Origin of the sequence: Paludibacter propionicigenes WB4 (genome assembly GCF_000183135.1) — a bacterium.
GTDB lineage: Bacteria > Bacteroidota > Bacteroidia > Bacteroidales > Paludibacteraceae > Paludibacter > Paludibacter propionicigenes.
The window spans coordinates 1,038,086-1,095,756 of record NC_014734.1 but is presented as its reverse complement, the minus strand read 5'-3'; the positions used below and the strand labels follow the sequence as shown (position 1 = coordinate 1,095,756).

Here is a 57,671-nt window from a genome sequence, read left to right as displayed (position 1 = left end):
AGTAATCTTTCAATTTCCTCAGACGAGAATCTCTTTTTTATTTCAACTGCCGGATTTCCTCCAACGATTGAATACGGTTCAACATCTTTAATTACAGTAGAATTTGTTGCAATAATCGCTCCGTCTCCAACGGTTACGCCAGCCATAATGGTTGCGTTATAACCTATCCAAACATCATTGCCAATAATGATGTCTCCTTTTTGAGGGTATTGCTTTCCATTCATTGCATTTTCCCAGCCGTTTCCGAAAATTGCAAATGGATATGATGTCAATGAGTTTGTCAAATGATTTGCTCCATTCATAATGAATTTCACGTCGGAAGCTATCATGCAAAACTTGCCAATAATAAGCTTGTCACCGATAAAGTCAAAATGATATTTTACATTTTTCTCAAAGTTCTCCACATTTTCAAAATCGTCGTAATAAGTATAGTCACCCACAATTATGTTAGGATTTTTGACGATATTTTTCAGAAAGCAGAGCTTGTTATAGTTCTCAAGTGGAAAGTCTTTTTCTTTGTCTGGTCCTGTCATTGTCTTTTTTATATTTTGCGCTTCTAAGTAATTGAAAATAAGTAGTTGCTAATATTTAATGATATATTTATCACAAAAGAACACATAGAAATCATGATAGAAAAAGACTTAGGTCACTTAAATTCCCGTGAGTTGGATATAAGAATCTATATGTTTAGTCGCTATGTCATTAAAAACAAAGGAATAAGGTTTTAAATTTTATTTTCTCATTCTCTACTAAGGTAAAATATTGAGAAAATAAGATCAAACCTTAGTAGAATCAACTATCGCTACCAAACAAAACCTTATTTGTTATCTAAAAGATTTGAATATGCTCCATTCTGAATTCGCTTATCTCGAACTCACGTTAAATTAGTTGTTTCTTTTTTGGCTTGCAAGCTGTGCTTTCAAAATGAAAGTTTTTATCTCTTCTGTATTGAATGGTTCACAGCTTCGAGCGGAACCGGTATAAAACTTTCGGCTTATGATTTCAAACCATAGTTTCAGTCAATCCCAACGATCTTACTTCTTCGTTCTAGCAATACTGTATTTCGCCAAGTTCCATTCATTTTTCCTATTCTTTCCCGGTAGCCAATTTCTCTGAAATTGAGTTTTTTGTGAATATGTAGACTTGCCTGATTCTCTGGAAATATCCCAACCTGCAATGTCCAGAAATTCTCGTTTTCACTCTCCGCAATGGTCTTTTCAAGGAGTTTATAACCGATTCCATGGCCTCGATATTTATTCGCAACGTAGATGCTCACTTCTGCAATTCCGGCATAAACCTTTCGGGCCGAGACGGAAGATAACGCAGCCCATCCTACTATTTCATTTTCTATACAAGCCACAATTCTACACGATTTTATGTGTCCATTATCCCAGTCGTTCCAGGTTGGTATCTCCTGTTGAAAAGTAGCATTACCTGTTTCAATTCCTTGTTTGTAAATCTCGGCAACACTTTTCCAATCGTTTGCCGTCATCGTTCTAAAAGTTATTTCCATTTTTTATTTACAACTATTAATCAATTTACATGAGAACCATTGCCCTGATCATAGAATACTTTCGTTGTTTTCCCAACTTGTATCTGAAATCCGGAGTTGCCGTAATAAGTTGATAGAGAGCTTGGAGCTACAATATAATTTCCGTAATTTAATTCCTTTGTAATAACTCCATTGCCATCAGGTGTTAAGCCGTAATAAATGGCTACATTGTTATTATCCAGAGATAATATATTTACCCTTAAATCAGATGGATGATTTACAAAAGTGACTTCTAACTTTCCGGTAAAAGTGTCATCTTGCTTACAGTTAGAACTTAGAAGTGCAACTAAGACTACGATCAAAAGCGGCTTGATAAAAATAAACTTTTTCATTTTAATTTCATTTTAATTGGTTTTACATTGAGATAATTATGAAAGATTTATATCAAAAGTTACTCGTTTTTTGTTCTTCTATGCTGTCGAATTATTTCATTGTGTGTCGGGTTACTACTCATTCTTTGTTGTTTTTCATTCCTATCTAACCACGCGATACAATCGCGCGGGAGCGGAGGTATATTTATGAATCGAGAAAAGTGATTGTCAATTCCTGAGAACCATTTTTCCAAATATTATTTCCTAAGTCAATTAATTTCTGCTTATCTGCGTCAAACACTTTTGCGAAAATATTACAAGCATCCAATCCTTTTCCATTTCCGTAGTATATGCCAAAGCAATTGGATGTCTTTGATCTGATTGGTTTCATAGGTCCGAATACAACTTCACCAGGCTCTGTGAACACAGAAGCATTTTCTTGAATTATGTCTAATGGCGGTACATCGTCAATCCATATTTCCTGACCGGAAACTCTTGCATGATAAAACATTCTTGTAAATGGTAGAATTTCAATAAAGGCTTTTGAGGTTGTTGGAGCCGTGTCTACATAGAAATTAAACCTGATTTCTTGTTTGTCTTCGGTGATAATTTTAAATCCAGTCATATTTCCTTATTTGTTTAATTCGTTATTATCTATTTCTATGTTGTCGCATGTTTCTGTGCCAGTACTATATTGAAAAGAAGGTTTTTTATCTTTTTCTGTATCTTCACGGTTCACAGCACTGCGCCAGGTTAATTGTTTTCTTTTCATCACATCTTGTCATAAAACTGTCTTGGCATTCGTTTTATAATTCCAGCTATCCATCTCCAACGTTTTGTTACGTACGCAATTTTCTTTTTCTTTTCGATGGCCTTATAAATTTGTTGAGCGGCCTTTTCTACAGGCATCACCCAGAATAATCCTTCGCCTTTTGCCATTTCCGTATTAACAAGTCCCGGGCGGATGTCTGTAATAAAGATTTGTTCTTTGAGTTTAGTTGCTTTTTGTCTTAAGCCTTCCAAATAATTTATTTGATACGCTTTTGTGGCATTATATGACGTGGATCGTCGGTTTCCACGCAGTCCGGCGATGGAGCTTATGGCCGTCAAATGTCCATATTTTTGTTTTTCAAAGTATCTGAAAGCCCAGTCCGAAATAAAAGTCCACCCAACTACATTTGTTTCAATTGTACGAATTTCAATTTCAAAGTCTAATGTATCGTTAATGTCTCCCGTACCTGAACTTAAAATAAGTAAATCAAGTCCACCAAGTTCATAAGTTAGTTCTTCCAATTTTTCTTTTGCCACTTTTGTGTCTTTTACGTCAAAAGTTTTTATGAAATATGAGTGGGGATTTTCCGATTTCAAACTTTCAAGTAGTTCAGTTCGTCTGCCGGTTATTCCGACATTGTATCCGTTACTAACAAGTAATTTTGCGAGTTCTTTCCCTATTCCGGAAGTAGCTCCAATGATAATTGCGTTTTTCATTCTTACTGTCTGTTTTCTTTTTACAATAACTACTAACAAAACCGGTTTCCTCACTCGCTCAGATCTCCGACCTCCGTTATTCAAAAAGAAAGCTTCTTATCTTTTTCTGTATTGACACGGTTCAAAGAACCGCACCAGCAGCAGTTAATATTTCTTTGGATTTTGTATCGAAAATAAGTAAACCTTCTTCTTTGTCTCCAAGTTGCCCGATTAATTTTCCTTTCTCATTCCAAACCGATGATCTTCCTGCACATTCGTATCCACCTGATTTTCCAACATAATTTGCCATAAATGTTATCAAATTATTAGTTTTAGCGATGTCAGATAATTTTTTTAGTTCAGCATTAATTCCGTTAATAGAACTTAGTACACTTGCGACATAAATTGTTGCTTTATTCCGTTTTGCAAACTCGCAATGTGCTTTATTAGACGTTTCATAGCAAATTGCAGGAGATACTACTTCTGTTTCAAATTTTAAAACAAGTGGATTTTTGCCAGCTTTAAAAAACGGTTCTTCCGGTGGATATAAATACTGTTTTGAATAGGTTATTCGCTCCTTATGAGGTTGAAAAATAATCATGCTTACAAATGTATCACTCTCGTCTTTTGTTGGCAATCCAACTCCAATCGTGATTCCATTTTTATCACTTAAACTCTGCATCTCATCTAATCTTGTGTCATCCTGATTGGTTGCAAGACCCGCTGCTAAATCGGGTTCGTAACCGGTCACTGACAACTCAGGAAAAACCACCATATCAGCTTTATTCTGAATAGCCTCTTTTATCCATTTTAAATGATTTTCCAGATTTTTCTCAATATTACCTTTTATTACCTCTATTTGGGCTATAGCTATTCTCATTTTATTTTCTATTTAAATTTCCAGTTATACTTTTTTCTTTCTCTCCCTCGCTCAGATCTCCATACCAACGCCATTCATTATCTTTTTCTGTATTGTCACGGTTCACAGAACTGCGGCAGCGGAGGGGCTACACCACGCAAGCCATCTAGAATTTCGTAATGTCTTTTTGAATCTGGAAAAGAAGTATTCTGTATATATAAAAATTTATTAAATATAATTGTCTGTTTTCAACTGAAATCTATCAAAGTTCCAAACTTTCCGTATTTTAAAATCTGGCAGTTTTCAACTTTTGTTATCAGAAATTACATGTGATAAATTCAAGAACATCCGTAATGTCTGATCGCCAAAATGACCATGTATGCGCACCTTCTTTGACGCGTAATTGATGATTGACGTTTTTTTCGTTCAATGCAAAATGGAGCAACAGACTTCCTTTTAATAAATAATCCTGATCACCGCAACTAATGCGTATCTTGACTTTTTGTAGTTCTGCCTGCGTTTTTTCTTCAACTATTTTCAATATAGAATTTTTATACCAATATTCATTTAATCGTTCGGTGCCTTTTATATTAGAACCAAATATAGATCCGAACACAGTTTCCCATTTCTGATCGTCATATGTAACAATATCTTTATCATCATGAATACCTGCACTCATAGGAGCTGTAGCAATAAACAAATCAGGATATTTTAAAGCGTATAACAAACAACCCCATCCGCCCATGGAATGACCGGTGATACCGCGGCTATATTTATTTTGTTTGATGCGGTATAGATTTTCGACCGTAGGCATAAACTCTTTGATAAAGAAGTCTTCATAATTATTCTTGCCATCAAATGAATTTACATACATACTTACTCCCGCATCCGGCATGATAATGATTACCGGAGGGATTTTGCCAGCCTCTATAGCCGCATCAGCATACCAGGCAATATTACCATTGTTGATCCATGTGGTCTGATCGTCCTTGTATCCATGCAAAAGATAGATGACCGGATACGAACGTAAATCGGAGTCGTAACCTTTCGGGAAATACACCGAGTATGATACATTTCTGTTCAATATCTTACTCTTCACGCTGTTTTGTTCAATTACTTTGGCATTTACCAGCATTGAAAATAGCAGAATGACTGCTATAAATAATGTTCTTTTAGTCATAAATAATATCGTTTGTTTGTAAATCTAAATTTCAATATGGGTGCAGCATGTTTTTATCCGCATTTTGTTGCAAAAAATCAAAGTAGTTTCCTCGTTTCGAATTTTATTTCTGTTTCAAATATTCCCCCGTCCCTCCGGATATATCTATCTTATTGTTTGCAGAATATTTCAGACTGGTTGTTGGGATTTTCTTTTAATCCCAACTTTTTGTATTCTTAGGATTTGCAATCTGTTCTTTAAAATAGAACAATTTGTCTATCGGATTTAAAATCCTCATAGTACAAAAAGGTGGAATTGCAATTAGCTACGCTGACCGTTGGTTCCCACCGACCAGCGTTAACCACGCGATACAATCGCGCGGGAACAGAGTTAGACTTATCGACAATCGTTATTCTTTAGTTTTTTCAGTCCTATTTTCTTCCTTTCCGTATTCGAAATCTTAATGTTTTCGACACAAGGATATTGTTGGTCATATTCGCCATAAAGTTGTTTTTTATTCATTACTATTTGACATCTGTCGAACCATTTAGCAAATTCTTCTGCAGGCATGTTTTTCTTATAAAGTTCTGTTTTAAACAATGATTCTAAAAGTTTGAAATTAGTTTCACTTACAAGATGAAGTATCAATGTGCTTGAAACTGTACTTCCCGTTCTTTTGAATGAAGGATAGCCATATTGGTTTATTACAGATAAGAATTTTAAATTATTCAAAGAGTCAATCTCATTTTGAAGATGCAAAATTGAATCTTTTGTTGATTTATTAAAACCAAGTTCATTTTTCATTACTTTTTTAATCCGTGCAAATTTTACTTGGTCAGGCAATTTCTTTAGCGAGTCAAGTTTTACGCTGTCGAGTTCTCCCAACATTAGTTGCCATCTGTATTTTTGGTCGTCTTTACCGATATCGGTCATTATTTTATGGACGCTTTCTTTCTGTGCGAGTGTCAGTTTCTGACCAAAAGAAAGAGCTGTAAATAGGATAAATAAGTTTGAAATGATTACTCGTTTCATAAATTTTGTTGTTTTCTCATTAGGTTTGCAACCAGACTATTCAAAAGTAAGTTTCTCGTTTTTTTTTCTTTATCGTCACGGTTCACCAAACCACGTCGCCGATGAACCAACCCAATACAAAGGACAGGTCGTGAACTGTCCTTTGTATTGTATATTTATTTTTATTTAGGCGGACAGGTCTCGACCTGTCCCTACGCAAACTCTTGCTCAACCGCGTGCTATTTGCTAACCGTTCATTATTGCTAACCACTCTTTGTTTTTAATTTCTATTTACCACGCGATACAATCGCGCGGGAACAGAGATAGCTTTTACTCATAGTTTTTATTTTTTTACACTTATATATAACGACAGACCGTGTTAGAAGGTCGTTTATTAACCTATCTTTAGTTTTTCTTGTTTTTCAGAAAGGCAAATCAGAATTTGATTCCTTTGGATATCTTTTAATTCTGTCGAGTCTTTGCCATAAGTTATTTAAAATTATCTTCTTTCTGTCGAAGGAACTAGATTTCATCATTCGTATAAATGATTCTAAATTCTCTACATAAAATCTTATGTTTTTATTATAATAGTATTGACCTTTAATAAAGCAACTTGCAATTCTAGTTGGATTTTGAATTTCATCTTCTAAAATTGAGTTCCTATAAATTGTTTCTAACTCCATTATTATCGTATCAAGATTTGAAATATATTCAGAATCGTCACATATTTTACTAAATATCTCCACTAATCGTCCAGCGAAGATCTGATAGACTTGTTTTTCATCATCAGTGAAATAAATTGAGTTCGAACAATCGGATAGAATTTCTCTTGAAACATCAAAAAATGAATGAATCCTTTCATCGTATTTAGGATTTATCATTTTATTTAGTATTTGAGTATATTTAAGATTTTCAATATCATTCTCTTTTATTATTTCTTCAAATAACTTTCCTACAAAATACACTTCAGTTTTAAAATCATAAATTTCAAGGCTAAATTCGTTAGGTGTTGAATATCTCCAATTTAAAGAAATACTTTTGTTAAATTTGTCATCGAATTCAATTATTTTCCCAAAACCAAAATCGATTATTTTGACAACACCTTTTTCAGAAACTAGAATATTGTCGGGTCTAATGTCTCTGTGTAATATTTTATTTTCTTCAAGATATCTAAACCCATCTATTGTTTGGGTAAAAACACTATTTATTCTCTCTGGATTGTTCCTAATGAAATCAGAAATCTGTATACCTTTTATATATTCCATTAAAATATACCCGGTATGCAATTCGGGATATAAATAATAGTTAAAGACTCTAACTAAATTTAGATGAAATAATGAGTGAAGTATTTTTATTTCATCGACAAAGTTTTTAAAATACTTTTCTTTATCAGACTTATAATAAGGTGAGTATTTCTTACAAACAAATAATTCATTTATCAATTCATCCTTTAATAATACAGTTTTTCCGGTTCCACCTTGTCCAATGTTACTTTCAAATCGAAAATCCTTTTTTCTGAGAAATTCTATTATGTTGCTTTTCATTTTTTTTTATTTTTTCTAAAATGTCCCCTAACATTTGTGTATGTACGACTCCGTCACACTTATTTCTATATTAGCTTATTTCTGTTTTTCGATTCACATAACTGATTTGGTGGGGAACTTGCGCAACTGACTTATCGGCAGATTATCCCTTCTTATTTCAAAACCCAAAGATAGCAAGTATTTTTTAATTAACAGGACGAAGTTTGCTTTATTTTGATATGCCGCGCTTTGGACGGAAAATAAATTTCCCCAACAACTTTGGCTACGTTGTCGGGGAAATCGTCATCAAGAAAACTATAGTGTTAGTGAACAAGAGAGCTTGGGTGTGCTAGCTATGCTTTTGGAGTGGCTTCTGTACTGCTTTTCGCAGCCTGACGGTAAATAACCATCGATGCGGCTTTGTATTTGGCATAAAACTCAGGCGCTTTGCGTTTGAACTGGGTTGCCAGTCGGTCGAGCGTAGTTTTTTTCAGCTTAGAGGCGTCGGCAAACAAATCGGCCAGCTGCTGTGTGTAGTTGGAGCGGTCGATAATGGCTTCGCGCGGGTCGGAGCTTACTTCTTTGAATTGGTTGAAGGCAGTTCTGAATTCATCCATTTCGACGGGGGTTATTCCTTCGTTGGACAATGCACCGAGGCCTAGTTTGTCGGCTTCTTCTATCACTATGGCTGCGGCTTTAATGAGGTCGGGCTGCGCCATTTTGCTGATAGCCGATTCTTTGTAATTCACCCGGTCTTGCAGCGCCAGGTTATTGGTATTTTCGGCGTATGAGTGTATGGCTCCCGCTACGTCTACCAGATAGTCGGCCACTAAGCCCATCACGGAGTTTTTGCCGTCGGTGATACCTTTAATGCTTTTTGCCTGCTCGGTGCTGACCGTATCAATCTGATTGACGATGGTTTCGAACCGGTTGATACCTGTTGAAAACGAAGGAATAAGCGACACTTCATTGGGATGATTCTTTGCTTCTTTTACTATTAACTTGTAAGAAGCTTGTTTTGCGTTTTGATAATCATTCATGGATAAAAAGTTTTTTATGGTAATTAATTGACGCAAATCTAACAATAAGTTTTGTAACAAACAAAAAATATTGTGATAATTTATCCAATTTTTTTACTGAGATGTTTTGATATCTGTTTACACTCCGATGAGTTTGAGTTCGTCTCCGAATTTTCGAGCGGCGTTCCGAAAATTTTAGCGGCGTTCCGAACTTTCGAGCAGGCTTCTCCATCTTTCGAGCGGCGTTCCGAAAATTTTAGCGGCGTTCCGAATTTTCGAGCAGGCTTCTCCATCTTTCGAGCGGCGTTCCGAAAAATTTAGCGACGTTCCGAACTTTCGAGCGGGCTTCTCCAACTTTCGAGCAGCGTTCCGAAAATTTTAGCGGCGTTCCGAACTTTCGAGAGGTCTTCTCCATCTTTCGAGCAGCGTTCCGGAAAATTTAGCGGGTATTTCCAAATTTTACTGCTTTGTACAGTGCATCCCCGATAATACAGAATAAAATACTATTTTTGCAGCTTCTGTTTTAAAAATGTCAGCGAATGGCTGAATACGCTTTCAAAATGAAAAAACTGTGCCGATGATAAAAGACTTATTTATAAAAAAGACGCTTGCTCAGCTGGACGAGGAGGCCAACAGCAATAAACACGGGCTGAAACGCCACCTAGGACTTATGAACCTGACGCTGTTGGGCATAGGGAGCGTGATTGGTGCGGGTATTTTTGTGCTTACAGGCACGGCGGCTCAGATGCATGCCGGTCCGGCCATTATTTTTTCGTTTATCTTATCGGCTTTCGGGTGCCTGTTGGCGGGGCTGTGTTATGCCGAGTTTGCTGCTATGATTCCGCTGTCGGGCAGCGCTTATACCTACAGCTATGCCACCATGGGCGAACTTATGGCGTGGGTTATCGGGTGGGATCTGGTGCTCGAATACCTGTTTAGCACGGCTACCGTTGCGGTGGGATGGTCGGGCTATGTACTGAGTTTTCTGGCCGACTTTGGTATTTATCTGCCGGCTTCGATGGCGCAGTCGCCCTTTGAGTACGACCAGGCAGGGTGGCATGTCACAGGCGCATTTATCAATTTCCCGGCCGTTTTTATTGTGGTGCTGCTCACGGCGTTGCTGGTGGTGGGCATCAAGGAAACGGTGCGTTTCAATAATATCACGGTGGTTATCAAAGTTGTGGTGGTGTTGCTTTTTATCGGTTTCGGGCTGTCGCATATTCATCCCGAAAACTGGACTCCGTTTATCCCTCAGAACACGGGCGTGTGGGGTCACTACGGTTGGTCGGGCATACTGACGGGTTCGGGGGTGATTTTCTTTGCCTATATCGGTTTCGATGCCGTGTCCACCACTTCGCAGGAAGCCATCAACCCCAAGCGCGATTTGCCGTTGAGCATCCTGTTTTCGTTGCTGGTATGCACCGTTTTGTATGTGGGTGTAAGCTTTGTGCTCACCGGCATGGTGAATTACAAAGAGCTGAATGTGGCTGCACCCATTGCGCTGGCTATCGACAGGGGCGGGCAGGGGCTCCGGTGGCTTAGCCCGATTATAAAGATCGGTACCATTGCCGGACTGAGCTCGGTCATTCTGGTTACGTTGCTCGGACAAACCCGCATATTCTTCTCCATGGCTCACGACGGATTGCTCTGGAAATGTTTTGCCAAAACGCATTCGAAGTTTAAAACCCCGCATTACTCCACGCTCATCACCGGATTTTTTACGGCCTTGATGGCGGGTATCTTTCCTATCGGTTTGCTGGGCGAACTGGTGTCCATCGGCACGCTGCTGGCATTTGCCATAGTGTGTATCGGCATACTTATTTTGCGTAAAACAGAACCCGACGCTCCCCGCGCTTTCAAAACTCCGTGGGTGCCGTTTGTACCCGTGTTGGGGGCTCTGGTTTGTTTTATCCAAATGTTGTCTTTACCCATCGATACGTGGTTGAGGCTTATTATCTGGATGGCTATCGGTTTTGTTATCTACTTCGGTTACGGCCGTAAGCACAGCGTTGCCCGAAAAAGGAATCGATGATAGCGGGGCGGAGATTGTATAAGTAAGTTAGGTAAATGATAATTATTGTTGATATGTTTTTTTGTCACATAGTTCACAGTAGTTTTAAATCGGAGATATAAGACTAAGAACACATAGCATTATCCCGAATACGGGATAATTTCAGACAGGGCAAGATGCCATGAAGTGGCTAAATGTGAATATGAGCTTGTCCTAAAAGAAAAACAACCGCAAATAAACACAAAGTATAAATGGCTAATATAAAGTATTTACAAAAAAAAGCATTTGCGGAGATTTGTGCCATTTGCGTTATTTGCGTTCAAAAAAACACTTATTGAACCCTTTCAGGGTTCCGGCAGTTTCTGTGGTTCTCATCCACCGGTTTTACCGGCGGCTATTTACATTGATTCCTTATCAGGAATCCGGATATTAATGTACTATCAGTCATAAATCCAAAGCTTTAGAAACTTAATGAATTCATTTGTTATTCGCTTTAGCAGTCAGATATTTTCAGAGCGTTGTTTCCGCTTTTCGTAACCTGAATTAAAATGCGACTAAAATTCAATTTTCATGCAAAAGGATGGATTAATTTTCTTATTTTTGTGCCAAAACAAATCAATTATTAAGCAGAACCGAACAATCGCTATCAAATTGACTTTCGACTTCTGCAAAAATCATTTATATTTATGTTTAAAGACTTATTTATTCGAAAGACGCTTGCTGAGCTTGAACTACAAGCAGATGGTGACCACAACTCACTGAAAAGACATTTAAGTGCACTGAACCTGACCTTGTTGGGGGTAGGGTGCGTAATCGGTGCAGGTATATTTGTGCTCACGGGTACTGCTGCCGCACTGCATGCCGGACCTGCTGTGGCATTGTCTTTTATTATTTCTGCGTTTGGGTGTTTGTTGGCAGGGCTGTGTTATGCCGAGTTTTCGTCGATGATTCCCGTTTCGGGCAGCGCCTATACTTATGGTTATGCCACTATGGGTGAGTTTGTAGCCTGGATTATCGGTTGGGATCTTATTCTGGAATATCTTTTCGGATCGGCTACCGTGGCGGTGGGCTGGGCAGGTTATGTTACCAGCTTTCTGGCCGATTTAGGTATCGTCATTCCACCTTCCATGTGTCAGAGTCCGTTTATCTTCGATCATACAGGTTGGCATAGTTCGGGAGCTTTTATCAACTTTCCGGCCGTATTTATTGTAGCTATCATGACTACTTTACTAGTAATCGGTATCAAAGAGTCGGCCAAGTTTAATAATATCATTGTTTTGGTGAAAGTGACCGTTATTTTGCTTTTTATCGGGTTTGGGATTTCGCATATCAACGTTAGTAACTGGCATCCATTTGTTCCATTTAATACGCATGATATTCGGAACTATGACTGGTCGAACTTTGAATTTTTGGGTTTCACAAAATATCTTGCTGCTGATTCTGGTCGTTTTGGTTGGTCAGGTGTGTTGACCGCTGCGGCTGTAGTATTCTTTGCCTATGTGGGTTTCGATGCGGTTTCTACCACTTCGCAGGAAGCCATTAACCCTAAGCGCGATGTACCTCGGGGTATTCTTTTCTCGCTGCTGATTTGTACAGTCTTATACATTGCCGTTAGTTTGGTGCTAACCGGAATTCTCAATTACAAATACCTGAATGTAGAAGCTCCTATTGCATTGGCAATAAACAGTGCAGGCCCGAGTCTGGCTTGGTTACGACCGATTATAAAAATAGGGGCAATAGCCGGTTTGAGTTCGGTGGTACTGGTATTGTTGTTAGGTCAGTCGCGTGTATTCTTCACTATGGCTTCCGATGGGCTTTTGTGGAAAAGCTTTGCAAAAACGCACTCGAAATTTAAAACGCCTCATATCACCACTATCGTAACGGGTAGTTTTGCGGCTTTATTTGCCGGACTTTTCCCTATCGGTCTGCTGGGCGAAATGGTTTCTATCGGTACCTTGCTTGCGTTTGTAATCGTGTCTATCGGAATTATTCTTTTGCGTAAGTCAGAGCCGGATGCTGTACGTGGATTCAGAACTCCGTGGGTTCCGTTTGTGCCAATATTAGGAGCACTGGTTTGTTTTGCTCAAATGGCTTCGTTGCCTGGCGACACCTGGCTTCGTTTGATTATATGGATGTTGATTGGTTTTGTGATTTACTTTTCCTACGGTCGCAAGCACAGTCATGCTCGCAAAAATGCTAAACGATAAGAAAATTTCTCACTTGATTAATGTGAGTTTGATATAAAAGGAAAAGGCTTGAATATAAAATCAGGATATTACGGTGCTCTGCACCTGTGAATTATGTATCCGAATCTTATTTCTACAAATAGCTCGGGACTCTGTCCCTGACAAAGGTGCAGAGCACCAAACTATTTGTAGAAAATTCCAGTCAATCATAGGAATTGAGGTGCAGAGCACCGTAACAGAATTTTAGATGATGATAAATAATTAGGCGATAATTATTCAGATTGGTGCTTGTGTCAAACCTTTGCCGATTATACAAAAAGAAACTCCTGAATCGTAAAGATTCAGGAGTTTCTTTTTTATATTGCTGAATACAGCAAATTATAATAAGTATTGTTCGCTGATTGATTTGTTTTCCTGAACGCGGGATATAGTGTCGGCAAACATTTTAGAGATAGAAAGAATCTTAGCCTTCGGACAGTTACTCAACTCAAAAGGAATAGAATCGGTAAATGCAATTTCTGTAAGAGCCGATTGCATAACTTTTTCCGATGCCTCGCCGGACATTACACCGTGCGAAACAATGGCACGTACGCTTCGGGCTCCTTTGCTCATCATTAAATCTGCAGCTTTGCAAAGCGTTCCGGCAGTATCCACCATATCATCGGTAATAATTACGTCTTTGCCATACACTTCACCAATAATGGTCATTTCGCCTACCACGTTGGCTCTTTCGCGTGTTTTGTAGCAAATTACCATGGGTACACCCAGGTACTTGGAGTACGAACCGGCACGTTTCGATCCACCCACATCGGGCGAAGCTATTACCAGATTCTTTAATTTCAGCGACTTGATATACGGAACAAAAATAGTAGATGCGTAAAGATGATCAACCGGAATATCGAAAAATCCCTGAATCTGATCGGCATGTAAATCCATGGTAATTAATCGGTCGATACCGGCTACACCCAGCATGTCGGCGATAAGTTTTGCTCCAATTGATACGCGGGGTTTGTCCTTACGATCCTGACGTGCCCAACCAAAATAAGGAACAACAGCAATGATTTTGTACGCTGAAGCACGTTTGGCAGCATCAATCATTAAGAGCAATTCCATCAGATTATCGGAATTGGGAAACGTGGATTGTACCAGATAAATGTACTGACCACGAATTGATTCTTCGTATGAAACAGAAAATTCACCATCCGAGAAATGTTGAATTTTCATATTCCCGAGTGGGCAATCAAGGCTTTGACAGATTTTTTCGGCAAGATAACGGCTGTTAGTACCTGAAAATACTTTAAAAGGTGAAGAGGGTGCTGACATGGGTGCTGTGAAATTTAGTTTTCGAGAAATTTTTTGCAAAAGTACTGAATATAATTATAAAAAAGATGCGAAATCTTGATTAAAATAGCAATGAATATTTATTAGGATTAAATTCATTTACCTGTCCTTTCGTTCTACGGATCAAATTTTATGAATAAATATCGGTAGATAAAGAATTTCGCTTCTGTTGATTTGTTTGTTCGGGTAGTAAATGTGATTATCTGCTTTTTCAATAAGACTATTTACTGCAAACGTTTGTAATCAAATTTTGCGGTTTTTACAAGCACCCTAAAATAGAGCTGCTGAAAATAACACTATTTTTGTTCGTGTTTAAAAACGCACAGCCTAATTATCTATAATTCAAATATCTATGAGAATTCACTTCAATATACCTTTTTTTACCCGCTGGGGACAAAGGCTTTTGGTTACCGGAAATATTCCTGAATTGGGGGATAATGATAAAACAAAAGCACTGCCACTCAATTTTCAATACAAAGAAGATTGGTCGGGCGAAATAGAGATACCAAACACCGAAAGCTTCGAACTGATTTACAAGTATATTTTGTTTAACGACGAAACAGGGCAATTTGTTGAGGAATGGGGCGATGACAGGGTTATCAATATTCAACCGTCGAAAACAGATACGATTTATTGCTTTGATAAGTGGAATGCTGCCGGGAGTACCGAAAATGTATTTTTGACTGCGCCATTTCAGCAAGTATTGTTGAAGCAACAAGCTTCCGAATCAAATCTGAAACAGGCAGATACATATACGCATCTTTTTAAAGTAAAAATGCCTGTATTGAAAAATAATGAAGCTATCTGTCTGATAGGCGACTGTCGTGCACTGGGGAGTTGGTCTACAAATAAGCCTGTTATATTGAGCCGGGAAAAGAATAATTGGTGGACTGTGGGAGTTGATCTGAGTAATGAAAAATCTGACGTTCACTACAAATACGGTGTGTATGATCTGGAAGATCATCAATTCCGGTATTTCGAAACCGGTGCGGATCGTACTGCCCCGATAGCCAAATCGAACAAAAGTCTGGTGATACTTTCGGATGGTTTTACCCGCTTCCCGAATCAGTCGTGGAAGGGCGCAGGAGTGGGATTGCCGGTTTTCAGTATCAGAACAAGAGAAAGTTTTGGAGTTGGCGATTTCGGCGATATCAAATTGCTGGTGGACTGGGCTGCCAGGGTTGGTCTGAAACTCATTCAGGTTCTTCCGCTCAACGATACAATCGGTACTCATACCGACGCCGACGTGCTTCCTTATGCGGCCATTTCAGCTTTTGCGCTGAATCCGTTATTTTTGAACCTTCCAGCCATGGGAAAACTACCAGATAGCCATCCGCTTCAGGCAGAATATGGTACCACACAAGCTGAGTTGAACGCGAAGGAGTTAATCGCATTTATGGATGTGATTAGTTATAAACTTGGGTATGCCAAAGAATTATATCTACAAAACAAAGAGTCGTTTCTGGCGGATAAGGAATTCAAAACTTTTTTTGAAGAAAATGAATACTGGCTCGTACCGTATGCTGCCTATTGTGTGTTGCGCGATAAATTCGGCACTCCCGATTATAGAGAATGGCAGGAATTTGCCGATTATGACAAGACTAAAATAGACGAATTTTCATCAGCCACTCAACCGTATTTCGACGATATCGCTGTCAATTATTTTATTCAGTATCATTTGCACAAACAACTTTCGGAAGCTGCCAACTATGCTCACCAACATGGAGTGGTGCTGAAGGGTGATATACCTATAGGAGTGAATCGAAACAGTGTGGATACCTGGGTTTCGCCCGAATTGTTTCACATGCACATGCAAGCCGGTGCGCCACCCGATATGTTTGCCATAAAAGGTCAAAACTGGGAATTACCGACTTACAACTGGAAAGAAATTGAACACACCGGATTTGATTGGTGGAAGAAGCGATTTTCTCAAATGTCCAATTATTTTGATACGTTTCGTATCGATCATATTCTGGGATTTTTCCGCATCTGGCAGATTCCTGTCAGTCAGGTGGAGGGAATTATGGGTCACTTAAATCCTTCCATTCCTATCCATATCAATGAATTTGCTGAGAAAGGTCTGTGGTTTGACTATAATCGTTTTTGTAAACCTTATATTACCGATTCTATTTTGTGGGATTTATTCGGCGAAGATGTGCCGTGGGTAAAGGCCAATTGTTTGCAAATAGAAGATGGTTGGGTGCTTCGCCTGAAAGAAAACTTCTTGAGCCAGTTGATGGTAGATCAATTACATCAGGCCGGGGAGATTTCCGACAGAATTAAATGGGGTTTGTTCGACCTGATTTCAAATGTATTGTTTTTTGAAGTTGAAGGAAGCAATGGAACTCAGTTTTATCCGCGTTTTGGCATGGAATCATTGTCGACCTTCAGAGAGTTGGATTATTACACACAGGATAGGATACGTGAACTGTATGTAGATTATTTTTACAGAAGGCAGGATAATAACTGGTATAAATCCGGCATGGAAAAGCTTCCGGCACTGAAGCGAGCTACCAATATGCTGATTTGCGGTGAGGATTTGGGCATGATGACACCTTGCGTGACAACTGCCATGAAAGAGTTGGGTATTTTAAGCCTGGAAGTGCAGCGTGCACCGAAATCAAATAAAATAGAATTTTTTCACCCCGATGATGCACCTTATCTGTCGGTAGTAACGCCTTCGACACACGACATGAGCACTATACGCGGTTGGTGGGAGGAAGATCGTGGCGTGACACAACGTTTTTATAACTCACAACTCGGACATTGGGGCGAAGCTCCTTACTACTGTGAATGGTGGATTTGCAGGGATATAATTTTACAGCACTTGTATTCACCGGCCATGTGGAGTATTTTCCAGATGCAGGATCTGTTGAGTATTTCAGACTCAGTCCGCCGACAAAATCCGCACGACGAACGCATAAATGTGCCATCCAATTCGATGAATAGCTGGAGATTCCGGTTGCATCTGAATATGGAAGATTTGCTTGAGAACGATGAATTTAATGACGAATTGCTAAATTATATTACTCAGACAGGCAGGTAGGTAAAGTTCAGCGTTTTATTCTTTCCCTTCCCATTCCAGAAAGAATTGCTGCAGGAATTCTTGCATATACTTATGTCGGCCTTCAGCAATTTTTCGGGCTGTAGGAGTATTCATCAAATCTTTCAGAAGCAATAATTTCTCGTAAAAATGGTTTATGGTTGTTCCTTCGCTGTTTTTATACTGCTCGAATGAAGCATGAAGCTGCGGATTTACCGTCGGATTGTACATTTCGCGATGCTTACTGCCTCCGTAAGCAAATGTCCGGGCTATTCCTATTGCACCCATAGCATCCAGTCGGTCGGCATCCTGCACAATAAGGCCTTCAGTGCTATCCATGGTATTTTTTACACCGGCTCCTTTGAATGAGATAGCCCGTATAATACGACAAACATGTGCTATAATACTTTCTTCGACAGACAGAGCTTCCAACCATTCGCGGGCAAGCTGCGGACCGATATCTTCATTTCCATTATGAAATTTCCAATCGGCTATGTCGTGCAGTAAAGCGGCCAGCTCTACAACAAACAAATCTGCTTTCTCCTGTTTCCCAATGTGAATGGCATTTTTCCATACACGGTACACGTGCCACCAATCGTGTCCGGAACCTTCACCTTCAAGTTTTAATCTTATATGTTCGGCGGTTTGAGCAATAATTTGTTCGTTGTTCATATCTGATGCTATTTTATAGGTAGGGTTATTATCTGACAAATAAAGCCACTGTCAGTATTGCAATAATCAACAAAACTATGAACAAGATTCCAAAAAGTACATAACTAAAAATAGTTAGTCGGATATTTTTAAAAATTTTGTTGCTGTCAAAAAATTGAATGTAAGTCCATGTCATCAACGAAACCCAAATCAATGTTTCAATATTTTCTACCACAGATACAGCTTCGTTACTGCTGCATAAGGCTATAACGGGTAGAAACAAAATGAAAACAATCATTCGCTGCCCGGCAATGTAGCAGTTGAGTACGAGGTGTTGAATGTAATTGTAACCGCTTTTTCGGAACGCCAAATAGCTGGTAAGCGAAATCACAGGCAGTAACATTAGCATGGTGTAGGCATAGTGTTCCTGTAGCCATTTGACCGAGCTGTTTATTAAGTGTACAATCTCATTTGCTTGAGCCTTGTTGTTTCCGTCAAGTTCTACAGACATTTTATCAAAATTTGTCTTCACGTGCAGTAAATGTGCAAGTAACACATAAATTGTAGATAAAATAATGATGTATGCCACAGGCTTGAAGTGTTTCACTCGCTTGCCCGAGATGTATTCCTTGATCGTATGTCCGGGTCGGGTAAACAGTTCTTTGGTGGTGTGAATTATTCCTTTGTCGATATGAAAAATGCCATGTTGAAGTTCGTGCCACAGGTATTTGAAGTTAATATCGTGTGTATCGGCAGGCTGGCCACAATAATTACAATAATGGCCTATGAATTTTTTGTTACAGTTCTTACAGGTTGTTACCATTTTACTTGAATGTGATGTATCGATTTTTTACATTTTCAGTAACCACAAAAGTAGAAACATTTTTTTTGATATGTGTCATCTGATTTGCTCCTTTTTTTGTTTCTTTGCAGATAAATCATTAATACATATAAATTATGGAAAAAGTACTCAGACGTTCGAAAGACAAAATTTTTGCAGGAGTTTGTGGAGGTATTGCCAATTATTTAGGTTGGGACTTAACGTTGGTTCGTGTGGCTTATGTGTCTTTGTCTGTTTTCACAGCGGGATTTCCCGGTTTTTTTCTATACCTGATACTTTGGGCAATAATGCCGGTTGAAGAAGAATAGTGATTGACTGTGAACTTCGTGACTGTAATTCCGGTTTTATGAGTATACAAATAATAAAACGGAATGTAATGGGCAGTGCCAAAGCTGCCAAATAAAAAATAATAAATGCCTTTTAAACTTATTTTTCCATTTCGACCTACGGGCGATCAACCTGAAGCTATCAGACAACTGGTGGAAGGACTTAATGCGGATATACCTTTTCAAACCTTACTGGGTGTAACCGGTTCAGGTAAAACATTTTCCATTGCCAATGTGGTGGAGCAGATTCAACGACCCACGTTGGTTCTGAGCCATAATAAAACGCTGGCGGCTCAGCTTTACAGCGAATTTAAAAACTTCTTTCCCGATAACGCGGTTGAATATTTCGTATCGTACTACGATTATTACCAACCGGAAGCCTATTTACCCGTAAGTGATACTTATATCGAAAAGGATTTGGCCATTAATCAGGAAATAGAGAAATTACGGTTGGCCACAACTTCAGCTTTGCTATCGGGTAGGAGGGATGTGCTGGTAGTTTCGTCTGTTTCGTGCATTTACGGTATGGGTAATCCCGACGATTTTAATAGTAATGTGATTGATATTCACCGGGGTCAGAAGGTTGTACGGAATGATTTCCTGCGTACGCTGGTGGATAGTCTTTACACCCGCAATGAAATTGAGCTGAATCGCGGAAACTTCAGAGTGAAAGGTGATACGGTGGATATATTTTTGGCTTATGCCGATTTTGTGCTGCGTGTAGTTTTTTGGGGTGATGAAATTGAAGATATTCAAACGGTTGATCCATTGACATTCAATGTACAGGAATCTTTTGATAGCTATAAAATTTATCCTGCCAGCATTTTTGTGACTACTAAGGAGCGTTTGGCGGCGGCTATTCAACTGATAGAAATAGACATGGCTAAGCAGGTGGATTATTTCAGATCTATAGGCAAACATTACGAAGCTAAACGTATTTATGAGCGGGTAAATTACGATATCGAGATGATTAAAGAGCTTGGTTATTGCTCTGGTATAGAGAATTATTCACGCTATTTCGATGGTAGAGAAGCCGGTAGCCGTCCGTTCTGTTTGTTGGATTATTTCCCCAAAGATTTCCTGATGGTTATTGACGAAAGTCACGTATCGATTTCTCAGATACGGGCTATGTTCGGGGGCGATTCTGCCCGCAAGCAGAATTTGGTGGATTATGGTTTTCGTCTGCCTTCGGCAAAGGATAATCGGCCATTGAAATTCGAAGAATTTGAGGAACTGGCTCCGCAGACTATTTATGTTAGCGCTACTCCGGCCGATTATGAACTGGAAAAAAGTCAGGGAATAGTGATAGATCAGCTTATTCGTCCCACAGGACTGCTTGATCCTATTATTGATGTACGTCCAAGTCTTAATCAGATTGATGATTTGCTCGAAGAAATCACTGTACGAACCGAAAAGAATGAGCGCACGCTGGTAACTACCCTCACTAAGCGTATGGCAGAAGAGCTGACAGATTACTTAGGCAAAATGGGCGTGCAATGTAATTATATTCACTCTGATGTGGATACGTTAGACCGGGTTCAGATTATGGAGGATTTACGTCGCGGTGTGTATGATGTGTTAATCGGAGTGAATCTGTTGCGTGAAGGGTTGGATTTGCCTGAAGTGTCTTTGGTGGCAATTCTGGATGCTGATAAAGAAGGATTCCTGCGTTCGCATCGTTCTTTGACTCAGACAGCCGGTCGTGCAGCGCGTAACCTGAATGGCCGAGTGATTATGTACGCCGATAAAATTACCGACAGCATGCAGAAAACGATTTCGGAAACCAATCGCCGACGTGAAAAGCAATTGGCATACAACGAAGCGCATGGAATCACCCCAACAGCTATCGTCAAAGGAGAGCGTAACTCGTTTAGTAAAGCTGAACCGCTGGCTTATATAGAACCGGAAAACTCAAAGAGCATTGCGGCCGATCCGGTAGTTCAGTATATGTCGAAATCTGCACTGGAAAAAGCCATTGCTAAAACGAAAAAATCTATGCAGGAAGCTGCAAAGAAACTGGAATTTCTTGAAGCTGCGCAGCTGCGTGATGAATTGATTAAACTTGAAGAAATACTCAAAGGGAAATAGATATATTATCTGAGATTATTAGAAGATTAAGATAAAGTGAGAACCGTTGTAGACAGCTGCCTATAACGGTTTTTTGTTTAAGTAAAACAGCATAAATATTCTTTTTGAAGGAATTGTTTGAAAATTTGATTACGAAATGTTGCATATATTAAGTGAATTATGTAGTTTTGCAAAATCTTCGTCTGCATTTGTTTTCAAATGATAGTCTTTTTGTATATAAATGTAATTGATAAATTCCTCTTTTTTTGAAATGCAATTCATATTTTGTAACCTGATCTCATGAAAAATTTAGAATTGATTCAGAAATTATCGATTTTACATTGTGTATATCAGGTAATTGCTTCGGCAGATGGAAGCGTGGTTGAAGAAAGAGATGATGCGGCTATTGACTATGCCATTGAGGAGTTAAGCTTATCTCCTTATTCCTGGTCATCGGCATTGCAGCTAAATCCTTATGACTGTTTTACGCATGTTGCGGGATTAGATAATGAAACTCAGCAACAGTTTAAATCCATGTTGCTAAAAATTGCCGATATGGCTGGTAATAAAGCTTTCAGAGTAACCTGTGCAAAACATTTGTTTGAGTTTTGTAAACTGAAAAATTAAAATTCAATATCTTACAAAAATTATATTGTAAGGGCGTAACCGAAAAGCCGATAGAGTAGGGTGATAAAATCTAATATTGTTTGTATGAATTACTTTCTAGCTGTATTAAAAAAATACGCTGATTTTAACGGGAGGGCCAGGAGAAGTGAATACTGGTATTTTGTTCTTTTTTTCTTCATTTTTAGCATAGCTCTTGTTTTATTTGATTTCTTGCTTGAAACCTATGCTGTTTTTTACGGTCTCTTTAGTCTGTCAATGATTATTCCTTCTATCGCTGTCGGAGTTCGCAGATTGCACGACATTGGTAAAAGTGGTTGGATGTATATGATATCATTTATCCCCTTCATCGGTGCTATCTGGCTTTTGATATTGTTCTGTAAACCCGGAGTCGAAGGAAGTAATGAATTTGGACCTGATCCAAAAGAGCTAGCTGAAGCAGAGTAACATTATTTGCATGATTTTTGTTCCTTTTTTTGCCTGAAATTAAATTTAGCCAGGCAAAAAACTGCCGATTTTTACTCGCTTTTGCTTGTCCTAAATAGCGATGTCCAAAAATAAGTATATTTCAATATCTATTCATTTGTATTACAGAGGTGTATATAATGCGGATGTCCAAAATATTTTCTATATAAAATTTGATTCTTTTCGACCAATTCACTAATTTTATAGCAGAATTTCTAAGCAGGAGCAAAGATTTGAAACCAATAAGACATATTTTAAAAATAGCAATAGAAAATTATTTTCTCATTTTGCCGTTATAATACTGTTTTTGTAAGCTCAGAACAATTGTAAATGCAAACTTAAAAACGCAAATCAAATACATAATCACTAACCAAAACGAAAAAAACTATCAGGATGACAGCATTAGAAAGAAAACGAAAAATTAAGAAGTCCAGAGTGGGTATCTGGATTAATTTACCAATATGCATCTCTTCTTTTATTATAGGAATAGATGCCATAAACAATCTCATTTTATGGAAGATTATATTTAGCGCGATTATTTTTCTTATTTCTCTAAATATGTCCATTATTTTGTTTCAACATATTGGAAGAATTCAGGAAGCCGATTAGTCGGTAATTTATATATAAAACAGAGAAGGGGATTTTCGCAAGAAAATCCCCTTCTCTGTTGATTTTGGATAGCAAAAATCAGATACCAACTGTGTCAATTTGCGCTTTGAGTTGCTTCTTAGAAGTTTTCATTATTTGCCAGTGATAAGCCCAGCAGGTAGTGGCAAAATATACAGCTGTCTGAACCCATAAGCTGATGTATTCAAATGAAACATGGCGTAGATCTGCTCCTGTTGTATTTATCTTTACGTAAGCCTGCACTCCGCTGGTTGAAGGATACATCCAGGCAAATGTCTTCCAGAATCCGTTGATATTTGACTGTGGCCACGATACACCGCTCAGAAATACCAGTATCAATGACATAAACATAAAGATTACAATACCAGTTTCTCTGTTGGGTATAAAAACCGAGACTGTCATTGAAAAGAATATCGTTGCCAGTAAAAAAGGTATCATAACCATCATGACGTCGAATGCAATACCAATGTGTGGCAGATTAAATATGCGCGGAATAAGTTCCAATGCATAAAACGCCCAGGGTGCATACATTAAAAAGTAACAAATACTTTTCCCTATAATAACTCTGAATGTACCACCACGGTGTACCGATGAACTTACCAGAACATGAAACCTGTTTTCCTCCCGCGAAGTACCGGCTATCATCCCAATCCCGAGAAAAAGTGTCTGGAATAGTATAATGACAAGTATAACCGGCATTAAAAAGCTAGCAAAACCGGCTCCTTCATTGTACAGTATTACACCATTATAGGGAATCGGACTGGCAATAATTTTGGCCGATTCGCCTGTTATACCATTGGCATTCAGTCTTTCTAGCTGAATTTGATTGCTCATAGACAGTACGCAATTGGTGCAGGCCTGATTGATAATACGATAATACATGAAACTGCTGATATCGCAGTAAATTGAAACCGTGGTTTGATCTCCAGTGCTTAATTTTTTGCTAAAGTCGGCAGGAATGTAAACAACACCATGCACTTCTTTCTTATTGTAAGCGTCTTTTGCCTCTTCCAGTGTGCTGTATCGGCTTGTAACTGCAATATTCTGCGTTGCATCCATGTGTCGCAATAATTCTCTGGACTGCGGACTGCGCGAACAATCTACTGCTGCCACCGGAACATCAATCAAAGTTTCGTTTTTATACAGGCTGCAATACAATATTGGATAGGCCAGAGGTCCCAAAACGAACATGATGACTACACCACGGTCCTTAAACATTGTTCTGAATTCTATTTTGAGCACATTCAATGTATCTTTGAGTATTGATATGATTTTCTTGTGCCAGGGCATTTTATGTCTGTTTTTCATTCTAAAACTTATTTAGTAGGATAGTTCTGACTAATGGCAGCATTTTTGAGTCGATTAAATACAAAAAATGGCAAAATTAAAAACGCAAGCATAAATACATACGAAATCAGCGAATAATGAATATCTATTCCATTAAGTGCCTGGTCAACATATATGTTGAAATAATGGTGGATAGGGAATAGCTCGCTGATGATTCTGCTGCCCATAGGCATTTGTTCTATAGGAAAAGTAGACCCGGCAAAGGTTATTCCCAAAGTTCCGAATATTCCGGCAAATGTGACTCCATCACGCAATACGGGAGTAATACCGATAAAGATCACTCCAACTGCCTGCGATGAAATAACCAGCAAGAAAGTAGCCAGAAACATCCATCCAATACTCGAATTGAGTGGATAATGCATGTATTTGTACAAAAGTATGTTACCAATAATCCCTAAAAACGTAAATATAACCGTGTAAGGTAGAAGCTTTCCGGTAAGAGCAGCAAACATGGAATGATTTGCATTTTCAACCCATTCCCGTGAGGTGCGTTGTTTGTATTCAACTCCAATAGGGAAAGCGGTCATCAATAAAACCATTAACTGCAGCATCCCGGGTAAGATGACATTCAATAAATAAGTCCCGTAATTAGCCCATGGATTACCTATAAGGTGCGTGTCCAGTGCGATGGGTTGAATGATGCCTTTTATACGGCTTTCATCTATACCTTTTGCCCTGAGTACTTTTTGCTGCATACCGATAGATGTTGCCGCACTCATGTAGGTTATATCTTTTGATATAAGCGAGCCTGCAATCAGATAAGCATCGTTTATATAAAATGTGAGGGTAGGGCGGCGGTTCGTTATAGCATCGTTTGCAAAGTTCCTTTTTATTTCAACGAAAGCATAGATATTTCCCCGTTGCATTTCCTCACGGGCTTCCTTGTGACTGTTGAGACGCATCACAATTTTTGCCTGTTGAGTGGCTTCCAGATTGCGAACAAATTGTCGTGAAATGGATGAGTTATCTAAATCAACTATCCCGATTGGCATCTTGTTTGGCTGACCTTCGTTGAAGAAAGTCAGAAAAAACACGTAGCAGAACGTCATGATGACAAACGTGGATATGAAGTAAATCGGACGACTCACCATTCGCTTCAGTTCACGGTTTAGTGTATTCTTAAATGCTGTTACTGTATTGTTTGACATATCATTTTTACTCTCGTTTTATTGAGAGTTAAGAGGTTGTTATTTTACGGTTTCTTCAAACAAAGCGGTCATTCCGGGACGTAAATCAGCTACTTTGGCAGTAGGACGGGCACGAACTTCGAATGTTTTCACATCAAACTGACCTGTGGTTTTGGTTGCTTTCCAGGTAGCGTAAGAAGCCAATGCTTTTATATAAGTCACTTTTACTTCTACAATTTTGTTATTTAAAGCAGGAACTTTTACTTTGAATGTTTTATCCATTTTAAGTCCACCGAGTAAGTCTTCGCGAACATTAAAGGTAAACCAGATATCGTTCAGATCTACAATACTCATGATAGGTGCACCTGCTCCAACCAGTTCGCCACGTTTAGGGTATATGTCTGTGATTTCACCATTGATGGGCGATGTGAGGGTTATTTCTTTCAGGTATGATTTTACTTCATTTACAGCGCCTTTAGCCCGGTCAACCAGTGCCAGTGCAGCTTCTTTATCCTCTTTTTCAGCACCATTTTTTGCCATGTCGTATTGCGATTTAGCTGCACTTGCGGTTGCTACGGCAGCTTTGTATTGAGCTTCGGCTTCGTCGCGTTTTTGGGCTGTTACTACGCCTTTATCGAATAAACGTTGAACCCGATCGAACGATTTTTTAGCTATATCAACTCCGACCTGTGCTTTTTGCCACATTTCCCATGCACCAACAATCATTTCTTTGCGGGCACCTTTTATTGCTTTTTTGTTTTGCGCCTGCGCAGCATTTTCTGCGGCATTGGCTTGTTCTATTTTTGCTGCAAGCTCGGGACTATCGATAACTACGAGCGTATCGCCTATTTTTACCTGAGTACCTTCCTCGGCCTTGAACTCTTTGACACGTCCGGTAATTTTACCCGAAATTCTGATTTCCGAAGCATCTGCTTCACCTTGTATAATAATCGGTTCGGGTCTGTTGATGATTAAACCGATGATGAATATCAAAACTATGACTACAATTAAAGCTATTAAGCCGGTTCTTAAATCCTGATTTCTTTTTTTCATTGTTGTAGAGATATTGAGTATGTTTATATTTTTATTTGATAGTTTTGGTGGAAGTTATTTCTTGTTTGCTGAATTCTGACTTCCGGTTTTATAATCGCTGGCGAGTGTTCCGAGTGATTTAGCTAAGTACAGGTTGGTTAGCTTTACGTCAATGTTCGCATCGATATATTCAGACTTGGCCGATAACCATGCGGTTTGAGCGCCCAACAAATCGGTAGAGGTTATTACTCCTTCGGTAAAGCCTTCGGTGGCGTAACGAAGGTTTTCTTCTGCTTGTTCCACATTATGTTCTGTTGATGTTTTCTTTTTTAAACTTTCGGCTACTTTGTAGGAACTTTGCTTGATCTGAAGCTGCATTTTTTCCTTAGTTTCTTCCAATTGCAGTGTAGCGATTTTGTGTTGTGATTTGGCTGCATTCAGCGTATGAACCTTGTCTCCAAAGTGAAACAAAGGGATATTAGCTACAACTCCTATGGAGTACATGCCTCCGAATTGATTCTTATAACCATCAAACGAATTGGGGTTGGTCACCAGATAATTACCCGAAAGTACGATGTTGGGCAAGAAGCGTGAAACCATAATTTTCTCGTTTGATTTGGCAATGTTTTCCAACTGTATCAGCTGTTTTATCTCCGGTCTGTTGTTCAATGCCTGATCAATAGGGATAAGTCGGGTGATAGTTTCGGCGGCTAAGTCCTGGTCGGCCAGTGTGTACACATCATCCAACGCTATACCACATAACTGATTGAGTGCCATTCTCGACAGGTTCAGTCCATCTTCGGCTTTTGTCATTGTAATGTCGGCTTCGTTGAGCTTAACGCGCACTTTCAAGGCTTCGGCTTTGGTGGCAACGCCTTCATTTATCATATCGGTTACGTTTGAATCAACACGAGCTATCAGGTTACGGTATTCTTTTGCCAGTTTCACTTTGTTTTCAAGCGAAACTACCCGCCAATAGGCTTCGTCAACTTCCAGTAACAGCTCGGTCATTTTACTCTCCTGTTGAGCCTGAGCAAGATTCTCACCGTATTTGGCAATATTGTAGAGTTCTTTGATTTTACCACCCATGAAAATCGGTTGTACAAAACCAATGGATCCGACAAATACATTTTGAACATCGAACTCCATAGCACTTTTGGGTAGCAATGCATAGTTTTTCCACTGGATTTTCTCCGGATTTACTTTGGGATCGAACACATTTCCTGCTGCATCCATCGGAGCATAGGTGTTCGCAGCTACTTGTTTCCAGCTGTTATTCCATGAATTGGCATAATTCGGAGTCCCATTGGCATTCATGTTATAAACCGGTAAATTTGCGTCTTCAGACAATAACGAAAGATTTTTCTCATTTCGGGTGTAAGCCCCGTTGGCAGAAAAGTTTGGCAAAAACTGTGTAAATGCTGCTTCTTTCAGTTGCTTTGCTGCTTTTACAGATTCTTGTACCATTTGCAAACTTTTATTGTGCGCAAGCGCCATCTGGCGACAATCTTCGAGTTGAAGCACTTTCTGTGCCTGTATCTGCACCGATCCGGCAACGGCAATGATAACTAATAGGTTTTTATTCATACCTTTTTTATAAATATAATATGTGATTGACTAAACAATGGTTGTATGTGCAACTAATAGGCTAAAAAAATTATTTTAGATTAGCCATGATCTTTTTTAAGACTACCCGGCTGGTGTTCAGCTCTTCGTCGGTGATGTTATTCAGCGTTTTGTTGGCCACCTGATGCACTATTTGTGTAGCACGTTGCTGTAGTGCCAGTCCGGCATCAGTTAGGTGAATCAGGTTGATTCTTCTGTCGTTATTATCCGATACGCGCGTTACCAGATTACGCTTTTCCAGCTTGTCTATAAGCCTTGTCATACTTGGTTTATCTTTAGCCGTCAGGTGGCAAAGAGTCTGCTGAGTTACTTTGTCTTTTTCCCATAAGCAGGCCAGCACCGACCACTGTTCAGTGGTGATATCAATGCCTTCGACTACAAATGCACGCAGAAAAGTACGGTTGATTGCGGCCGATATTTTACCGACTAGTATATTGAATATCTCATCATTTTGTAACTGTGTCATATAGTTGTGCTTTTAATAGTTGTTTAAACAACGGTGCAAAATTACAACTAATACTGAATAGACTGTATACGATTTAAGGACTTTAACGTATTAATTTTCTATGAATGGAAGAGGAGGCGTTTTCGAGGATGGATTATAAGCAATAAAAGCAAGCCTGAGAGCTTGCTTTTGATGGTCGATTTAAATAATATGCAGAGTCAAATGTTTATTTCTATTTAAATGAAAAAGTCCCATTAAGTATAACTTGTATGGGACTGATTGTATTAGAAAAAAATAATTGGCTTAAATTTCAGTAGTGTTTTCTTCTAACTCTTTGCCTAAACTTGACAGATTTAATGTTGGTAAAATTATTGGATCAATACCAGACAAAACAGTTAAAGTTGTAATGTATGACCGCAAATAAGGAAAAATTATAGCAGGTGCATTCATATAGAACAACTTTTCTAATTGACTTTTTTCAATTTGACTATCAAAAGAAAAGAATGAAACAACAGCAACCTCAATGTTAATTGTGTTCTCTTTGTCTTTAATATAAGCAGTTAGATTAAGTTGATAAGATGATTCGGATTTATTGATAATACCTTTTGAATCAAATGATATATTGAAGTTTTCACCAATCTCAACCGATTTCAGTTCAATAACTGATCGTTCAATCCTATATCCTTTAAATTGGAATGAAGATGTCTTTGTTCCGCTCATAATTTTTAAGCTGCTAATGCATAATTAATTTCTGTTGCAACACAAAACAAATCTTTCTCAAGTTCAAATAAATAATTAGACTTAAGAGGAGAACTTACAAATATTTGTTTTTGAATAGTAAATTCTGGTTCAGTGATTTGCGTCAAAGAATCTTCAGATACAAACAAAATAGTTTCTGGGAAAAACTCATTCTCAAAATTAAACATAAGTTCAGCCTCATATTTAATGTAATCATTGTTGGTTTGGTAAGTTTCCAACGGCTTTACCTCAATAATATGAGTTTTTGTGTTTTCATTGAATTGATATCTAAATGTCAATTCAGGGAAAACATTACTAATTTCATTCAATTTTTTCTTTAAGTAGTCTTTTGAGTTCATTTTATTATATTTACTAGAACGCTAAAATTTATACAAAAAGGATTTATGTATTAAAACTTTTCATTCAAGAACTTATTAATGTCTAACGCTTTTCTATATGCTTTGTTCGACTGATCCGAGGTAATTTCAATATCTTTATAATCAGAATGGATTCTGAATTCTTTTAAGTCACCTATATTTCTCTTAAATAGGACATATTCCTCAAAACCAAAATTTCTGCGAATTTCTTCAGAAATAAAACGAATTAGATATCCATGCTCATTTTCTGTTCCCGTTCTAACATTTAAATCTATTTGACTAAAAGAGATAGCATAATAATCAGGCAGAATTGACTTTATTCGTTGCAAGCAACTATAATATGAGCAATGCACACTGGGAGCGTATAAGTATTCTTTAATCAACACTTCGGCCGCATCAATATTGAACTTGGATTTTTCAAGTAATCTCGACATAGACTAAACAAAGATTTAATGGTATCGAATGCAGCTAACGAGGTGTAATTCTTTTGTTTGAACTGCAAAAGTAATAATTATAATTAGTAATAATTCTTAAACCAGTATTTATTTTTCAAAACTTAAGAAATTTATAAAAACAAACACCTCTTATTTAGCGTGAGATTATTTCTACCTAACCTTCTTAATTCTCAAAACATTTTGCAGTTATTAGAATGTCTGTTGTGGCATTATAAATCTTTTTCAGAATCCAAATATGGTATAATCCACTTTCATATTGCCGGTGGCGTCGGGTACGTTTTGCGAATCGCGTTTGCCGAATGGATAATGTTCCTGACGGGTGAAAGAGGTGAGGAGCAGACCCAGTTGTCGGTCTTTGCTGTTGGCACAAAGCTTTAGAATGGATTCGGCAACAAGTGTAGTGAGTGTGCTTACTGCGCTGGTCACGGGGCTGGATGCGCTCGATAGCATCCCGATGGTGCTAACCAGCGTGCTGATGTTTTTACCGGTGAGTATCTGCGAGAGGAGGGTAGCGTTGTCTACCAGCTCCTGATTGGATTTTATGGCCATTAGCATCCAGTTGATGCTTTCGGGGATGGTGTCGGACACAAATACGTTGTAACCCGTATCGCCGAAATAGATGATTTGATGGTCTTTTACGCGCTGTATCTGCGGCATTACGCGGGAACTCACTACCCGTGCCACGGCTTGCGACACCAATTCGCGCTTCTGAGCTGCATCGCTGGTGCGGAAAAACTCATTGAGCATGGGAAAATCGGCTTCGCCCAGGGTTACAAAGCTCATTAGTTGAACTTCGGTCATGCCCAATAGAGAGCCGTTGCTGTAAATCCGTAATTTATTTAATCTTAAATAGAACATAGACTGTTTGTGTTAGTTGTGTTGTTTACGTTTTCTGGTTTCTGTGTGTAACCTGAGTTTCAGGTAAGCCGTCCGAACGTAGCCCAGCTTGCCGTTGTATTTTACCATTACCCAGCCAGGAATATACACTCCACCGTCGAGAATGGTAAGGTGTGTGCCCCGGGGTATGGTGCAAATTATGTTGTTGGTAAGCTCAGGTGTCGATCTGAAATTGATGTCTGCGATGGTAACTCTTATCTGGCTCAGTGAGCTCAAGGTGAATGAGAGCAGAAACATTTGTAAAATTGCTCTTTTCATAGGGTGGTGCTTACGGTCATAATAATGCTGCCAGTTTATTGGCAATGAGTTTTAGTATATTGTTTTTGAATTCGTCTATTTTGATTTTAGCTAGTCCCACTTGTTTCAGCGTGTTCATTTCTATCAGTTCTTTTTTACCCAGCACTAAAAATTCAAGGTCTTCAACAGATATTTCTCCTTTCAGTAGTTCGTTTTTCCAGTTTTCGATATCGGTTTTCAGTGTGTCCAGTAGTTTTAGTCCATCGGCAGTGGCTTCGTTTTTATACTGCTTCAGGCTGCTTATTGCCAGAGCGCTTACTTCATCTTTGAGCGAAGTGAACAGTGTTTGTAAATCTATGTTTCCCATAATCGGTTGTTGTATTTAGTTAGTTTTTATATCGGCGAGTTTAATCTTTTGACTTTCCAGTCCGGCTATCTGGTCGAAAGCATCTCCTACAATTTTCTTTTCTTCCTGAATGAATATTGCGTTGAGCTTTTTATCTTTCTCCCATCGGTGGATGAATCCACCCAGTAAATGACCTTCGGGATTCAGTAGAATAGTCCACAGTTTGAGAGTTATTTCGTTCTTTGGCCGATTCTTCTCGTACTCGTAGGCTTTTTGTAGTTTAGTTTGTAATTCCTGCACGGTTTTTTCGTTTGCCGTGTAGTCGGTAGTAGCCAGTTGCATGGTGTTGAGTGCGTCTACTTTGAGCGATGTAGTTTGCACGTAGGCGTATTGGTCGAACGACGAAATGGTGGCACAGGCCGCCAACGTAACAATGATCACCAGGAGCGTCAGATAACGACGAAATGGTACGGATAAGTTGGTTTTCTTCATAATAGATTTTTTGATTTAGATGATTTATAACTTTGGTGCATTTGTTTTATATTGGGGCTTTGCCCCAAGCCCCACTTCATTTTTTGGCTTGAACCAAAAAACGAAGCAAAAAAGTTCAAGACTATGCCCGCTTCACTCGAAAAACTGGCGGTCTGAAAGCTAAAATCCCCAAACTCCTCCTTTCAGTCGTCAAACAGTGGGTATTTTTAAGCTTTCCTCCCTTGTTTTTCGGCTCATCGGACAAGGTCGCTCGTTTTCTCTCATTGAGCTCTTATCATAACAGATTTTATTGATTTAGATGATTGAAAGATATATGTCGGTGCTCTGCACCTCGTTTTTTCTATTCTATTTTATTCTACAAAGATTTTGGTGCTCTGCACCTTAAATTTGACGAGCCTCAAAGGGACAGCGTCCCGAGCTATTTGTAGAAGCGTAATTATTCTTGAATCCTGAGGTGCAGCGCACCGATATATTCTTTATCCTCATTTTCGATTATAAGGATATTTTCGGCCTCCCTCTATCTTGTATGGCATTCTCTACAGCAATAGTAGCATCCGTTGGATTGTGGATATGTTTCTTTTGCGTAGGCCAGGGCATCAGAACATGAGCGAAATATGCCCAGGTATTTTCTGTTTTCGAGCGTGGGAAGGTAAAGGCACACGGCAGTGTGTACTTCGTGGTCGCCGTTGGGTTGTGCATTTTTGTTTACGTAATAGTTTAGCACGATGAATTTGATATTAAAGTTATATTTCTTCAATGAAAGCAACATCGCTTCCTATTCAGTCGGGTTGCTGCCTTCATTGTTTTAATTTATTTTGTGGGTGTGTCTTTTTGAGATGTGGGTCGGCTGTTATTAGCAGCTTTCACCATTTCATCCAATTTGGCGTAGAGCTCTTTCCATCCCGGTTGGGATTTCATGGCTTTTACTACGTTGAGGTAATTACGCAGAGCTGATTCGAGGGTTTTGCGCATTGATGATGCTGATTCCATCATGTGTAGTTCGGAGTTCTCGCCGGCAATTTCATTAAACAGCTGTTCGAATTTTGACTGAGCTTCTTTGAGATGATCTACTATTGGTCTTAGTTGCATACGATCAATTTTCATCATGTTTTCAGGTTTATCGAGTTCCTCGATCAACTTTTTTAGTTGAGCTGTTTCTTCTGCCCATTTGTAACGATCCAGATCAATACCGTATTTCTCAATAATGGCATATAGATCTTTAGCATCTTGTTGGAAAGGAGAGCTTTTGGCTTTTGCATGTCCGATTAATATAGATTTTAGTCCGGCAAAGGGATTATCGCGTTCATCGTCGGCATCCACAAGCTGATCGCCTTTGCCAGTATAGAATTTTTTTGCGTAAACGCCATCGTATTCGTTATAAACTGTTTTTACGGCTGCCAGTAGGGGATTGTCTCTGACCATAGAAAATGCCGGTTCGTCTGATGTAACGATGGTACGTTGGCTTAATGTAGCCAAATCTTTAGTGCTAAGCGAAGTAAATGAAATTGTCATAATTAATAAGAATTTTATGGTTATATATTAGAAATAATGTATTAACATCTCGGGAAGTCTGTTTCACCATTGAAATAAGCATCCCGACATCTCGGGAAGTATGTTTCACTATTGAAATAAGCATCCTGACATCTCAGGAGATCTGTTTCACTGTTGAAATAAATGTCCCGACATCTCGGGAGATCTGATTCACTATTGAAATAAGCATCCTGACATCCCGGGAGGTCTGTTTCACTATTGAAAAACATTTCCCGATACCTCGGGAGAAGTATTTCAACCCTGAAACACTATTCCCGACTGTTCGGGCAACTGCTCGCTGGTTTAAATAAGCTTCAACAAAAAAAGATAAGCGGTACAGTCGGGAGAAAAAAGATTTAAACTTGTCCGGGTTATGGCAACTGTTCTCTGTTGGTCAAACAAATTTATTTTTTACTGTTCACTGTACTCTATATTAAATCCGACTATACCGCTTATCGGGGTTATTTTATTCAATCTGGAAGTCGCCAATCAGGTGCGTTGTTCCATAACTGATACGAACTACATAATCGCCTGCACTCTGACCGCTAAGCGATAGATTGACCACCGCTGTGGTGTCTGTATCTACTGTTTGGTATGTTATGAGTTGGTCGGCTGCATTGTACACTGCAACTGTGGCACTGCCAACCGTTGTTTCAAAACTTACTGTCAGGTTGGTAGAATTAATCTCTGCCGTAACCGGATACAAATTCACTGTCAAAGCATGAGGTTGTACGGGTGTCGGTGGAGGCGTATTATCCTTCCTGATAAGTATATCTGTTGCAAAACTTAACTGACTTGATAAAATAAAGCCTGCGATTAAACAAACTTTACATAACGATTTCAAGATTTTCATACGTAAAATAATTTGTTGAATTATGCCGTATGAAATTGACTTAGTTGTCTTTCATGTTCATGAACCACTTCGGAGTCTTAAATTCATCTCATAATGCAAAAATTCTTGTTGATTAAATACTTGTTTTCATAAAAATCCGAGCGATCGTTCGTTGGGCTAAGTTAGGGATAGTTTCAGAGGTTCACCAAATTTCAGGTAGCTAAACAGGGGTTCGCAGAGATGTTTACGAATGCTGAAAATGAGTAGATTATGTGTGTGTTTTCGGAAAAGTTGGGTTCGCAGTTCAGGATAGGACTGACAGAATCCACAAAATGACACCCACTGGGCGCCATCTGGTGGATATGTGCAACAATTTCGGTATAAATGAAAACGGATGGAGCGAACCTACGGATTATTCGGCCAGCATTCTGATGAGAAAATCGTTCAATTCGGACACTCCTTTCAGATTTACTTTGTTTGCCAGGCGTTTACGCATCGATTTCAGTCCGTCTACCGTATAGTCAAGCAGCAGGTAGATGTCGGTAGTGGGTATGTTCAACAGGGTCAGGCAGCACCAGCTTATTTCCTTGGTGGTGAGTGATGGGTATTGTTTCTTTAGTTTGCTTACCAGGTTGTTGAGTACGCTGTCCATTTCGGAGAAAAACAATTCGGGATTGTGTATCTGAAGCAATTCGTCATAGATTTTTCTATCCTGCAATACATTCTCTGCATGACTGGCTTTTTTTCGCTCATTGGCTCGTTTTGCTTTTAGTGTTTCTATTTTATGGAGCAGGTTTTCACTGTATTTACGCATTACGTCTTTTCTGATTCCGGCCTTTTGCTGTACGTGAGATTCCTCCAACAGTTTCTTTTCTTTCAGATTTTTGCTATGTTTCAAATAATAGAACACAAGACCCGATGCTACTACGCACATCAGCAGCACCAATGCAATCGAGAATCTGCTGTTGGATTTAATGGCTTCTTTTTTTGCACTGTGCATTGTTTCTATAAAACTACCTTTGGTTTGCGCGTCTATCTTGCGTATCGAGTCCGAACAATCCTGGTATTTAGGAATGTACTTCTTGATATCCTCCATGTTTTTCTTCGTGCTGGCACAGTTAGCCAGTACGCGGTAGCATTCCCGTTGTGTCCGAATATCCGGGTTATAGTTGAAAGCTCTTATGGCATAATAATAGGCGGAGTCCGGTTGTTCCAAATCAAAAAACAGATCGGACAGAAAATAATAACGGATAGCACGATTGTTTGCTATATAGGGATAGTTTATGATTTGCCTGTAATATACCAAGGCCGAGTCCGGTTTTTTGGAGTCGTAAAAGTTGAGTCCCATTTCCTGATATAAAGCTCCTTTTTGTAGCGAGTCTTTCGCGTATCGCAAAATTTTGGGATAATACGATTGCGCCAGTTGGTAACTCCCGGCTGCATGATAGGTTCTTCCAATGTTTAAGAGTGAGTAGAACGCCAGAACCTGCGAGTTTTCTTTTTTAAAGAATGAGTAAGCCGTTTTGTATTTTTGGCGTGCCAATGTATAATCTCTCTGGATATTATAGATATCGCCCAGATCGAAATAAATTCGTCCCAACAGCATGTTGTTTTTATAACCTGCGGCTTCATCGAGTGCTTTCAGGTAGAATTCTATAGCTTTCTCGTACAAAAAAACATACTTGTAGGATCTTCCTTTGTAAAGGTAGCAGGTAGCCAGCCGGTCCTTGTCGGGATGTTCTTCGTAATACGCTATAGAGTAATCGAGCAACGAGTCGGGCTTGAGCGGGAGCATCTTCTTGTCGAGCGTCTCTATCATAAGGAGTCCGTACAAAGCGCGCGCAGCACCCGATTGGTATTTATCGGGCGATATTTTCTGCAGCATACGATAAGCTGAGTCCGGTTGTTGTTCCAGCAGCTGTTCGGCGGTTTTCAGCTCATTGGGCATCAGCGAGCAGCCGGTTAAGCATAGACATAGCAGATATAAAAACAGTATTCGTTGTTTAGCGCACATAAACAGATAGCGGAGAGTTCAAGTGCAAAAGTAAACAATTTACGTTGTATTCCCAAAGGAGTTATCCCAAACCCCGTTCGATTGAGCTTGGGGTCTTGATCTTTTTCAGAATCGTTGACTCAGATTGATAAACGCGCGTCCGTTGTAGTTTTTGTCGGCATCAATACTCCCTTCAAAGTCGGCAGACAGTGTCAGCTTTTTTGATAACCGCCAGGAAAAGCTGAGGTCGGCCGTTTGCTCTTTCAGCGTTACCAGCGATATATTGGGCAGGGTGGTGGTTTTATAGTTGCTCAGGTTGTAATTTTCCCGCCTGTATTCCACATCTACCGATAGTTTTCCATCAATAATATCACGCGACAGGGTTATGCCATAGTCATTTCCATCCATATTGTCGGATTTGTTCATAGTGGCAAATAAAGTGGCCGATACGTCAATAAACGGCAGTTGAGAGTAGGTGAGGTAGGTGTAACCGTTCAATGCAGCCTTGCTGCTCGGGGTCTGTAAGCGATAACCAGCTGTTCCGCCCCACGACAGTTTTCTGAACGGACGGTAATTGAACTGAAAGCGGTAGCCCTGCCGGGTTTCTTTTTCCAGCAGACTGTCTCTTTTGCTTTTGTATGTTTCGTAGTAGTATATGTTTTTACGTGCGTCGTAGGATAGCGACAGCGACAGCTTTCTGAAAGGCCGGTAGCGCAGCGATACGTATGCACCCGTCAGGTCAATTGTATTGCTGGAGTCGCGGGCATTGTATAAATCCACTTCGAATGAACAGAATAAATCCAGGTTTTTCAGTAAAGAATTGCTGTGTTGGAAGTACATGAACCTCCGTCCTGTCTGAAATTTGGTCATTTGGTTGAAAAACGCCAGCGAAGTAAGCATATAGCCGCTCTCAGTCTGGATATTATGACTGGCAAATGCGGCAAACTGTAGCAGTTTCGGATCAAAACCATATACCGAATCGGGTCTGGAACCCACCAATGCCCCTACGGTGAAGTTCTTTAGTTTTTTCTCGTATTGCAGTCCATCCACAGCTCCTGCATTAGCCATGTTGATATTGATTTTTCGTCCCAGCGTAAGTGAGGATGTTTTGTCAAAGTCATATTTCAGATTCAGATCATATACTTTCAAGGCGTCGTGCAGCACCACATTATCGTTGAGCTTGTGGGTAAATGACAGGTTACTTTCCATCGACAGGTTCGAATTGCCAATGTGTCTGACGTTCAGACCCAGGTTGTAGCGAAACCGCTGGGTGGTTTGATAAAACGATGGCGAAGTAGAATATATATTGGTGTAGGATGACAGGGATAGTCGTCCATCTACCTTGCTTTTATGATCTTTGTAGGTTTCGGTCGCACCTACTTTGTTGATTGCAATATCGTTTACCGCAATGGGGGTTTGGGTTCTTTGTGCTACTACATCCAACGAAGCTTGTTTGGAATCTGTTCGTGGACGAGCATAAATAGGAGTAGACACCGAAAGTCCTACCGATGAAAGAGGCACAGCCATACACGAAATGGAAGATAAACTGCTTACGGTCAGTACGGGGACATACGCTTTATTTTTCGACAGGAATAGTGTGTCGCCGGGCTGAATTCCTTCGGTGCTTACAAACTGTACGTACACATGCTGCGAGCTCAGGTAAGATACTTTTCCCTCCAGAAACTTTCCGGTGTTTTGTCCGGAAAGAACTGAGCTACATAAAAATAATACGAAAATGAATATGTACTTCATACCTTTACCTTAGTATAGAGATATTTAATAGCTGTGTTTGATGTTGAACAACCGTATAACACTGAAAACGATTTATGGCAATTTGCCCGTACTGAAATCGTGGCATTTCCGGCAGCTTGGCTGATATGAACTGTTGTTTGTATGACAGTCTGTGCAACTGCTCCATTTTCCCTTGTGTTTGCCCGAATATATCTTTCCAAAACTGCCGTCGTGTTGTTTGAAACTAATCACATTCCAACCTTTGGAGCTGTGGCAGGCAGAGCAATCGAAAGCCATAAATTTAGTTTTATGCGCAGCCACCGAATTGTTATTGTCCACACTGTGGCAACTGCTGCAATTGGGCGATAGTTTTGTTTTATAATCGTTATTTATATGGCAGGCATCGCAGGCCAGTTTATGCCCTCCGGTCAACGGGAAAGCTCCGTGGTCAAAGCCTTTGCCATAAGAATTCCAGTCGCGCCCCACCATGTTATGACAGCGTGCACAGTCGGTATCGAAACCTACAGCACGGTGGTTGGGAGTTGTCGTTGCATCATATTTTGCTTTATGACAGGCATAACAATCGGTACGTATGTTTTTGAACTGAAGCGATGATGCAGAGGTATGACAGCGGTTACAGTCGGCCGCTGCGTGAGCACCTGCCAAATCGAATCCGGCTTGGCGGTGTAGTTGTTTAATTTTAGTCACTATCCAGGAGTTCGGAGTGTGGCAGCGAGCGCAATCACGCCCTACGGTACCCTGATGCACATCGGCATGGCAGCTAGCACAGTCGGTCGACGCTTGTTTAAAGTCCAGCGACTTGTGGCATTGCCGGCAACTGACAGTTTTATGCTGACCCACTAACGGGAAGTGCGTTTTGTTATGATTAAAACCACCGTCTTTGATTTTCTTCCAGTTATCGGCAGTATGGCACACCGCACAGTCAATTTTAAAGTTGGCTCCGTGCGGAGAATTAACGGCAGTAACACTAAGAGTCAGTGTGGATAATATGTACAGCAATAGTTTACGCATATTGTACGGGCTAACTTATGAATGACAGGTAGAACATTCGATGCTCTTAAATTTGTATTGAATATAGGTTCCTTTTTCGTCTGTTACTCGTTTGTGGCATGCGTCGCATTTTACAGTTGCGTGTGCCCCATCCAGTTTAAATCTTGACGTGTTATGGTCATATTTTGTTTTATGCCAACTCTCAGTAGTGTGGCATTGGGTACAGTTCGTTCTTCCGTTTACTTCAAACTGACCAACGTGCGGATTATTGTGACAAGCTGCACAGTCTTTCGATAATCCGGCAAATTTCTGTACTCTTACTCCCTTATCATTCTTGCGATAATGGCATTCGGCACAAGCTACTTGTGCATGAGCTCCATCCAGTTTAAATCCTGTTTTTGAATGATCAAAGTTAGGCTTTTTCCAACTGTTCACCGTATGGCAAGCCGTACAGTTTTCATTAGGCATAAACCTGTCGGGAATAAATCCTTTGTGTACGTTTTTATGACAGTCAACGCATTTACTGCCACCGATGTTTCTGAATGTCCACCCGGTTGCTTTCTGGTGGCATGCATTACAGGCTGTGGCCTGATGAGCCCCTTCTAATGGAAACTTAGTTTGTTTATGCTTCTCAACAGAGAACGTACTTGGCGAAAACGATTTCTCTGTATGACATTGCTTGCAATCCGGCGAAACACCGTTCTTTGCAAATTCTCCTTTATGATAGTCTGTATGACAATCCGAACAGCGATTGTGCCTGATAGGGTCGGTCATTTTTCCTTTATGACATAATTTGCAATCTACTGTTTTATGCGCACCTACCAGCGGAAATCCCGTTTTATCATGATTAAACGTACTAATTCCTTTTATAGTATGGAATGATTTTTCGGTATGGCATTGTTTACAATCCTGCCCAAATCTGTTTTCGTGCGGATCTTTGTGGCAGGCATTACAATTGGCAAATTCGAGTCCTCTGAATTGCTGAACAGGTTTACCATCAATAATCTGAGTTTTGTGGCATTTGTCGCAAGACACAGTTTTGTGTTCGCCCAGCAGAGGAAATCTTGTGGTGTTATGATCAAAATTACTTACTTTCTTAAATGACTCGAAATTGTGACAGCTAGCGCAGTTTGCCGACATTCGGCCTTTATGAAAATCTTCGTGACAGCTTAAACATTGCTTGTTAAGTCCCAACATAGTGCCCGGTTTGTTTTTCAATTTCGGGTCGGTAATGAATGCGGGTTTATGGCAGGCTTTGCATTCTTGTCGGGCATGCACTCCTTTCAACTCAAAGCCGGTTTTGCTGTGGTTGAAAGTCTTTTTGTCCAGTCGGATTAATTGAAAATTACGACCGTGATGCTCGTTATGGCATTCGGTACATTGCTTTCCGGTAACATCGGCGGAAGCGTGAAATCCTTTGTTGGCGTTGATATTGGCCTGAATCTCTTTGTGACAGCTTAAGCATTTTTCGCGGGTAACTTTATTGCTGCCCACCGAGTGGCATTTGGTACAATTACTTACACCCTCTAAACCGGCATGGGCTTTGCTTAAATCGCCCGGCGATATTTGAGCGACTGCTCGGGGAATGAGTAGAAGTAAAATTCCAAGTATAAGTAATTTTGTCTTACAGTTCATAAGAAAATGTCAATAATTTCTCCGACAATAAAAATAAAATTCAAACATACACAAATTATTTGTGTTTAAGCACTTTTTCACCATATTTGGTGGTTACGTTTATTCCGGTTTTTTTCAAAAACTCGGTAGGTAATTCGCCTCCTGCAAAAATATAGACCAAATCGTTCTCCAGCTTCAACGTATCTGCCGACTGATTTTCGGTATATAAAACGTAGCCTTCGTGAATAGAAACTACATTCGTTCCGAATTTCATGTCTATCAAACCCTGACTGATGGCAGCTTTAATTTTCTCATTGTTCGTAAGCTTCAACCTACTGAAAGCTTCACCTCTGTACGACAGAGTGACTTTATTTTGATGCATCAGTAATAAAGCAGCCTCTATAGCAGAATCGCCTCCACCTACTACCAGTATCTTTTTATGCTGAATTTCCTCCGCCTCCAACAGTTTATATGCTACTTTCTCTGTATCTTCACCGGGAACGTTCAGCTTTTGCGGAGTTCCGCGTCTTCCTATCGAAAGTAAAACCGTCTTCGAAGTATATGTTTCACCCTGTGCTGTTTGAACTTTAAAAATTCCATCATCGGGAATTATGGCCTGCACTTTAGAGTTTTCTTTTACCGTGATTTCATTCTTAGCCAAAACCGAGTGCCATAAGTCAAGCAGTTGGGTCTTGGACGTTTCTCTGAACTTAACCTTACCGTGTAGCGGAAGTTCCATGGCAGAAGTCATTACCACCTTGGAGCGGGGAAAATTAAAAACTGTTCCTCCCAAAGTATCCTGCTCCAGCGTTAGTACCGACAAGTTGGCTTCTTTTGCTGCCAGCGTGGCCGAAATACCTGCCGGTCCGGCACCTACTACTATCAAATCATAAGTAGCTCTACTGTCTTTTTTGAAATTCTTTGCAATGTTTTCTACCGCTTCTTTGCCTTGTGTGACAGCATTTCTGATTAATCCCATGCCACCCAACTCACCGGCAATATAAATTCCGGGTATATTTGTTTCGAAAGTAGGTCCGACATGCGGAAGATCCACACCTCTTTTCTCTGTTCCAATCCACAACGAAATGGCTTCTACCGGGCAAGCCCTGAAACAAGCCCCATGACCTATGCAATGCGAAGCATTAATCACAGTGGCTTTTCCATTCACTATTCCTAAAATATCGTGTTCAGGACATGCATCTACGCAGGCACCGCTTTTAATGCATCTGTTTTGGTCAATAACAGGATATAATGAAACCGGCTCGTGCGAGTGGTTTTCTTTAGCCAGTTGAATTTTTGCCTCAACTACTTTTGATTCGCGCTTCTGCTTTAAAATATAGATAAGCAATACACCCGCAATCAGTAAAAAAACAAAGCCGTAAATAGCGAATTCAATAAATTGTTCCATTGTTTAAAATATCCATTTATACCCGAATGTAAGTACTACTCCTACGTGAATTAACATGATGACAATCAATATCAAAGCAAACGGAAGGTGAGCAAAATGCCAGTATTTAAACAGGTTCTTCATTTTGTCCAGTCTCGCTATTCGTCTGCTGAGTTTTTTTTCAGTATGAATCAGACCTTTAATTTTTTTTAAATCTCGTTTTGAGACTCCTTCAGACAGAAGCTTCATTTTTAGAGATGAAAGTTTACTCGTATCGGTTTCTGCGAGATCGATGTTATATTTAGTTACGAGCTCTTCATTCTGTTGATCTTTAAGTGCTTCTACTTCCCGCAGACTCAATTCTCTTCCTTCAATTGTCCGGGGTATTTGCAAGTAAATAAACCGACCTATCACACCACTCGACCACACTATTGCCATACTCCAGAAACCTACCGAAACGATTCCACCAAACTTGAATGAAGTGTGAAACAGAATCATCACCGGCCCCAGCGTACAAAGAAAAATATGAAATTCGAGCCAGTATTTTAGGGTTCCCAGACGGGAGAAAACTTTTAAACGCTTACGTCCCATGTAAGAAAATAATCCGAACATCATTATCAGACTGCCGAAGATTCCCAATCCGTGACCAATAAAACCGCTGGGCTTCAGTTGTTGGTAGAGAGGGTGAAAAAACCGCTCTTCTACGGGTAATCTGTAATACGAAAATCCGATGTAAGTCAATAATCCGATAGTAAGTAAAACTACAATAAAATAGAATGTGAGTGATAATCGGTGAACAAATCGAGTCATTTGGGTTTCTTTTCAGAGTTTTTTATGCTGTTATTAAATACGGTATTTTATCTAATTAATTTTATGCTTCCCTTTTTTTCGGAATAATAAGCACCACCTATTAAAGCAATGAGAAGCACCATTGCAATGTAGATTCCTACCGGAATAGGAGGTGGGGTACCTTGTCCGTAAGAGTGCATGCCCGACAGATAGTAGTTGACCCCAAAGAACGTCATAACAATACTTCCAAAGCTTATTACGGAGAGCGTGTTTAATACCAGAACATTATTTGCTTTAGGGATGTTGCGTAAATGTATTACAGACGAATACAGCAATATGCTGACCAAAGCCCATGTTTCTTTTGAGTCCCAGCCCCAGTATCTTCCCCACGATTCGTTGGCCCAAACACCCCCGAGGAATGTACCCACAGTAAGCATAAATAGTCCGACAATGAGTGATAGTTCAATGATATAACTAAACTCCTGAATACTTTCATTCAGCCTGATTCGGTTTTTGTTTGTGCGGGCTATCATCAAGCCTAAATTAAATACTCCCAACAGAGCAGACATGGCAAAGAATCCGTAACTGGAGGTGATAACAGCCACGTGTATTACCAGCCAATAAGACTTCAGTACCGGAACCAGATTAGTTATTTCAGGATTCATCCAGCTCATACCTGCTACCGATAATGCTATGGCCGATAGTAAAGATGTTATAGCCAGTGTAATCGGCGATCGGTTAGCAAACACAAGTCCAGAAAGCGACGCAGCCCATCCTACAAAAATCATGGATTCATAACCGTTGCTCCAGGGCGCATGACCGGAAATGTACCATCGCATAATCAATCCGGCAGTATAAAATACAAACATAATGGCAAATACGTATATGCTCTTGTCGAGGTATTTATCAACTTTAGGATTGTATTTCAATATATTGATAACGTGAAGCGAAATCAGAATTATTCCAAGCAAGCCATACAGTATGGCCAGCGATAAGAAGATACTAAGCTTGTTGTATAACACTTCAAACTGAACCTTTTCTTTCGCAGGAAGTTGCGCGCCACCGTTTAATAACTGATAGTTCTTCAGATTCAGTAACGCACTGTTTGCTTCAGTCCAATCTCCTGATTTTTCGGCTGACAACACAGCACTGAAATACGCAGACAGTAATTTAGCCGGTGTGCCCGATTCATTTTCGGTTGAGGTCATGGCCATATCTGCCATCGAAGTTCCGGTTGTACCGGTCATCCCGGCCATAGGACATTTTGATGCAGAGGTTGAATCCGATGAATTTTTAGTTCCATTTTCAGGCATAGTGGCAGGCATAGATGTTTTGCCCGATTTTCCACTCACGGGGCAAACACCGGCAGGCATTCCTGACATTCCCGACATTTTAGAGTCAGCAGCAGTAGCAGTTGGCTCTAATCCGGAAACAGCTATCCATTTATTACTTTCATGTCCCTGCACCGGGAAAATAGTCAGTATTTCACCCGAGAAAATCCGGTTGCATATATTTACCCGTTCATCCATATTAATCAGTTCTTTTTCATACTGATTTCGTGCTGAAGGGTCTTTCTGATAGGCAGCTTCTACTTTATCGGCAAGCTTGTATTGCCCGTTGTTTTCAGAATCAAAAAGTTGATTAAATGTAATATAATCATTAATGGCTCCAAGCTCCTTTGCCAGTCCTTCATGAGCCACTTTTATAATCGGCTCATTCACCCAGTGCGATGGGTCGGTGCACATCCTCAAAAGCACTTCCAGTGCCGACTGACCATTGAATGTCGTTTTTTTCGTAACCTTCCGTACCAAATCCGAAGCGTAGGTGCTGATTGGTTCAATCCGACCCTGAACTTCATCCTGAATGAGTAAGCTGTTTAATGCATCGATATGAGTTTTTTTAGAGGTCTCTCCGGCAAAAGCCGACATAGAACCCGATAAGATAAGTATTGCAACCAAAGCGGCTGTTTTTGCGGCTTTACGTTTTTTCTGCAATTCGTTGCTAAGTCTGAGAATGTATCTGAATCTGCTGTTTTTGTTGAATAATGTCAGCACCATACCTATAAGCATAAACAAATAGCCGGCGTATGTAATTAACGTTCCCCAATAATCGTGGTTGACGGAAAGAATGGTTCCTTTCTCGTCAGAGTCGTAAGACGATTGGAAGAAACGATATCCTCTGTAGTTTAGAATGTTATTCATGAAAATTCTGAAAGGCTGTACGGTTTTCATTTCTTTGTCGGTAACGGTGATTTCGCTGGCATACGACGATGGACTGTTAGAACCTGGATAACGATCTAACTGAAATTCACGAAGTGTAATGCTGAAAGGAAGTTTACGTTTAAGCATTCCGTAGTCAACTGTCACTTTTACACCGTTTAGCATGCACGAGGCAAGTTGTGAACTTTGATTTTCGGAGCTTAATACATTTACGGTTTTAGTTGTATTTCCATCGCTAACCCTGAATATAATAGCATTTTTCCCCTGACGAATTACACCCGATTTGTTCATATCCGGTGTCATTTGCGTCAAACTCTTTTTTGCTTTTGGGAGGTATGTTTTTAAGACGAATATTAAACTCCCGGTTTTGTAAATGGTTTTTTGTTCTGCCGGGTTCAGTTGTCCGGGCATGATCATCGCTTCTTCTTTTTCCATCATCCCCATTTTAGCCATGGGTAATGTGCTTTTAAAATAGAGTTGATTATCAACTACCGAAAACGCAACCTGAGCTTTTCGGGTGGAATCGTTGAGCGAGAATGAGATATCACCGAGATTGTTTGTTTCGCCATTGAGCAGTATAAAATCTGTTCCCTGATTATTTTGATCCATCACAAACAACGAAATTCCGGCTTCACCTTGCTCATCGGAAACGATTGTTTCTACCGAATTTGGAATAAACAAGTCTTTCTCAACCTTGATTGTTTTATCGGCTATTTGTAGGTTTTCAGCGTAATTCTCCGAGCCGTTTTCTGTAAACGAAGTGTGCGTTGTTTTTTCGGCTTTTTCTCCTTTATATTCGGCTGTTATGGCTACTGATGGTTTATCGGAGGTAATTTCGTTGGAAGTTTCACCCTGACGAATGTGCATCACACCTTCGTAGCCGAAAAACCGTGTTACGGCAGCTCCGATTAATATACAAATAAAGGCCATGTGAAAAAGCAGAACGCTGAACTTACGTTTGTTTACAATTTTGTATCTGACGACACTTCCTAGCAGATTTATTACGAGTAGAAACAGTAGAATTTCGAACCATTTGGCGTTATAAACAATCGATTTTGCATATTCTGTGCCTGAACTGTTTTCGGCAAAAGTAGCATAGCCAATGCTGGCTCCGAAAATAACCAGCAGGATAACGCTGGTGACCATCGAGAAGAAGATATTATTAAGTTTTTTCATGAAATAATCTGGCAAATAATTTGAGAACGAAAGAGCAACATACCGCGTGTTTGTTTGCTCAGGTACACTTATAACTAAAGAAGTGCCAAAGATATTATAAATATCGCTGAGATTTCCAATAATTTATTATAATTTTCAATTTGTAATAAAAACAAACTATTTATGGTCGGTTTTTTACAAAAAGACATTTCATTTTAATGATTGTGTTCTATTTCAGATAAATTGATTACAATCAACTATTTAAAAGCATCAAGCGCCAACGTAGGCTTACCATCCGATCCCCATGCACTTAAAGCGTAATGACTCCAGCTTCGGGCTCCTTCAGGTTCCCAGTAAAAAACACCTAAACCTTTATTCTCAGGTACGTCCCGCACTTTTTGAAGTACGGTTATCAGCATGTTGTATGTGTTCTGTGCTTTTGTATCTTCTCCACCTGTTTCTACCAGCATTACTTCTTTGCCATATCGCGCAACCATATCTTTCAGGTTATTGCCCAGGTCGTTTACGGAAAGTGTGTAATCGGGATTTCCCGGTAGCCAATAAGGATAATAAGATAGTCCGATAACGTCGTATTTCACGCCATTTGCTTTTGCTGCATCAAACCACCAACGCGATCGGGCATTGTTATTCCCCTGATCGATATGAAGAATGACTTTGGTAGTACTACTTACAGCCTTAACTGCGTCGTATCCTTTGTTTATGAGTTGTGCCAGCTGAGGCCAGTTATCGGTGCTTCCTTCGGGTAATAACATGCCGCCCGTAATTTCATTTCCCACCTGAACCCATTCGGGTGTAATGCCGGCAGTTTTAAGTGCAGTCATGACTTCAAAAGTATAATCGTACAATGCTTGCTTTAATTGCTCAAAGTTAAGATTTGCCCATGCAGATGGTTTTACCTGTTTGGAAGGGTCGGCCCATGAGTCGCTGTAGTGAAAGTCGATCATTATCCGCATGCCGCTTTTCTGCGCCCGAATGGCCATTGCCACCGTTTCATCTTTACTGCAATGCCCGCTGGCAGGGTCGTCCGAAGGATTGACCCAGGTGCGTAGCCTGATAGAATTGATTCCGTGATCCTTTAATATTTTGAAACAATCTTCCTGAACTCCCAGATCGTTATAAAACTTGTATCCACTGGCTTCCATCTGCGGTAACCAACTGATATCGGCACCTTTTGCCAGTTTATCGGTGGATGATGTATCAGGATTTGCGGGCACTTCTGCTTTACAGCCCCAAACACTAAAGCAGAAAAGTATAGTAATGAATAAGCTAAAGTGATATTTCATGTAATATTACAGTTTAATTTTGCCTTCTGTCTGATTAGCCATTAATTTGTAAATATGTGACAGCAAAGATATATTATTTCCTCTCAAAACAAATCTTTTAGGGTTTAAATCTCGGCTTCCTTCTTGAAAATGAAAAACAAAACCTGATAATGTAATTATCGGGCTAAGTGCAACCTCAAGTACAGGTACAAAAGCTATTTATTTTTAAAACTTTTTCAGTACATTTGTGGCTTTGAAAATTATAAAAAAGTCACATGCTTACAAACTTTAAGCCCAGCAGCAGGATGAAGTCAACAAGTAAATATTTAGCCATGGCTGTAGTGGCACTTTGGGCAGCGGTTTGCTTTGTGTTTTTCCAGTGGTTCTATCTCTATCATTTGGTATATCGCTTACAGCAGCAGCTCTTTTTGTATTCCGGCGATTATATCAGTTCTTATTTTCACCATCCGGCGTGGTTGGCCTGTCTGTCCGGCGATTTTATTACTCAGTTTTTCTACTTTAATTTTGGTGGTTCATTGACCATTACGGTATCGCTGCTGTTGCTCGGCGTGGTTTGCTATGTAGCTTTGGGGCGCTTTAAACTAAACTCTCCGAAACAAAGCCGGGGCATTGGCATGTGGATAAAGATGCTGTTATCTCTGGCCTTGATAACCTGGGAAGCCCTGCGTAATTGCGGGATAGATTATGAACTGTCTTCTACCATTTCGCTCATCGGTGGCATACTTTTGTTCTTACCTTGTGTGCGTTATCAACGTTGGTTGCCCGGGGTGTTTTTACTTCCGCTGTGTTATTGGCTTTTTGGATATGGAGTTTGGGCATTTTTATTGCTGGCTGTGGTTTATGAAATTACATTACGCCGCTATATAATAGCTCCATTACTGGTTATAGTAGCTTTAATCATCCCCACAGTCATCCGTCAACAATACCATTTAACATGGAAACAGGCGTATCAATATCCTGCTAACTCATTCTTTAATAAGCCGAACTTTACGCACGAAAAATTATTGACAATGGCAGTAGAGAGTTCTTTCGGTCATTGGAACAAGGTGGCTTTATTATCTGAAAAAGAAGACCTGCATTTGAATATATCAACTTATTTTTATAATCTCTCGCATGCTATGCAGGGGCGTTTACCGGATCAATTAATGAACGAGTACCAACCGGGTCCGTTGGGATTATTGATACCGCTCGGACCTGATACGCCACTGCTATCACTATGGTGTAGTAATGAAGTGTGGTTTCAGTTGGGCGATATGACGATGGCCGAACATGCAACACTGCTGGGTATGATATTTTCTCCCAATCATCGCAGTTCAAGTATGGTGATGAGGTTAGCCGAAATAAATATGATTAATGGCGACACTCAGGCTTCTATGAAATATTTGCGAATGCTTCAGAAAACATGGCTCTATAAGGGTTGGGCTGAACAACGAATGCCGGGTAAGGAAGATATAAAGGTTCAAGGCTGGTTAAAACGCAAACGGGCATTATTACCTGTGCAGGACAGTTTACGTGCTGTCAACGATCATACGCTTTCACTTCGTGCGTTACTAAACAATCATCCCGATAATACTATGGCATTGGATTATTTGCTTTGCTATGACTTACTGACGAAAGATATGGCTGCTTTTATGACGGATTATGACATGTATAAAAAAATTGGGGCTGAAGTTCCGAATCGCTTATACAGCGAAGCTTTGCTTATAGGGTTAATGAAACGTCAGGCTACGATAGAGGATGTGAAGCGTTATCGCATTATGCCGGATGTTTTACAAAATTTCAATGAATATACCAGTTTGTACGAGAAGAATAAAGGAGATGGTACTGCTTTGCAACTTCAATATCGAAAAACGTATTGGTTTTATTATCATTTTGCCACTTTTAAATAATCATGAGAAAAAATCGACTCTTTATATACACAATCCTGTTTTGTTCTTTATTGATGTTTTCCTGCACACCTAAGCCGGAGCATGTCAGGGTGGTGAATGCCTTGCCTGCTATTTATCCCGATTATGCGGACGTAACCATTCCTTGTAATATTGCTCCGCTGAACTTCTTATTGCGTGGACAAGCTGATGCACTGCAAGTAAAAGTAAAAGGAACCTCGGATAGTTTAATTGTGAATACTAGTGCGAAGGTTTGTTTTCCAATAAATGCCTGGAAGAAATTATTGAACGCCGAAGTGGGCAAAAGTCTTACAGTACAGGTTACTGCCTGCATAGGTGGAGAGTGGATAAGCTATCGGGCTTTTCAATGGCAGGTGGTGGCGGATAAAATAGATAGTTATTTGAGCTATCGATTGATTGAACCCGGCTACGAAGTATGGAATGCCCTTCAGATTTGTGAACGAAACCTGGAGAACTTTGACGAACGGGCAATAGCGGATAATAATCAATTAAACCGTTCATGCATGAACTGCCATATTTATGGAAATCAACGCGGCAACCTATCGATGTTTCACCTTCGTGGAAAAGATGGCGGAACTATCCTGAACCGAAACGGTAAACTTCGTAAACTGACACTTAAGAGTGGAAATATGATTTCGGCGGCAGTATATGGAGCTTTTCATCCCTCGGGTCGCTTTGGTGTTTTCTCTACCAACAAGATTATTCCGGAACTTCATATGCATGGTAGTCGACGAATGGAAGTGTATGATACCGCGTCGGATGTGGTAGTGGCAGACTTTGATGATAACCGTATGTTGCAATCGCCTTTGCTTTCCAATCCGGATGTGTTCGAGACTTTTCCCGTGTTCTCGGCCGATGGAAAATCTATCTATTTTTGTTCTGCTCCCAAAGTATCCTTACCCAATGATGTTAAGAAATTAAAGTACAGCATATGCCGCATTGCTTTTGATGCTGATAAAAAGCAATTTGGAACTAAAGTAGATACATTGTGGAATGCACGGTTGACAGGTAAATCTGCGTGTCATCTGAAAACTTCGCCCGATGGTAAATACATTCTGTATACTGTAGCCGATTACGGAACTTTCCCTATCTGGCATCGTGAAACTGATTTGCAACTAATGAACTTGCAGACAGGAGTTGTAGATAAACTTACCATGGTTAACTCCGATAAGTCTGATACCTACCATAGCTGGTCGTCCACCAGTCGCTGGTTTGTCTTTGCCAGCAAACGTGATGATGGACAATATGGCAAACCTTATTTTGCTTATGTGGATAAATCGGGCAAAGTGCGCAAGCCATTTGTTTTACCGCAAGAAGATCCGGCACATTATGACGAAACATTGAAGTCGTATAATATCCCAGAGTTATCAACCTCTAAACTGCAGTTTGATGCTGCAGATGTTGAACAAACATATAAAAATTTGAAGGCTGAATCGTTTAAATAATTAAAAAGGTCAATCTGTGATTGAAAGAATTTCCTTACATTTGCAAGCTATAAATCTAGTTAAACTTTCAATATCTACAAACACACTATTATGGCTATTATCAAACCTTTTAAAGGTATTCGTCCTCCCCGGAATTTAGTTGAAAAGGTGGCTTCGCGGCCTTATGATGTATTGAACTCCGAAGAAGCCCGCATCGAAGCTGAAGGCAATCCGATGTCTTTATATCGTATTATTAAACCCGAGATTGACTTTGCTCCCGGAACAGACGAACACGAAGAAAAAGTATATGCCAAAGCTGCCGAAAACTTTGCTAAGTTCAGAAAAGAAGGCTGGTTGGTGCAGGAAGATGTTGAAAAATATTATGTGTACGCACAAACAATGAATGGCAAAACTCAGTACGGTTTAGTAGTTTGTGCCAATGTTGATGATTATTTGAATGAAAATATAAAGAAACACGAACTCACACGCAGGGATAAAGAAGAAGATCGGATGAAGCATGTTCGGGTAAACAATGCCAATATTGAACCGGTGTTTTTTGCTTATCCGCATCAGGACGAATTGGATGCCATTGTGGCCGAAATTATAAAAGCAGAACCTATTTACGATTTCGTTGCTCCGGGCGATGGATTTGGTCATCATTTTTGGGTGATTGATAATCCTGATACTATTGCACGCATTACCGAATTATTTGCGGACATACCTTCGCTTTACATTGCCGATGGTCACCACCGAAGTGCTGCGGCAGCGTTGGTTGGAGATGAAAAACGTCGTCAGAATCCAAATCATACGGGTAACGAAGAATATAATTATTTTATGGCTGTATGTTTTCCTGACAATCAGTTGAATATTATTGATTACAACCGTGTAGTTAAGGATTTAAATAATCTGACAGACGAAGAATTTTTGGCTAAGGTGGCGGTGAATTTTGAAGTAGAACTGAAAGGAAGCGATATCTATAAACCGACTAAGTTGCATAACTTTGCTTTGTATTTATCCGGCAAATGGTATTCTTTGACGGCTAAGCCCGGAACATACAATGATAATGATCCTATCGGTGTGCTGGATGTTACTATTTCCTCAAATCTGATTTTAGACGAGGTACTTGGCATAAAAGATCTTCGCAGCGATAAACGTATTGACTTTGTAGGTGGCATTCGTGGTCTTGGAGAATTACAAAAACGGGTTGAAAGTGGCGAAATGCGTGTTGCCTTAGCACTTTATCCTGTTTCAATGAAACAATTGATAGACATTGCCGATACCGGAAATATTATGCCTCCGAAAACAACCTGGTTTGAACCTAAACTGCGTTCGGGGTTGGTTATTCATGAATTGGTATAGAAAATAGGTTGATAGTAGGCAACATTGCTTGTCCGCTATTAACGATTAATTGTCATTTTTCAACTGAAAAAATATGCGTACAAAATTATCGTTTTCTCTTTTCTTACTTCTTGTTGTTGTCTTACTTTCGGGTTGTAGTCTTAAAGCTCGAATAAAAAAGGCAGACAAAGCATTTGGCGAAGGGCAGTTTTTTTCTGCTGCCGAAAAGTATAAGCGTGTGTACGGATATATTCCCTCCAACCAAAAGCAGTTGAAAGCTCGAATAGCTTTTCAGCAGGCAGAATCGTACAGGTTGATAAACTACACAAGGGCTGAGCAATCCTATGTGAATGCTATTCGGTATAATTATCCTGATTCGATAGTGTATTTGCATTTTGCACAGGTGCTCCAACGGAATGGGAAATACGGTGAGGCGTTGAAAAATTACACTATTTACCTGAAAAAGGATAGTTCCAGTTTGTTGGCCAAAAACGGGGTGATATCCTGCAAACAAGTTGATAAATGGAAAAATCAGCCGAATCCGTATATCGTTCGAAAAGCCGATTTGTTTAATGTTCGCAATGCCGAGAATTTTAGTCCGGCTTTTTTGGGAACTGAGTCGGATGCACTCATGTTTACTTCTTCTCGTCAGTTTAGCAAAACGGTGAAACTCAATAATAGTTCAATTACAGGCTTGCCAAACAACAACATATTTACAAGCAAAAGAAATGCTTTAGGAAAGCTTGAAAAACCAGTAATAATAGGCGATGAAATAAATACGGTTGAGGGAGACGAAGGTGCCTGCTCTTTTACCACCGATGGTAAAGTGATGTATTTTACCCGATCTGTACAGACAGAGGACTCTGAACTGGGTACCCAGATTTATTCATCGAACAGAGTAGGATTGACCTGGAGTACGCCTCAGAGACTAAAAATTTTCAACGATAGTACCATCTCTGTTGCTCATCCGGCAATAGCACCTGATGGACAAACGCTCTATTTTGTTTCAGATTCCAAAAAAGGACTTGGAGGGAAGGATATTTGGAAAGGCACAATATCAAATGGTGAATGTAAATACATTGAAAATCTGGGACCGGAAATAAATACTCCAGGCGATGAAATGTTCCCAACGGTGCGTGCCGATGGTTCATTGTATTTCTCATCCAATGGACGTGTTGGTCTTGGTGGCTTGGATATTTATAAAGCTACATCCCGAAAAGAAGGAGGTTGGTTAGTTGAGAATATGGGTTCACCTATAAATTCTTCGGCCGATGACTTTGGGATGACTTTTGAACGAAATGCCGAGAGAGGTTATTTTTCGTCGAACAGAAATGAAATAAAAGGGCTGGACGCTATCTGGAGCTTTGAACTCCCGGCCTTGGTTTATTATGTCGAGGGAAAAGTTTCGGACGATAAAGGGAATGGAGTACCTGATGCCACTGTTCGCTTAGTTAGTAATAATGGCATGAACGCACGTATACAAACCAAAAAAGACGGAACTTACAGAATAAAAATAGACAAAGATTTGAATTGTGTAGTGTTTGTATCTGCCCGTGGTTACCTTAACCAGAATACTTCCTTGTCAACTCAGGGATTGGTCGAAAGTAAAACGTTTAATGTAGATTTTAAATTATCAGCCATATCGAAGCCAATACAAATAGAGAATATCTTCTACGAATCAGGCAAATGGGAGCTGACCCCGGCTTCCGAGAATGGTTTGCAGGTATTGGTAAAACTTTTAAATGATAATCCGAATATTACCATCGAGATTAGTGCTAATACCGACTTGGTTGGTAGCAATGCCGATAATAAAGCACTATCAACGAAACGTGCAAAATCGGTAGTCGACTATTTAATTTCGAAGAAAATAGCTCCTGACAGACTGACTTCGGTGGGTTATGGAGAAGAAAAACCTGTAGTGGTAGATGCTGCTATGGCTAAAAAATATCCATTCTTGAAAGAGAATGATGTGCTCGATGAAGCTTATGTTTTGAAACTAACGCCGGCTCAGCAGGAGGTTGCTAATCAGATTAATCGACGCACTGAATTCAGAGTGTTGAAAACAACATACAAACTTTATTGATAAACAAGTAAAGTTGACGTGTAAACTAAATACAGAAATGAAACAATATATAGACTTATTGAATCGGGTACTAACCGAAGGTGTACACAAAGAAGATCGTACAGGAACCGGAACCATTAGCGTGTTTGGACATCAGATGCGCTTTAATATGGAAGATGGATTTCCTTGTCTGACAACTAAAAAATTGCATCTGAAATCAATCATTCATGAACTGCTGTGGTTTTTGAATGGTGATACCAATATTAAATATCTGACAGATAACGGTGTGCGTATCTGGAACGAATGGGCTGATGAACAAGGCAATTTAGGGCACATCTACGGTTATCAGTGGAGGTCGTGGCCCGATTATAATGGAGGGCATATTGATCAGATAACCGAGGTGGTGAACGCCATAAAGAAAAATCCGGATTCGCGCCGTATCATTGTAAGTGCTTGGAATGTAGCTGATATACCTAATATGAATTTGCCGCCTTGCCACGCATTCTTTCAATTTTATGTTGCTAACGGTAGATTAAGTTTGCAGCTTTACCAACGTAGTGCAGATATTTTTCTTGGAGTTCCGTTCAACATTGCTTCGTATGCTTTGTTGTTGCAAATGATGGCTCAGGTTACCGGTCTCAAAGCGGGTGATTTTGTTCATACGCTGGGTGATGCACATATTTATACAAATCATATGGAGCAAGTGAAACTGCAATTATCGCGTGAGCCCAGACCATTGCCTACAATGAAGATTAATCCTGATATTAAGGATATATTTTCTTTCAGCTTCTCAGATTTTGAATTGATTGATTACGACCCTCATCCTCATATTAAGGGTGTTGTGGCTGTTTAATCATAATATGAACGTTATTCAGTGTCGGATAGCTCTACATTTGGCTAAGTTAAAATGGATAGTCGGTCACGATTGTCCATTCTTTTTGAGTAGTTTTGTAGTCTTGTCATGGAAAAAATACAGATGACGCACAAGCGTTTTTAATTTGAATATTATGTCAGAAATTTCAATTATTGCCGCTGTTGCCGATAACTTCGCTATTGGCAAAGCAAACAACTTACCTTGGCATTTGCCAGCCGACTTAAAACATTTTAGACAACTAACAACGGGTCATGCTGTTGTAATGGGCAAACGTACATTTGAAAGTTTGCCGAAGGGTCCTCTGCCTAATCGTAAAAATATAGTGCTTACATCAGTTATGTCTGAGGGCGTAAATAAAGGATATTTTGAGGCTGACTCATTGGAAGATGCCGTATACCTTTGTGAGCATGAGGAAAAAGTATTTATTATTGGTGGTGCTACTGTGTATAAACAGTGTATTGATAAAGTAAATACAATGTATATCACGTGGATACATAATAAGTTTAGTGCCGATACTTTTTTCCCTCAGATTAATCTGGATGAATGGAAAGAAGTAAGCCGGGAGGATCATGATGCTGATGAGCTAAATCAATATTCATATTCATTCGTGGTTTACAAACGAAAGTAAATAAGAAAGTTTTATAACAAAAGCACTATTCCGGTTTTTTCGGAGTAGTGCTTTTTGTTTTTAATTAAAATGATAATATTTCAATTAATTTCTAAACTGTTTACGCTGATTTGTATCATTTTGATTATCTTTGTTTGTATTTTTAATAAAGTCTACCAGAAACAATAAAACAAATAGAATGAGTTATCTTTTTAAACCGGTTAATTATAAACCTTTGCTCAATCTTCAACAAACGGAATTGGGGATTTCGAAAATTAAAGATTTTTTTCAATCTAACCTTTCATCAGAGTTACGTTTACGTCGTGTAACAGCTCCATTGTTTGTGCTTCGCGGAACAGGTATCAATGATGATTTGAATGGCATTGAGCGTGCTGTAAGCTTTCCCATTAAAGATATGGGCGATGTCCCTGCTGAGGTTGTTCAATCCCTCGCCAAATGGAAGCGACTTACGCTGGCTGCTTACGAGGTTGAAAATGGTTATGGCATATACACCGACATGAACGCTATTCGTGCCGATGAAGAATTGGGAAATCTTCACTCTCTGTATGTCGATCAGTGGGATTGGGAACGTGTTATCTCAGCCGAAGATCGTAACATTGAGTTTTTGAAAAGCATTGTTCGAAAAATATATGCAGCTTTTCTGCGAACTGAATATCTTGTGAGCGAAGTATTTCCTGAAATCGGATTATTCTTACCCGAGGAAATTACATTTATTCACGCTGAAGAATTGCGAAAAATGTATCCTGCACTTACGCCAAAACAGCGGGAAACCGAAATAACAAAGAAACATAAGGCCGTCTTTATCATCGGTATTGGAGGTGTTTTGGGCGATGGACAAAAACACGATGGCCGTGCGCCGGATTATGATGATTGGTCGACTGTGGCAGAGAACGGTTTGGCAGGTCTTAACGGAGATATTCTTTTCTGGAATCCTATACTTGATATTCCATTCGAGGTTTCATCCATGGGCATTCGGGTTGATAAGGCTGCATTGCTGCGTCAGTTGGAAATAGAAGGTAAAAATGAGCGTTTGGAATTATATTTTCACAAACGATTGATGGATGGTTCATTACCATTGACTATCGGAGGTGGCATTGGGCAGTCACGCTTGTGTATGTTCTTTTTACGCAAGGCACACATTGGCGAAATTCAATCAAGTATCTGGCCGGCAGAAATGTATAAAGAGTGTCAGAAATTGAACATAATCTTAATGTAATACCTGTCATATACAAGTTTATAAATGCAATAATAAAAGTCCTGAAGGTTTATTTTCATTGAAACTTTTAGGACTTTTTTATTCGGAATAGCAGAAAGCTAAAGGTAGAAAGTTGTTATAAGGCTTATTGCCAATTCCAAACTTTTCAATTATTTGCATTTGATTTTGAGCTATTTTTTGTAATTTCGCACACTATTAGTTAGATAAGCATAATCCGAACAAAATGAATATAGATTTTCAAAAAACGGGTGGTCTGGTACCCGCAATAATTCAAGATGAGTTGACATCCAAAGTGTTGATGCTGGGGTATATGAACCAGGAGGCACTCACAAAAACGCAGGAAACCGGACAAGTAACTTTTTTTAGTCGTACCAAAAATCGTTTGTGGACAAAAGGTGAAGAAAGTGGTAACTTTCTGAACGTTGTTTCTATTACACCCGATTGTGATAACGACA

53 protein-coding genes (2 of these 53 running past the window's edge) are annotated in these 57,671 nt (G+C 39.7%); 15 read left to right on the top strand and 38 right to left on the bottom strand.

The features are described from left to right. The 12 genes from PALPR_RS04490 to PALPR_RS15890 all read right to left on the bottom strand — a co-directional run. Positions 1-533: the 5' portion of a CatB-related O-acetyltransferase gene (locus PALPR_RS04490; RefSeq protein ID WP_013444428.1), read on the bottom strand. Its footprint begins 103 nt before the window's first position; 533 of the gene's 636 nt are visible here — the first part of the coding sequence; the start codon lies at positions 531-533; its stop codon lies off the left edge, out of view. A 482-nt stretch (positions 534-1,015) separates the two neighbouring features. Beyond that, positions 1,016-1,513: a GNAT family N-acetyltransferase gene (locus tag PALPR_RS04485; protein WP_013444427.1), complete on the bottom strand. Its 498-nt coding sequence runs from the start codon at positions 1,511-1,513 to the stop codon at positions 1,016-1,018. 20 nt (positions 1,514-1,533) lie between these two features. After that, positions 1,534-1,884, bottom strand: a complete 351-nt coding sequence (locus PALPR_RS04480; protein ID WP_013444426.1) for a hypothetical protein — start codon at positions 1,882-1,884, stop codon at positions 1,534-1,536. A 184-nt stretch (positions 1,885-2,068) separates the two neighbouring features. Beyond that, a complete protein-coding gene (locus PALPR_RS04475; protein ID WP_013444425.1) occupies positions 2,069-2,488 on the bottom strand; it encodes a DUF3830 family protein in 420 nt (139 codons plus the stop codon). 6 nt (positions 2,489-2,494) lie between these two features. Further along, positions 2,495-2,635, bottom strand: coding sequence for a hypothetical protein (locus tag PALPR_RS15895; protein WP_013444424.1), 141 nt, complete (start codon positions 2,633-2,635; stop codon positions 2,495-2,497). Beyond that, a complete protein-coding gene (locus PALPR_RS04470; protein ID WP_013444423.1) occupies positions 2,635-3,351 on the bottom strand; it encodes an SDR family NAD(P)-dependent oxidoreductase in 717 nt (238 codons plus the stop codon). Before PALPR_RS04470 ends, PALPR_RS15895 begins: the two co-directional genes overlap by 1 nt. Positions 3,352-3,472: 121 nt before the next feature. Next, the gene (locus PALPR_RS04465; RefSeq protein WP_013444422.1) at positions 3,473-4,210 is read right to left on the bottom strand and encodes a carbon-nitrogen hydrolase family protein; all 738 of its coding nucleotides are present in this window, start codon (positions 4,208-4,210) and stop codon (positions 3,473-3,475) included. 295 nt (positions 4,211-4,505) lie between these two features. Beyond that, complete coding sequence (locus PALPR_RS04460; RefSeq protein ID WP_013444421.1) at positions 4,506-5,369, bottom strand: alpha/beta hydrolase; 864 nt, start codon at positions 5,367-5,369, stop codon at positions 4,506-4,508. A 375-nt stretch (positions 5,370-5,744) separates the two neighbouring features. After that, positions 5,745-6,380: a hypothetical protein gene (locus tag PALPR_RS04455; protein WP_013444420.1), complete on the bottom strand. Its 636-nt coding sequence runs from the start codon at positions 6,378-6,380 to the stop codon at positions 5,745-5,747. 401 nt (positions 6,381-6,781) lie between these two features. Further along, entirely contained in the window at positions 6,782-7,903 is a 1,122-nt protein-coding gene (locus PALPR_RS04450; RefSeq protein ID WP_013444419.1) for a protein kinase family protein, read from the bottom strand. Between the two features lie 332 nt (positions 7,904-8,235). Beyond that, a complete protein-coding gene (locus tag PALPR_RS04445; protein WP_013444418.1) occupies positions 8,236-8,922 on the bottom strand; it encodes a hypothetical protein in 687 nt (228 codons plus the stop codon). A 235-nt stretch (positions 8,923-9,157) separates the two neighbouring features. Further along, positions 9,158-9,316: a hypothetical protein gene (locus tag PALPR_RS15890; RefSeq protein ID WP_171805019.1), complete on the bottom strand. Its 159-nt coding sequence runs from the start codon at positions 9,314-9,316 to the stop codon at positions 9,158-9,160. Between the two features lie 162 nt (positions 9,317-9,478). On the opposite strand from PALPR_RS15890, the gene PALPR_RS04435 reads away from it, so the two are divergent. After that, the gene (locus tag PALPR_RS04435) at positions 9,479-10,933 is read left to right on the top strand and encodes an amino acid permease (protein ID WP_013444417.1); all 1,455 of its coding nucleotides are present in this window, start codon (positions 9,479-9,481) and stop codon (positions 10,931-10,933) included. Between the two features lie 665 nt (positions 10,934-11,598). Then, positions 11,599-13,119, top strand: coding sequence for an amino acid permease (locus tag PALPR_RS04430; RefSeq protein ID WP_013444416.1), 1,521 nt, complete (start codon positions 11,599-11,601; stop codon positions 13,117-13,119). 357 nt (positions 13,120-13,476) lie between these two features. Here PALPR_RS04430 and PALPR_RS04425 read toward each other — a convergent pair whose 3' ends face one another. Next, positions 13,477-14,421 carry a ribose-phosphate pyrophosphokinase gene (locus tag PALPR_RS04425; protein ID WP_013444415.1) on the bottom strand — a complete coding sequence of 315 codons (945 nt, stop codon included), beginning with the start codon at positions 14,419-14,421 and terminating at the stop codon, positions 13,477-13,479. A 370-nt stretch (positions 14,422-14,791) separates the two neighbouring features. On the opposite strand from PALPR_RS04425, the gene PALPR_RS04420 reads away from it, so the two are divergent. Continuing rightward, positions 14,792-17,485, top strand: a complete 2,694-nt coding sequence (locus tag PALPR_RS04420) for a 4-alpha-glucanotransferase (RefSeq protein ID WP_013444414.1) — start codon at positions 14,792-14,794, stop codon at positions 17,483-17,485. 15 nt (positions 17,486-17,500) lie between these two features. On the opposite strand, the gene PALPR_RS04415 is transcribed toward PALPR_RS04420, so the two are convergent. Then, positions 17,501-18,154, bottom strand: coding sequence for an HD domain-containing protein (locus PALPR_RS04415; protein WP_013444413.1), 654 nt, complete (start codon positions 18,152-18,154; stop codon positions 17,501-17,503). 28 nt (positions 18,155-18,182) lie between these two features. Then, a complete protein-coding gene (locus tag PALPR_RS04410) occupies positions 18,183-18,956 on the bottom strand; it encodes a DUF3667 domain-containing protein (RefSeq protein ID WP_013444412.1) in 774 nt (257 codons plus the stop codon). A gap of 134 nt (positions 18,957-19,090) precedes the next feature. On the opposite strand from PALPR_RS04410, the gene PALPR_RS04405 reads away from it, so the two are divergent. From PALPR_RS04405 to PALPR_RS04390, 4 genes are all read left to right on the top strand, one after another. Continuing rightward, positions 19,091-19,282, top strand: coding sequence for a PspC domain-containing protein (locus tag PALPR_RS04405; protein WP_013444411.1), 192 nt, complete (start codon positions 19,091-19,093; stop codon positions 19,280-19,282). Positions 19,283-19,387: 105 nt separating this feature from the next. Continuing rightward, a complete protein-coding gene (gene uvrB / locus PALPR_RS04400) occupies positions 19,388-21,388 on the top strand; it encodes an excinuclease ABC subunit UvrB (protein WP_013444410.1) in 2,001 nt (666 codons plus the stop codon). 279 nt (positions 21,389-21,667) lie between these two features. Further along, positions 21,668-21,994, top strand: a complete 327-nt coding sequence (locus tag PALPR_RS04395) for a hypothetical protein (RefSeq protein WP_041620224.1) — start codon at positions 21,668-21,670, stop codon at positions 21,992-21,994. 84 nt (positions 21,995-22,078) lie between these two features. Next, positions 22,079-22,438: a DUF805 domain-containing protein gene (locus PALPR_RS04390; RefSeq protein ID WP_013444409.1), complete on the top strand. Its 360-nt coding sequence runs from the start codon at positions 22,079-22,081 to the stop codon at positions 22,436-22,438. 705 nt (positions 22,439-23,143) lie between these two features. Here the strand turns inward: PALPR_RS04390 and PALPR_RS04380 are convergent. The 23 genes from PALPR_RS04380 to PALPR_RS04275 all read right to left on the bottom strand — a co-directional run bounded on the left by PALPR_RS04380 (position 23,144) and on the right by PALPR_RS04275 (position 47,767). Further along, complete coding sequence (locus tag PALPR_RS04380; protein ID WP_013444407.1) at positions 23,144-24,391, bottom strand: ABC transporter permease; 1,248 nt, start codon at positions 24,389-24,391, stop codon at positions 23,144-23,146. 8 nt (positions 24,392-24,399) lie between these two features. Then, entirely contained in the window at positions 24,400-25,578 is a 1,179-nt protein-coding gene (locus PALPR_RS04375) for an ABC transporter permease (protein ID WP_013444406.1), read from the bottom strand. A 39-nt stretch (positions 25,579-25,617) separates the two neighbouring features. Further along, a complete protein-coding gene (locus PALPR_RS04370; protein ID WP_013444405.1) occupies positions 25,618-26,610 on the bottom strand; it encodes an HlyD family secretion protein in 993 nt (330 codons plus the stop codon). A gap of 54 nt (positions 26,611-26,664) precedes the next feature. After that, on the bottom strand, positions 26,665-28,176 hold the full coding sequence (locus tag PALPR_RS04365) for a TolC family protein (protein ID WP_013444404.1): 1,512 nt from the start codon (positions 28,174-28,176) through the stop codon (positions 26,665-26,667). A gap of 70 nt (positions 28,177-28,246) precedes the next feature. After that, positions 28,247-28,681: a MarR family winged helix-turn-helix transcriptional regulator gene (locus tag PALPR_RS04360; RefSeq protein ID WP_013444403.1), complete on the bottom strand. Its 435-nt coding sequence runs from the start codon at positions 28,679-28,681 to the stop codon at positions 28,247-28,249. A 282-nt stretch (positions 28,682-28,963) separates the two neighbouring features. After that, positions 28,964-29,380: a protein-export chaperone SecB gene (locus tag PALPR_RS04355; protein ID WP_013444402.1), complete on the bottom strand. Its 417-nt coding sequence runs from the start codon at positions 29,378-29,380 to the stop codon at positions 28,964-28,966. Positions 29,381-29,385: 5 nt separating this feature from the next. Then, complete coding sequence (locus PALPR_RS04350; protein WP_013444401.1) at positions 29,386-29,757, bottom strand: hypothetical protein; 372 nt, start codon at positions 29,755-29,757, stop codon at positions 29,386-29,388. A 50-nt stretch (positions 29,758-29,807) separates the two neighbouring features. After that, on the bottom strand, positions 29,808-30,209 hold the full coding sequence (locus PALPR_RS04345) for a hypothetical protein (protein ID WP_013444400.1): 402 nt from the start codon (positions 30,207-30,209) through the stop codon (positions 29,808-29,810). Between the two features lie 243 nt (positions 30,210-30,452). Beyond that, positions 30,453-31,088 (bottom strand): hypothetical protein, encoded by a 636-nt coding sequence (locus PALPR_RS04340; RefSeq protein ID WP_013444399.1) that lies wholly within the window; start codon positions 31,086-31,088, stop codon positions 30,453-30,455. Between the two features lie 12 nt (positions 31,089-31,100). Further along, a complete protein-coding gene (locus PALPR_RS15640) occupies positions 31,101-31,385 on the bottom strand; it encodes an SH3 domain-containing protein (RefSeq protein ID WP_083807173.1) in 285 nt (94 codons plus the stop codon). A 16-nt stretch (positions 31,386-31,401) separates the two neighbouring features. Further along, positions 31,402-31,731 carry a hypothetical protein gene (locus PALPR_RS04335; protein ID WP_013444398.1) on the bottom strand — a complete coding sequence of 110 codons (330 nt, stop codon included), beginning with the start codon at positions 31,729-31,731 and terminating at the stop codon, positions 31,402-31,404. 15 nt (positions 31,732-31,746) lie between these two features. Continuing rightward, a complete protein-coding gene (locus PALPR_RS04330) occupies positions 31,747-32,202 on the bottom strand; it encodes a hypothetical protein (protein WP_013444397.1) in 456 nt (151 codons plus the stop codon). 517 nt (positions 32,203-32,719) lie between these two features. After that, entirely contained in the window at positions 32,720-32,971 is a 252-nt protein-coding gene (locus PALPR_RS04325) for a hypothetical protein (protein WP_013444396.1), read from the bottom strand. Between the two features lie 41 nt (positions 32,972-33,012). Next, a complete protein-coding gene (locus PALPR_RS04320; RefSeq protein ID WP_013444395.1) occupies positions 33,013-33,714 on the bottom strand; it encodes a DUF6261 family protein in 702 nt (233 codons plus the stop codon). 484 nt (positions 33,715-34,198) lie between these two features. Next, positions 34,199-34,585, bottom strand: coding sequence for a DUF3244 domain-containing protein (locus PALPR_RS04315; protein WP_013444394.1), 387 nt, complete (start codon positions 34,583-34,585; stop codon positions 34,199-34,201). Between the two features lie 391 nt (positions 34,586-34,976). Beyond that, positions 34,977-36,512, bottom strand: a complete 1,536-nt coding sequence (locus tag PALPR_RS04310; RefSeq protein WP_013444393.1) for a tetratricopeptide repeat protein — start codon at positions 36,510-36,512, stop codon at positions 34,977-34,979. Between the two features lie 171 nt (positions 36,513-36,683). Further along, complete coding sequence (locus PALPR_RS04305) at positions 36,684-38,309, bottom strand: hypothetical protein (RefSeq protein ID WP_013444392.1); 1,626 nt, start codon at positions 38,307-38,309, stop codon at positions 36,684-36,686. 72 nt (positions 38,310-38,381) lie between these two features. Continuing rightward, positions 38,382-39,320 (bottom strand): hypothetical protein, encoded by a 939-nt coding sequence (locus PALPR_RS04300; protein ID WP_013444391.1) that lies wholly within the window; start codon positions 39,318-39,320, stop codon positions 38,382-38,384. 15 nt (positions 39,321-39,335) lie between these two features. Continuing rightward, entirely contained in the window at positions 39,336-40,934 is a 1,599-nt protein-coding gene (locus PALPR_RS04295) for a cytochrome c3 family protein (protein WP_013444390.1), read from the bottom strand. A gap of 55 nt (positions 40,935-40,989) precedes the next feature. Beyond that, positions 40,990-42,321, bottom strand: a complete 1,332-nt coding sequence (locus PALPR_RS04290; RefSeq protein WP_013444389.1) for an NAD(P)-binding domain-containing protein — start codon at positions 42,319-42,321, stop codon at positions 40,990-40,992. A 3-nt stretch (positions 42,322-42,324) separates the two neighbouring features. Further along, positions 42,325-43,110: a hypothetical protein gene (locus PALPR_RS04285; RefSeq protein ID WP_013444388.1), complete on the bottom strand. Its 786-nt coding sequence runs from the start codon at positions 43,108-43,110 to the stop codon at positions 42,325-42,327. Positions 43,111-43,157: 47 nt separating this feature from the next. Then, positions 43,158-46,484: a cytochrome c biogenesis protein gene (locus PALPR_RS15295; RefSeq protein WP_013444387.1), complete on the bottom strand. Its 3,327-nt coding sequence runs from the start codon at positions 46,482-46,484 to the stop codon at positions 43,158-43,160. A 236-nt stretch (positions 46,485-46,720) separates the two neighbouring features. Next, the gene (locus tag PALPR_RS04275) at positions 46,721-47,767 is read right to left on the bottom strand and encodes a glycoside hydrolase family 53 protein (RefSeq protein ID WP_013444386.1); all 1,047 of its coding nucleotides are present in this window, start codon (positions 47,765-47,767) and stop codon (positions 46,721-46,723) included. 254 nt (positions 47,768-48,021) lie between these two features. Between PALPR_RS04275 and PALPR_RS04270 the strand changes: the two genes are divergently transcribed. The 8 genes from PALPR_RS04270 to hisIE form a co-directional block, all read left to right on the top strand. Continuing rightward, the gene (locus tag PALPR_RS04270; protein WP_013444385.1) at positions 48,022-49,656 is read left to right on the top strand and encodes a DUF6057 family protein; all 1,635 of its coding nucleotides are present in this window, start codon (positions 48,022-48,024) and stop codon (positions 49,654-49,656) included. A gap of 2 nt (positions 49,657-49,658) precedes the next feature. After that, positions 49,659-51,119 (top strand): TolB family protein, encoded by a 1,461-nt coding sequence (locus PALPR_RS04265; protein WP_013444384.1) that lies wholly within the window; start codon positions 49,659-49,661, stop codon positions 51,117-51,119. Between the two features lie 90 nt (positions 51,120-51,209). Then, complete coding sequence (locus PALPR_RS04260) at positions 51,210-52,457, top strand: DUF1015 domain-containing protein (RefSeq protein WP_013444383.1); 1,248 nt, start codon at positions 51,210-51,212, stop codon at positions 52,455-52,457. Positions 52,458-52,530: 73 nt separating this feature from the next. Continuing rightward, entirely contained in the window at positions 52,531-54,519 is a 1,989-nt protein-coding gene (gene porE, locus PALPR_RS04255) for a PorE family type IX secretion system protein (protein ID WP_013444382.1), read from the top strand. A 37-nt stretch (positions 54,520-54,556) separates the two neighbouring features. Beyond that, the gene (locus PALPR_RS04250; RefSeq protein WP_013444381.1) at positions 54,557-55,351 is read left to right on the top strand and encodes a thymidylate synthase; all 795 of its coding nucleotides are present in this window, start codon (positions 54,557-54,559) and stop codon (positions 55,349-55,351) included. 154 nt (positions 55,352-55,505) lie between these two features. Next, positions 55,506-56,000 (top strand): dihydrofolate reductase, encoded by a 495-nt coding sequence (locus PALPR_RS04245; RefSeq protein WP_013444380.1) that lies wholly within the window; start codon positions 55,506-55,508, stop codon positions 55,998-56,000. 178 nt (positions 56,001-56,178) lie between these two features. Beyond that, entirely contained in the window at positions 56,179-57,216 is a 1,038-nt protein-coding gene (gene asnA / locus PALPR_RS04240) for an aspartate--ammonia ligase (protein ID WP_013444379.1), read from the top strand. A 223-nt stretch (positions 57,217-57,439) separates the two neighbouring features. Then, a protein-coding gene (gene hisIE / locus PALPR_RS04235) for a bifunctional phosphoribosyl-AMP cyclohydrolase/phosphoribosyl-ATP diphosphatase HisIE (protein ID WP_013444378.1) crosses the window boundary here: on the top strand, positions 57,440-57,671 show its 5' end (the start). It continues 362 nt past the right edge of the window; only the first 232 of its 594 coding nucleotides appear in the window; the start codon lies at positions 57,440-57,442; its stop codon lies beyond the right edge, outside the window.

Bases quoted from the DNA above. Each gene is read 5' to 3' on its own strand.
- PALPR_RS04485 (WP_013444427.1), bottom strand. From the start codon at position 1,513: ATGGAAATAACTTTTAGAACGATGACGGCAAACGATTGGAAAAGTGTT.
- PALPR_RS04480 (WP_013444426.1), bottom strand. From the start codon at position 1,884: ATGAAAAAGTTTATTTTTATCAAGCCGCTTTTGATCGTAGTCTTAGTT.
- PALPR_RS04475 (WP_013444425.1), bottom strand. From the start codon at position 2,488: ATGACTGGATTTAAAATTATCACCGAAGACAAACAAGAAATCAGGTTT.
- PALPR_RS15895 (WP_013444424.1), bottom strand. From the start codon at position 2,635: ATGAAAAGAAAACAATTAACCTGGCGCAGTGCTGTGAACCGTGAAGAT.
- PALPR_RS04470 (WP_013444423.1), bottom strand. From the start codon at position 3,351: ATGAAAAACGCAATTATCATTGGAGCTACTTCCGGAATAGGGAAAGAA.
- PALPR_RS04465 (WP_013444422.1), bottom strand. From the start codon at position 4,210: ATGAGAATAGCTATAGCCCAAATAGAGGTAATAAAAGGTAATATTGAG.
- PALPR_RS04460 (WP_013444421.1), bottom strand. From the start codon at position 5,369: ATGACTAAAAGAACATTATTTATAGCAGTCATTCTGCTATTTTCAATG.
- PALPR_RS04455 (WP_013444420.1), bottom strand. From the start codon at position 6,380: ATGAAACGAGTAATCATTTCAAACTTATTTATCCTATTTACAGCTCTT.
- PALPR_RS04450 (WP_013444419.1), bottom strand. From the start codon at position 7,903: ATGAAAAGCAACATAATAGAATTTCTCAGAAAAAAGGATTTTCGATTT.
- PALPR_RS04445 (WP_013444418.1), bottom strand. From the start codon at position 8,922: ATGAATGATTATCAAAACGCAAAACAAGCTTCTTACAAGTTAATAGTA.
- PALPR_RS15890 (WP_171805019.1), bottom strand. From the start codon at position 9,316: ATGGAGAAGACCTCTCGAAAGTTCGGAACGCCGCTAAAATTTTCGGAA.
- PALPR_RS04435 (WP_013444417.1), top strand. From the start codon at position 9,479: ATGATAAAAGACTTATTTATAAAAAAGACGCTTGCTCAGCTGGACGAG.
- PALPR_RS04430 (WP_013444416.1), top strand. From the start codon at position 11,599: ATGTTTAAAGACTTATTTATTCGAAAGACGCTTGCTGAGCTTGAACTA.
- PALPR_RS04425 (WP_013444415.1), bottom strand. From the start codon at position 14,421: ATGTCAGCACCCTCTTCACCTTTTAAAGTATTTTCAGGTACTAACAGC.
- PALPR_RS04420 (WP_013444414.1), top strand. From the start codon at position 14,792: ATGAGAATTCACTTCAATATACCTTTTTTTACCCGCTGGGGACAAAGG.
- PALPR_RS04415 (WP_013444413.1), bottom strand. From the start codon at position 18,154: ATGAACAACGAACAAATTATTGCTCAAACCGCCGAACATATAAGATTA.
- PALPR_RS04410 (WP_013444412.1), bottom strand. From the start codon at position 18,956: ATGGTAACAACCTGTAAGAACTGTAACAAAAAATTCATAGGCCATTAT.
- PALPR_RS04405 (WP_013444411.1), top strand. From the start codon at position 19,091: ATGGAAAAAGTACTCAGACGTTCGAAAGACAAAATTTTTGCAGGAGTT.
- uvrB (WP_013444410.1), top strand. From the start codon at position 19,388: ATGCCTTTTAAACTTATTTTTCCATTTCGACCTACGGGCGATCAACCT.
- PALPR_RS04395 (WP_041620224.1), top strand. From the start codon at position 21,668: ATGAAAAATTTAGAATTGATTCAGAAATTATCGATTTTACATTGTGTA.
- PALPR_RS04390 (WP_013444409.1), top strand. From the start codon at position 22,079: ATGAATTACTTTCTAGCTGTATTAAAAAAATACGCTGATTTTAACGGG.
- PALPR_RS04380 (WP_013444407.1), bottom strand. From the start codon at position 24,391: ATGAAAAACAGACATAAAATGCCCTGGCACAAGAAAATCATATCAATA.
- PALPR_RS04375 (WP_013444406.1), bottom strand. From the start codon at position 25,578: ATGTCAAACAATACAGTAACAGCATTTAAGAATACACTAAACCGTGAA.
- PALPR_RS04370 (WP_013444405.1), bottom strand. From the start codon at position 26,610: ATGAAAAAAAGAAATCAGGATTTAAGAACCGGCTTAATAGCTTTAATT.
- PALPR_RS04365 (WP_013444404.1), bottom strand. From the start codon at position 28,176: ATGAATAAAAACCTATTAGTTATCATTGCCGTTGCCGGATCGGTGCAG.
- PALPR_RS04360 (WP_013444403.1), bottom strand. From the start codon at position 28,681: ATGACACAGTTACAAAATGATGAGATATTCAATATACTAGTCGGTAAA.
- PALPR_RS04355 (WP_013444402.1), bottom strand. From the start codon at position 29,380: ATGAGCGGAACAAAGACATCTTCATTCCAATTTAAAGGATATAGGATT.
- PALPR_RS04350 (WP_013444401.1), bottom strand. From the start codon at position 29,757: ATGAACTCAAAAGACTACTTAAAGAAAAAATTGAATGAAATTAGTAAT.
- PALPR_RS04345 (WP_013444400.1), bottom strand. From the start codon at position 30,209: ATGTCGAGATTACTTGAAAAATCCAAGTTCAATATTGATGCGGCCGAA.
- PALPR_RS04340 (WP_013444399.1), bottom strand. From the start codon at position 31,088: ATGTTCTATTTAAGATTAAATAAATTACGGATTTACAGCAACGGCTCT.
- PALPR_RS15640 (WP_083807173.1), bottom strand. From the start codon at position 31,385: ATGAAAAGAGCAATTTTACAAATGTTTCTGCTCTCATTCACCTTGAGC.
- PALPR_RS04335 (WP_013444398.1), bottom strand. From the start codon at position 31,731: ATGGGAAACATAGATTTACAAACACTGTTCACTTCGCTCAAAGATGAA.
- PALPR_RS04330 (WP_013444397.1), bottom strand. From the start codon at position 32,202: ATGAAGAAAACCAACTTATCCGTACCATTTCGTCGTTATCTGACGCTC.
- PALPR_RS04325 (WP_013444396.1), bottom strand. From the start codon at position 32,971: ATGTTGCTTTCATTGAAGAAATATAACTTTAATATCAAATTCATCGTG.
- PALPR_RS04320 (WP_013444395.1), bottom strand. From the start codon at position 33,714: ATGACAATTTCATTTACTTCGCTTAGCACTAAAGATTTGGCTACATTA.
- PALPR_RS04315 (WP_013444394.1), bottom strand. From the start codon at position 34,585: ATGAAAATCTTGAAATCGTTATGTAAAGTTTGTTTAATCGCAGGCTTT.
- PALPR_RS04310 (WP_013444393.1), bottom strand. From the start codon at position 36,512: ATGCCCAATGAGCTGAAAACCGCCGAACAGCTGCTGGAACAACAACCG.
- PALPR_RS04305 (WP_013444392.1), bottom strand. From the start codon at position 38,309: ATGAAGTACATATTCATTTTCGTATTATTTTTATGTAGCTCAGTTCTT.
- PALPR_RS04300 (WP_013444391.1), bottom strand. From the start codon at position 39,320: ATGCGTAAACTATTGCTGTACATATTATCCACACTGACTCTTAGTGTT.
- PALPR_RS04295 (WP_013444390.1), bottom strand. From the start codon at position 40,934: ATGAACTGTAAGACAAAATTACTTATACTTGGAATTTTACTTCTACTC.
- PALPR_RS04290 (WP_013444389.1), bottom strand. From the start codon at position 42,321: ATGGAACAATTTATTGAATTCGCTATTTACGGCTTTGTTTTTTTACTG.
- PALPR_RS04285 (WP_013444388.1), bottom strand. From the start codon at position 43,110: ATGACTCGATTTGTTCACCGATTATCACTCACATTCTATTTTATTGTA.
- PALPR_RS15295 (WP_013444387.1), bottom strand. From the start codon at position 46,484: ATGAAAAAACTTAATAATATCTTCTTCTCGATGGTCACCAGCGTTATC.
- PALPR_RS04275 (WP_013444386.1), bottom strand. From the start codon at position 47,767: ATGAAATATCACTTTAGCTTATTCATTACTATACTTTTCTGCTTTAGT.
- PALPR_RS04270 (WP_013444385.1), top strand. From the start codon at position 48,022: ATGCTTACAAACTTTAAGCCCAGCAGCAGGATGAAGTCAACAAGTAAA.
- PALPR_RS04265 (WP_013444384.1), top strand. From the start codon at position 49,659: ATGAGAAAAAATCGACTCTTTATATACACAATCCTGTTTTGTTCTTTA.
- PALPR_RS04260 (WP_013444383.1), top strand. From the start codon at position 51,210: ATGGCTATTATCAAACCTTTTAAAGGTATTCGTCCTCCCCGGAATTTA.
- porE (WP_013444382.1), top strand. From the start codon at position 52,531: ATGCGTACAAAATTATCGTTTTCTCTTTTCTTACTTCTTGTTGTTGTC.
- PALPR_RS04250 (WP_013444381.1), top strand. From the start codon at position 54,557: ATGAAACAATATATAGACTTATTGAATCGGGTACTAACCGAAGGTGTA.
- PALPR_RS04245 (WP_013444380.1), top strand. From the start codon at position 55,506: ATGTCAGAAATTTCAATTATTGCCGCTGTTGCCGATAACTTCGCTATT.
- asnA (WP_013444379.1), top strand. From the start codon at position 56,179: ATGAGTTATCTTTTTAAACCGGTTAATTATAAACCTTTGCTCAATCTT.